The sequence below is a fragment of the Streptomyces rhizoryzae genome (genome assembly GCF_023155275.1).
In the GTDB taxonomy this organism is placed as follows: Bacteria; Actinomycetota; Actinomycetes; order Streptomycetales; family Streptomycetaceae; genus Streptomyces; species Streptomyces rhizoryzae.
Map to the genome: position 1 here is coordinate 1 of NZ_JALMUV010000049.1, position 55,714 is coordinate 55,714.

At 71.7% G+C, this 55,714-nt stretch carries 55 protein-coding genes and 3 tRNA genes; 37 read left to right on the top strand and 21 right to left on the bottom strand.

The window, feature by feature from the left end; translation table 11 throughout:
* Nucleotides 1-59 precede the first annotated feature (59 nt).
* From MUU72_RS29385 to MUU72_RS29425, 9 genes are all read right to left on the bottom strand, one after another.
* Complete coding sequence (locus MUU72_RS29385) at nt 60-1,934, bottom strand: APC family permease (protein WP_248016453.1); 1,875 nt, start codon at nt 1,932-1,934, stop codon at nt 60-62.
* 179 nt (nt 1,935-2,113) lie between these two features.
* Nucleotides 2,114-3,046 (bottom strand): oxidoreductase, encoded by a 933-nt coding sequence (locus MUU72_RS29390; RefSeq protein WP_248016454.1) that lies wholly within the window; start codon nt 3,044-3,046, stop codon nt 2,114-2,116.
* 31 nt (nt 3,047-3,077) lie between these two features.
* Nucleotides 3,078-3,449: a nitrite reductase small subunit NirD gene (nirD, locus tag MUU72_RS29395; protein WP_248016455.1), complete on the bottom strand. Its 372-nt coding sequence runs from the start codon at nt 3,447-3,449 to the stop codon at nt 3,078-3,080.
* Nucleotides 3,446-6,019, bottom strand: coding sequence for a nitrite reductase large subunit NirB (gene nirB, locus MUU72_RS29400; RefSeq protein WP_248016456.1), 2,574 nt, complete (start codon nt 6,017-6,019; stop codon nt 3,446-3,448). Before nirB ends, nirD begins: the two co-directional genes overlap by 4 nt.
* Nucleotides 6,019-7,365: an NAD(P)/FAD-dependent oxidoreductase gene (locus tag MUU72_RS29405; protein WP_282504880.1), complete on the bottom strand. Its 1,347-nt coding sequence runs from the start codon at nt 7,363-7,365 to the stop codon at nt 6,019-6,021. Before MUU72_RS29405 ends, nirB begins: the two co-directional genes overlap by 1 nt.
* A 183-nt stretch (nt 7,366-7,548) precedes the next feature.
* Nucleotides 7,549-9,567, bottom strand: a complete 2,019-nt coding sequence (locus MUU72_RS29410; protein WP_248016457.1) for a glycoside hydrolase — start codon at nt 9,565-9,567, stop codon at nt 7,549-7,551.
* 382 nt (nt 9,568-9,949) lie between these two features.
* A complete protein-coding gene (locus MUU72_RS29415) occupies nt 9,950-11,140 on the bottom strand; it encodes a M20 metallopeptidase family protein (RefSeq protein WP_248016458.1) in 1,191 nt (396 codons plus the stop codon).
* 14 nt (nt 11,141-11,154) lie between these two features.
* Nucleotides 11,155-11,379 carry a DUF397 domain-containing protein gene (locus MUU72_RS29420; protein ID WP_248016459.1) on the bottom strand — a complete coding sequence of 75 codons (225 nt, stop codon included), beginning with the start codon at nt 11,377-11,379 and terminating at the stop codon, nt 11,155-11,157.
* Nucleotides 11,376-12,242, bottom strand: coding sequence for a helix-turn-helix domain-containing protein (locus tag MUU72_RS29425; RefSeq protein ID WP_248016460.1), 867 nt, complete (start codon nt 12,240-12,242; stop codon nt 11,376-11,378). The genes MUU72_RS29420 and MUU72_RS29425 overlap by 4 nt, the downstream gene beginning before the upstream one ends.
* A gap of 133 nt (nt 12,243-12,375) precedes the next feature.
* Here MUU72_RS29425 and MUU72_RS29430 point away from each other — a divergent pair, with 133 nt between their 5' ends.
* On the top strand, nt 12,376-12,744 hold the full coding sequence (locus tag MUU72_RS29430) for a hypothetical protein (protein ID WP_308403891.1): 369 nt from the start codon (nt 12,376-12,378) through the stop codon (nt 12,742-12,744).
* Here the strand turns inward: MUU72_RS29430 and MUU72_RS29435 are convergent.
* Complete coding sequence (locus tag MUU72_RS29435; protein ID WP_248016462.1) at nt 12,704-13,618, bottom strand: aldo/keto reductase; 915 nt, start codon at nt 13,616-13,618, stop codon at nt 12,704-12,706. The genes MUU72_RS29430 and MUU72_RS29435 overlap by 41 nt on opposite strands.
* A 70-nt stretch (nt 13,619-13,688) precedes the next feature.
* On the opposite strand from MUU72_RS29435, the gene MUU72_RS29440 reads away from it, so the two are divergent.
* Entirely contained in the window at nt 13,689-14,477 is a 789-nt protein-coding gene (locus MUU72_RS29440) for a sulfite exporter TauE/SafE family protein (RefSeq protein ID WP_248016463.1), read from the top strand.
* Nucleotides 14,478-14,573: 96 nt separating this feature from the next.
* On the opposite strand, the gene MUU72_RS29445 is transcribed toward MUU72_RS29440, so the two are convergent.
* A complete protein-coding gene (locus MUU72_RS29445) occupies nt 14,574-14,975 on the bottom strand; it encodes a cupin domain-containing protein (protein WP_248016464.1) in 402 nt (133 codons plus the stop codon).
* Nucleotides 14,976-15,334: 359 nt separating this feature from the next.
* Here MUU72_RS29445 and cutA point away from each other — a divergent pair, with 359 nt between their 5' ends.
* Both cutA and MUU72_RS29455 read left to right on the top strand, forming a co-directional pair.
* Nucleotides 15,335-15,709 carry a divalent-cation tolerance protein CutA gene (cutA, locus tag MUU72_RS29450; RefSeq protein WP_248016465.1) on the top strand — a complete coding sequence of 125 codons (375 nt, stop codon included), beginning with the start codon at nt 15,335-15,337 and terminating at the stop codon, nt 15,707-15,709.
* 1 nt (nt 15,710) lies between these two features.
* Complete coding sequence (locus tag MUU72_RS29455) at nt 15,711-16,694, top strand: trypsin-like serine peptidase (protein WP_248016466.1); 984 nt, start codon at nt 15,711-15,713, stop codon at nt 16,692-16,694.
* 141 nt (nt 16,695-16,835) lie between these two features.
* On the opposite strand, the gene MUU72_RS29460 is transcribed toward MUU72_RS29455, so the two are convergent.
* Entirely contained in the window at nt 16,836-17,540 is a 705-nt protein-coding gene (locus MUU72_RS29460) for a SanA/YdcF family protein (protein ID WP_248016467.1), read from the bottom strand.
* A 170-nt stretch (nt 17,541-17,710) separates the two neighbouring features.
* Here MUU72_RS29460 and MUU72_RS29465 point away from each other — a divergent pair, with 170 nt between their 5' ends.
* Together MUU72_RS29465 and MUU72_RS29470 are read left to right on the top strand one after the other, a co-directional pair.
* The gene (locus MUU72_RS29465) at nt 17,711-18,160 is read left to right on the top strand and encodes a gamma-glutamylcyclotransferase family protein (protein WP_248016468.1); all 450 of its coding nucleotides are present in this window, start codon (nt 17,711-17,713) and stop codon (nt 18,158-18,160) included.
* A gap of 43 nt (nt 18,161-18,203) precedes the next feature.
* Complete coding sequence (locus tag MUU72_RS29470; RefSeq protein ID WP_248016469.1) at nt 18,204-19,211, top strand: adenosine deaminase; 1,008 nt, start codon at nt 18,204-18,206, stop codon at nt 19,209-19,211.
* Nucleotides 19,212-19,219: 8 nt separating this feature from the next.
* Here the strand turns inward: MUU72_RS29470 and MUU72_RS29475 are convergent, their stop codons facing one another.
* Nucleotides 19,220-21,403 (bottom strand): molybdopterin oxidoreductase family protein, encoded by a 2,184-nt coding sequence (locus tag MUU72_RS29475; protein WP_248016470.1) that lies wholly within the window; start codon nt 21,401-21,403, stop codon nt 19,220-19,222.
* 159 nt (nt 21,404-21,562) lie between these two features.
* Here MUU72_RS29475 and MUU72_RS29480 point away from each other — a divergent pair, with 159 nt between their 5' ends.
* From MUU72_RS29480 to MUU72_RS29505, 6 genes are all read left to right on the top strand, one after another.
* On the top strand, nt 21,563-22,483 hold the full coding sequence (locus MUU72_RS29480) for a sirohydrochlorin chelatase (RefSeq protein ID WP_248016471.1): 921 nt from the start codon (nt 21,563-21,565) through the stop codon (nt 22,481-22,483).
* Entirely contained in the window at nt 22,480-23,814 is a 1,335-nt protein-coding gene (locus tag MUU72_RS29485) for a deoxyguanosinetriphosphate triphosphohydrolase (protein ID WP_248016472.1), read from the top strand. The genes MUU72_RS29480 and MUU72_RS29485 overlap by 4 nt, the downstream gene beginning before the upstream one ends.
* Before the next feature lie 259 nt (nt 23,815-24,073).
* The gene (locus MUU72_RS29490; RefSeq protein ID WP_248016473.1) at nt 24,074-25,336 is read left to right on the top strand and encodes an NAD(P)/FAD-dependent oxidoreductase; all 1,263 of its coding nucleotides are present in this window, start codon (nt 24,074-24,076) and stop codon (nt 25,334-25,336) included.
* 9 nt (nt 25,337-25,345) lie between these two features.
* Nucleotides 25,346-26,350, top strand: coding sequence for a pyridoxal-phosphate dependent enzyme (locus tag MUU72_RS29495; RefSeq protein ID WP_248016474.1), 1,005 nt, complete (start codon nt 25,346-25,348; stop codon nt 26,348-26,350).
* A gap of 47 nt (nt 26,351-26,397) precedes the next feature.
* Complete coding sequence (dnaG, locus tag MUU72_RS29500; RefSeq protein ID WP_248016475.1) at nt 26,398-28,311, top strand: DNA primase; 1,914 nt, start codon at nt 26,398-26,400, stop codon at nt 28,309-28,311.
* A gap of 291 nt (nt 28,312-28,602) precedes the next feature.
* Nucleotides 28,603-29,874, top strand: coding sequence for an RNA polymerase sigma factor (locus MUU72_RS29505; protein WP_248016510.1), 1,272 nt, complete (start codon nt 28,603-28,605; stop codon nt 29,872-29,874).
* A gap of 17 nt (nt 29,875-29,891) precedes the next feature.
* On the opposite strand, the gene MUU72_RS29510 is transcribed toward MUU72_RS29505, so the two are convergent.
* Together MUU72_RS29510 and MUU72_RS29515 are read right to left on the bottom strand one after the other, a co-directional pair.
* Nucleotides 29,892-31,352, bottom strand: a complete 1,461-nt coding sequence (locus MUU72_RS29510; protein ID WP_248016476.1) for an FGGY family carbohydrate kinase — start codon at nt 31,350-31,352, stop codon at nt 29,892-29,894.
* Between the two features lie 78 nt (nt 31,353-31,430).
* Nucleotides 31,431-31,730: a YtxH domain-containing protein gene (locus tag MUU72_RS29515; RefSeq protein ID WP_248016477.1), complete on the bottom strand. Its 300-nt coding sequence runs from the start codon at nt 31,728-31,730 to the stop codon at nt 31,431-31,433.
* A gap of 215 nt (nt 31,731-31,945) precedes the next feature.
* On the opposite strand from MUU72_RS29515, the gene MUU72_RS29520 reads away from it, so the two are divergent.
* The 3 genes from MUU72_RS29520 (at nt 31,946) to MUU72_RS29530 (ending at nt 32,349) form a co-directional block, all read left to right on the top strand.
* Nucleotides 31,946-32,018: transfer RNA gene (locus MUU72_RS29520), tRNA-Asn, on the top strand.
* Between the two features lie 5 nt (nt 32,019-32,023).
* Nucleotides 32,024-32,096 (top strand) — tRNA-Asn (locus tag MUU72_RS29525).
* A gap of 179 nt (nt 32,097-32,275) precedes the next feature.
* Nucleotides 32,276-32,349, top strand: a tRNA-Ile gene (locus MUU72_RS29530).
* Between the two features lie 126 nt (nt 32,350-32,475).
* On the opposite strand, the gene MUU72_RS35730 is transcribed toward MUU72_RS29530, so the two are convergent.
* A complete protein-coding gene (locus MUU72_RS35730; RefSeq protein ID WP_248016478.1) occupies nt 32,476-34,059 on the bottom strand; it encodes a tyrosine-type recombinase/integrase in 1,584 nt (527 codons plus the stop codon).
* A gap of 184 nt (nt 34,060-34,243) precedes the next feature.
* On the opposite strand from MUU72_RS35730, the gene MUU72_RS29540 reads away from it, so the two are divergent.
* Both MUU72_RS29540 and MUU72_RS29545 read left to right on the top strand, forming a co-directional pair.
* Nucleotides 34,244-34,447 (top strand): DNA-binding protein, encoded by a 204-nt coding sequence (locus MUU72_RS29540; RefSeq protein WP_248016479.1) that lies wholly within the window; start codon nt 34,244-34,246, stop codon nt 34,445-34,447.
* Nucleotides 34,448-34,555: 108 nt separating this feature from the next.
* Nucleotides 34,556-35,518, top strand: coding sequence for a recombinase family protein (locus MUU72_RS29545; RefSeq protein WP_248016480.1), 963 nt, complete (start codon nt 34,556-34,558; stop codon nt 35,516-35,518).
* Here the strand turns inward: MUU72_RS29545 and MUU72_RS29550 are convergent.
* Together MUU72_RS29550 and MUU72_RS29555 are read right to left on the bottom strand one after the other, a co-directional pair.
* Nucleotides 35,504-36,280 carry a hypothetical protein gene (locus MUU72_RS29550; protein ID WP_248016481.1) on the bottom strand — a complete coding sequence of 259 codons (777 nt, stop codon included), beginning with the start codon at nt 36,278-36,280 and terminating at the stop codon, nt 35,504-35,506. The two genes, MUU72_RS29545 and MUU72_RS29550, sit on opposite strands and share 15 nt — an antisense overlap.
* Nucleotides 36,281-36,284: 4 nt before the next feature.
* The gene (locus MUU72_RS29555; RefSeq protein WP_248016482.1) at nt 36,285-36,659 is read right to left on the bottom strand and encodes a hypothetical protein; all 375 of its coding nucleotides are present in this window, start codon (nt 36,657-36,659) and stop codon (nt 36,285-36,287) included.
* An 815-nt stretch (nt 36,660-37,474) separates the two neighbouring features.
* Between MUU72_RS29555 and MUU72_RS29560 the strand changes: the two genes are divergently transcribed.
* From MUU72_RS29560 to MUU72_RS29600, 9 genes are all read left to right on the top strand, one after another.
* Nucleotides 37,475-38,629 carry a ParB/RepB/Spo0J family partition protein gene (locus MUU72_RS29560; RefSeq protein WP_248016483.1) on the top strand — a complete coding sequence of 385 codons (1,155 nt, stop codon included), beginning with the start codon at nt 37,475-37,477 and terminating at the stop codon, nt 38,627-38,629.
* 63 nt (nt 38,630-38,692) lie between these two features.
* A complete protein-coding gene (locus tag MUU72_RS29565) occupies nt 38,693-39,025 on the top strand; it encodes a hypothetical protein (RefSeq protein WP_248016484.1) in 333 nt (110 codons plus the stop codon).
* Nucleotides 39,022-39,273, top strand: coding sequence for a hypothetical protein (locus tag MUU72_RS29570; RefSeq protein WP_248016485.1), 252 nt, complete (start codon nt 39,022-39,024; stop codon nt 39,271-39,273). Before MUU72_RS29565 ends, MUU72_RS29570 begins: the two co-directional genes overlap by 4 nt.
* A gap of 15 nt (nt 39,274-39,288) precedes the next feature.
* Nucleotides 39,289-40,227 (top strand): hypothetical protein, encoded by a 939-nt coding sequence (locus MUU72_RS29575; RefSeq protein WP_248016486.1) that lies wholly within the window; start codon nt 39,289-39,291, stop codon nt 40,225-40,227.
* A 233-nt stretch (nt 40,228-40,460) separates the two neighbouring features.
* Nucleotides 40,461-40,667, top strand: a complete 207-nt coding sequence (locus MUU72_RS29580; RefSeq protein ID WP_248016487.1) for a hypothetical protein — start codon at nt 40,461-40,463, stop codon at nt 40,665-40,667.
* 130 nt (nt 40,668-40,797) lie between these two features.
* Nucleotides 40,798-41,001 carry a hypothetical protein gene (locus tag MUU72_RS29585; RefSeq protein WP_248016488.1) on the top strand — a complete coding sequence of 68 codons (204 nt, stop codon included), beginning with the start codon at nt 40,798-40,800 and terminating at the stop codon, nt 40,999-41,001.
* Between the two features lie 55 nt (nt 41,002-41,056).
* Entirely contained in the window at nt 41,057-41,716 is a 660-nt protein-coding gene (locus MUU72_RS29590; RefSeq protein ID WP_248016489.1) for a ParB/RepB/Spo0J family partition protein, read from the top strand.
* Entirely contained in the window at nt 41,713-43,158 is a 1,446-nt protein-coding gene (locus MUU72_RS29595) for a methyltransferase domain-containing protein (protein WP_248016490.1), read from the top strand. Before MUU72_RS29590 ends, MUU72_RS29595 begins: the two co-directional genes overlap by 4 nt.
* Before the next feature lie 21 nt (nt 43,159-43,179).
* On the top strand, nt 43,180-43,689 hold the full coding sequence (locus MUU72_RS29600) for a hypothetical protein (protein WP_248016491.1): 510 nt from the start codon (nt 43,180-43,182) through the stop codon (nt 43,687-43,689).
* Between the two features lie 38 nt (nt 43,690-43,727).
* On the opposite strand, the gene MUU72_RS29605 is transcribed toward MUU72_RS29600, so the two are convergent.
* Nucleotides 43,728-43,898 (bottom strand): hypothetical protein, encoded by a 171-nt coding sequence (locus MUU72_RS29605; RefSeq protein ID WP_248016492.1) that lies wholly within the window; start codon nt 43,896-43,898, stop codon nt 43,728-43,730.
* Nucleotides 43,899-44,280: 382 nt separating this feature from the next.
* Here MUU72_RS29605 and MUU72_RS29610 point away from each other — a divergent pair, with 382 nt between their 5' ends.
* The 3 genes from MUU72_RS29610 to MUU72_RS29620 all read left to right on the top strand — a co-directional run bounded on the left by MUU72_RS29610 (nt 44,281) and on the right by MUU72_RS29620 (nt 47,280).
* Nucleotides 44,281-44,817 carry a hypothetical protein gene (locus MUU72_RS29610; protein WP_248016493.1) on the top strand — a complete coding sequence of 179 codons (537 nt, stop codon included), beginning with the start codon at nt 44,281-44,283 and terminating at the stop codon, nt 44,815-44,817.
* A 128-nt stretch (nt 44,818-44,945) separates the two neighbouring features.
* Nucleotides 44,946-46,352: a terminase large subunit domain-containing protein gene (locus MUU72_RS29615; protein WP_248016511.1), complete on the top strand. Its 1,407-nt coding sequence runs from the start codon at nt 44,946-44,948 to the stop codon at nt 46,350-46,352.
* A 547-nt stretch (nt 46,353-46,899) separates the two neighbouring features.
* A complete protein-coding gene (locus MUU72_RS29620; protein WP_248016494.1) occupies nt 46,900-47,280 on the top strand; it encodes a hypothetical protein in 381 nt (126 codons plus the stop codon).
* Between the two features lie 78 nt (nt 47,281-47,358).
* Here the strand turns inward: MUU72_RS29620 and MUU72_RS29625 are convergent, their stop codons facing one another.
* Together MUU72_RS29625 and MUU72_RS29630 are read right to left on the bottom strand one after the other, a co-directional pair.
* Nucleotides 47,359-47,535 carry a hypothetical protein gene (locus MUU72_RS29625; protein WP_248016495.1) on the bottom strand — a complete coding sequence of 59 codons (177 nt, stop codon included), beginning with the start codon at nt 47,533-47,535 and terminating at the stop codon, nt 47,359-47,361.
* 125 nt (nt 47,536-47,660) lie between these two features.
* Complete coding sequence (locus MUU72_RS29630) at nt 47,661-48,566, bottom strand: SRA domain-containing endonuclease (RefSeq protein WP_052718948.1); 906 nt, start codon at nt 48,564-48,566, stop codon at nt 47,661-47,663.
* Nucleotides 48,567-48,801: 235 nt separating this feature from the next.
* Here MUU72_RS29630 and MUU72_RS29635 point away from each other — a divergent pair, with 235 nt between their 5' ends.
* From MUU72_RS29635 to MUU72_RS29670, 8 genes are all read left to right on the top strand, one after another.
* Entirely contained in the window at nt 48,802-50,634 is a 1,833-nt protein-coding gene (locus tag MUU72_RS29635; RefSeq protein ID WP_248016496.1) for a hypothetical protein, read from the top strand.
* Nucleotides 50,635-50,685: 51 nt separating this feature from the next.
* Entirely contained in the window at nt 50,686-51,660 is a 975-nt protein-coding gene (locus tag MUU72_RS29640) for a hypothetical protein (RefSeq protein ID WP_248016497.1), read from the top strand.
* Nucleotides 51,661-51,800: 140 nt separating this feature from the next.
* A complete protein-coding gene (locus MUU72_RS29645) occupies nt 51,801-52,487 on the top strand; it encodes a hypothetical protein (RefSeq protein ID WP_248016498.1) in 687 nt (228 codons plus the stop codon).
* A gap of 149 nt (nt 52,488-52,636) precedes the next feature.
* Nucleotides 52,637-53,056, top strand: a complete 420-nt coding sequence (locus tag MUU72_RS29650; RefSeq protein ID WP_248016499.1) for a head decoration protein — start codon at nt 52,637-52,639, stop codon at nt 53,054-53,056.
* A 12-nt stretch (nt 53,057-53,068) separates the two neighbouring features.
* Complete coding sequence (locus tag MUU72_RS29655) at nt 53,069-54,124, top strand: major capsid protein (RefSeq protein WP_248016500.1); 1,056 nt, start codon at nt 53,069-53,071, stop codon at nt 54,122-54,124.
* Nucleotides 54,124-54,375: a hypothetical protein gene (locus tag MUU72_RS29660; RefSeq protein ID WP_248016501.1), complete on the top strand. Its 252-nt coding sequence runs from the start codon at nt 54,124-54,126 to the stop codon at nt 54,373-54,375. The genes MUU72_RS29655 and MUU72_RS29660 overlap by 1 nt, the downstream gene beginning before the upstream one ends.
* A gap of 65 nt (nt 54,376-54,440) precedes the next feature.
* Nucleotides 54,441-54,767 (top strand): hypothetical protein, encoded by a 327-nt coding sequence (locus MUU72_RS29665; RefSeq protein WP_248016502.1) that lies wholly within the window; start codon nt 54,441-54,443, stop codon nt 54,765-54,767.
* 6 nt (nt 54,768-54,773) lie between these two features.
* The gene (locus MUU72_RS29670; RefSeq protein WP_248016503.1) at nt 54,774-55,598 is read left to right on the top strand and encodes a hypothetical protein; all 825 of its coding nucleotides are present in this window, start codon (nt 54,774-54,776) and stop codon (nt 55,596-55,598) included.
* Nucleotides 55,599-55,714: the final 116 nt, after the last annotated feature.

Here is a 55,714-nt window from a genome sequence, read left to right on the forward strand (position 1 = left end):
TCCGCCGAAGGCGGAAAGACAGACACCCCCACGGCGGGACAGCCGACCACGTACGTGACCTACGGCGTCAGCCGAAACCGCAGGCGGCAGATCACCGCATCCGTATCCCGCCGCACCGCGTGGGCCACCACGCCGCCCCGCTGGTTCTGGAGCAGCCGCTGCCACACGTGGGCGGGTTCGGCCTCGGGGATCAGGACGGTGATCCGGGCGTCGGGGCGGCGGGCCGCCAGGGCGCGGACGTAGGAGGCGAGGGGGCGGCCCAGGGAGCGGGTGGCGGAGGGGAGTTCGAGCAGGTCCACGCCGGGGTTCCACAGTTCCCAGTCGCGGCGCAGGGCCTCGGCGGCGGAGCGGTCCTCGGGGGCGTCGTGGGTGACGGTGACGGCGATCACCTCGTCGCCCAGGGAGACCGCGGCGCCCAGCGCCTCGCCGGTGAGCCGGGACAGGTGGGAGACCGGGACGACGACCAGGGAGCGGGTGCGGTGCGGCGGCTCCGGGACCCGGCCGAGGCCGAGGCGGTCCGCGATCCGCCCGTAGGCGCGGTGGACGGCCTCGAAGGTGAGGACCAGCAGGGGCAGCGCGAGGACGATCAGCCAGGCGCCGTCGGTGAACTTGGTGGCGGTCACGACCACCGCGGACGCGGCGGTGAGCAGCGCGCCGGAGCCGTTGAGCAGCGCCTTGCCGGCCCACCCGGCGGACCGCCGGCGGTACCAGTGGCGGACCATGCCGGCCTGGCAGAGGGTGAAGCCGACGAACACGCCGATGGCGAAGAGCGGGACGAGGGTGTTGACGTCGCCGCCGGAGAGGATCAGCAGCAGTGCGGCGGCCGCGGCCAGGGCCAGGACGCCGTGCCGGTGCACCTGGCGGTCGGCCTTGAGGCCGAAGACGTGCGGCAGGTAGTTGTCGCGGGCCAGCAGGCCCATCAGGACCGGCAGCCCGCCGAAGGAGGTGTTGGCGGCCAGCGCGAGCAGCACCACGGTGGCGAACTGGACGAGGTAGAAGGCCCCGTTGTGGCCGAACGAGGCGTCGGCGAGCTGGGCGAGGACGGTGACGCCCTCGACGGGCTGGAGGTGGAAGCGGCCGATCAGCAGCGACAGGCCGATCAGCATGGCGCCGAGCAGCGCGCCGAGCGCGACCTCGGTGCGCTGGGCGCGGCGGGCGGCCGGGGCACGGAAGGACGGTACGGCGTTGGCGACCGCCTCCACGCCGGTCAGCGCCGAGCAGCCGGAGGCGAACGCCCGGAGCAGCAGCAGCGCGCCGACGGAGGTGGCGTGCTGGGCGAGGACGGAGGGGTGGCCGGCGGCGGTGGCGGTGGAGGCCGGGGCGTCCCGGAACAGCCCGACCGCGATCATGGCCAGCACCGCGCCCACGAAGACGGCGGTGGGCAGCAGGAACGCCCGGGCCGAGTCGGCGATCCCGCGCAGGTTGACCGCGGTCACCAGGACCAGCACGGCCAGGCAGATCCACAGCCGCTGGCCGTAGAGGGCGGGGAAGGCGGAGGTGAGGGCGGCGACGCCGGCGGTCACCGAGACGGCGACGTTGAGGACGTAGTCCAGGACGAGGGAGGCGGCGGCGACCAGGGCCGGGCGCCGGCCCAGGTGGGTCCGGGCGACGGCGTAGGAGCCGCCGCCGTCCGGGAACGCGGCGATGACCTGCCGGTAGGAGGCCACCAGGACGGCCAGGAGGACGGCGATGGCGAGGGTGACCGGGAGGGTGAAGCCGAGGCCGTGGGCGCCGGCCGCGGCCAGGACCAGCACGATCGACTCCGGCCCGTACGCGACGGAGGCCATCGCGTCCAGGGAGAGCGCGGCCAGGCCCTGGAGGGCGGTGAGGCGGTGCCGGTCGGTGGTGGCGGCCGGGTCCGGGGCGGCGGCGCCGGTGGCGGGCGCCGGGGGCGGCTGCTCGGGCCGGTTGGCGGGCTGCGACACCGTGGACATCGTGGGGCGTACCTCCGTGCGGCACGGGTGGGACCAGCCCAGCGTGCGGGGCCCGGCGGCGGCCCGCGAGCGGCCTTGGCGCGGCCTTGGCGGGGCACCCGGTGATCTTCACGGGATCTTGACGGCGGGCGGCGGGCCGCGCGCCGGTCACCCGGTGCGCGCGCCCGCCGGAGAGGCCCTCACGCCCCGGCGAGCGGGAACCGTACGCCGGTCAGCTCCTCGGACGCCGTCCACAGCCGGGCGGCGGTGCGGGCGTCGGTGGTCCACGGGGCGCGGAACGAGCGGGCCGGGGCGCCGCGCAGGCCGCTGCGCGGCCCGATGAAGGCGTCCGGCCGCATGTGCGGGGCGGTGGCCGCGCACAGGGTGCCCAGCGCGCCGCCCTCGGCGGGCTGCGCGATCAGCCGGTTGCCCAGCTCCGCCAGGCGCTCGGCGGCCTTGCGGTCCTCCATCCGCACGCCGGCCGTCTGGAGGTTGGTGGCCGCGTAGCCGGGGTGCGCGGCGGCCGCGACGACCCCGGACCCGGCCGCGGCCAGCCGTCGGGCCAGCTCGTGGGTGAACAGCAGGTTGGCGCTCTTGGAGCGGCCGTAGGCGCGCCACCGGTGGTATCCGCGCTCGGCGTTGAGGTCGGTGAGGTCCACGTTGGCCGCCAGGTGCAGCATGCTGGAGACCGTGACGACCCGCGCCCCGGGGGTGGCCAGCAGCTTGGGCAGCAGCAGGCCGGTGAGCGCGAAGTGGCCCAGGTGGTTGGTGCCGAACTGCATCTCGAAGCCGTCCGCGGTGGTGCGGTACGGCAGCGCCATCACCCCGGCGTTGTTGATCAGCAGGTCGAGCCGGTCGCCGCAGAAGTCGGCCAGGCCGTCGGCGAAGTGCCGGACGGATGCCAGGTCGGCCAGGTCCAGCGGCCGGAACTCCGCCTCGGCGGTGGGTACTTCGGCGCGCAGCCGGGCCAGCGCCGCGGTGCCGCGCCCGGTGCTGCGGCAGGCGAGCACCACCCGGGCGCCGCGCCGGGCCAGTTCGCGGGCGGTGACGTAGCCCAGACCGCTGTTGGCGCCGGTGACGACGGCCGCGCGGCCGGTCTGGTCGGGGATGTGGCTGGTGTTCCACCGGGTCACGCCGTTACTCCTCGGTAGGGGGTCACCCAGCCTACGCCCGGCCGTCCGCAGGCCGGGTCCGCACCCGGTAGGCCGCCACCCGCACCGACGGGTCGTCCAGGCACTCCCCGGTCCGCAGGTCGAACCGCTGCTTGAGCAGCGGCGACGCCACGAACGGGCGGCCCCGGTCGGTGCCGGTCAGGCCGCGGGCGAGGACCGCGGCGCCGGTGAACGGGTCGCGGTTGCCGATCGCGTAGAGCCGGCCGTGCCGGTCGCGGAACACCGCCGCCTGCCGGCCGTCCGGCAGCAGGGCCGCGACGCCCCGGCCGGGGACCAGCGCGGCCAGCGCGCAGACGGGCAACCACCCCCCGCCGACGTCGAGTTGGACCTCCAGGCCGGTCTTCTCGGGTGCGGTGGTCGTCATCGGGTGCTCCCTTCCAGCAGGACGTCCTCGGTGGGCCGCCGGCCGATGTCCAGCAGCGGCAGGTCGGGCTTGATCTGGTCGCGTTCGGGGACGAAGCCGACGACCGGGTCGGGGGTGTCCGGGGCGTTCACGAAGGACACGAACCGGGCCAGCTTCGCGGGGTCGTCGAGGGTCTGCGCCCACTCGTCGCGGTAGTGCGCCACGTGGGCCGCCATCAGCGCCTCCAGTTCGGCGCACAGGCCGAGCGCGTCGCGGACCACCACGTCCCGGACGTGGTCCAGCCCGCCCGGGATCCGTTCCAGCCAGGCGCTGGTGCGCTCCAGCCGGTCGGCGGTGCGGATGTAGAACATCAGGAACCGGTCGATCAGCCGCACCAGTTCCGCGTCGGAGAGGTCCTGGGCGAGCAGGTCCGCGTGGCGCGGGGTGGCGCCGCCGTTGCCGCCGACGTAGAGGTTCCAGCCGCCGGCGGTGGCGATCACGCCGAAGTCCTTGGAGCGGGCCTCGGCGCACTCCCGGGCACAGCCGGACACCGCCGCCTTCAGCTTGTGCGGGGCCCGCAGCCCGCGGTAGCGCAGCTCCAGGTCGATCGCCATGCGCACCGAGTCCTGGACGCCGTAGCGGCACCAGGTCCGCCCCACGCAGGACTTCACGGTCCGCAGCGACTTGCCGTACGCGTGCCCGGACTCGAAGCCGGCGTCCACCAGGCGGGCCCAGATCCGCGGCAGCTGCTCGACCCGGGCGCCGAAGAGGTCGATCCGCTGCCCGCCGGTGATCTTGGTGTAGAGCCCGAAGTCGCGCGCCACCTCGCCGATCACGATGAGCTTGTCGGGGGTGATCTCGCCGCCCGGGATGCGCGGCACGACCGAATAGGAGCCGTTCTTCTGGAGGTTGGCCAGGAAGTGGTCGTTGGTGTCCTGGAGCGCGGCCTGCTCGCCGTCCAGGACGTGGCCGTCCGCGCCGATCGACGGGGCGAGCGAGGCGATGATGGAGGCGACCGCCGGTTTGCACACCTCGCAGCCGTCCCCGCCGCGCGCCGCCGCGTGCCCGTGCTCGTCGAGCAGCTGCGCGAACGCGGTGATCCGCTTGACCCGCACGATCTCGTACAGCTCCTGGCGGCCGTGCGGGAAGCAGCCGCACAGCCCCGCGTCCCCGGACTCCGGCAGCAGCTGCCCGACGAGCTTGACGCAGCCGCCGCAGCCGGTGCCGGCCTTGGTGCAGCGCTTGACCTCGGCCAGGGTGTGGTGCGCCTGGATCGCCTCCTTGGTGACGTTGTGGCAGGAGCAGATGACCGCGTCGCCGGGCAGCGCGTCCGGGCCGAGCTGCGCCGGGGCCCCCGCGCCGGCCGGCAGCACCAGCTGCTCGGCCGCGACCGGCGGCACCGAGCCGGTCAGCGCCCGCAGCGTGCCGTACGCCTCCGCGTCGCCGACCAGCACCCCGCCGAGCAGGGTGCCGTCCGCCCCGATGACGAGCTTCTTGTACAGGCCCGCCCGGGAGTCGGCGTAGACCACGTCCAGGCAGTCCGGGGCGGTGCCGTGCGCGTCGCCGAAGGACGCGACGTCCACGCCGAGCAGCTTGAGTTTGGTGGACAGGTCGGCGCCGGTGAAGGCGGCGTCGTCCCCGGCGAGCGCGGCGGCCGCCGCCGCGGCCATCTCGTAGCCGGGGGCCACCAGCCCGTACACCCGGCCGTCGGCGGCCTGCGCGCACTCGCCGATGGCGAACACCCGCGGGTCGGTGACCGAGCGGCACTGCGCATCGACGGTGACGCCGCCGCGCTCGCCGACCGCCAGCCCGCAGTCCCGGGCCAGCTGGTCGCGCGGCCGGACACCGGCCGAGAACACCACCAGGTCGGTGGCCAGTTCGCCGCCGTCGGACAGCCGCATCGCGGTGACCGCGCCGTCCGGTCCGGCGGTGATCTCCTGGGTGCCGGTGCCGGTGTGCACGGTCAGGCCCAGGCCCTCGACGGTGCGCAGCAGCGCCGCGCCGCCGCCCTCGTCGACCTGCACCGGCATCAGCCGCGGGGCGAACTCCACGATGTGGGTGTCCAGTCCGAGCCCCTGGAGCGCGCCGGCCGCCTCCAGGCCGAGCAGGCCGCCGCCGACCACCGCGCCGGTCTTCGCCCCGCGCTTCGCGTACGCCTCGATGGCGAGCAGGTCCTCGATGGTGCGGTAGACGAAGCAGCCCTGCGCGTCCCGGCCCGGCACCGGCGGGACGAACGGCGCCGAGCCGGTGGCCAGCACCAGGGTGTCGTAGCCGACGGTCAGTCCGGAGCGGGCGGTGACCCGGCGCGCGGCCCGGTCGATGTGCGCGGCCGGGTCGTCCAGGCGCAGTTCGATGCCGTGGTCGCGCAGGAACGCCGGGTCCGTCAGACCGAGCTCCTGCGGGGTGGTGCCGGAGAAGTACGAGGTGAGCCGGACCCGGTCGTACGCCGGCCGTGGCTCCTCGGCGAACACGACCACCCGGTGGGTGGCGGTCAGGCCGCGCCCGGCGAGCGCTTCGAGGAAGCGCTGGCCGACCATGCCGTGCCCGATGAGCACGAGCGTGGGCCGCTCGGGGAAAGCCGTCGTGGGCATCAGGAGCCTCCGTCGTCGGTGAGCAGGTGGAGCAGGGGCCCGCGGTCCGCGGGGAGCGGTTCGGTGCCCTCCCAGGCCCGGGCGAGCGCGCCGACGCTGCCGAGCGCGCCGACCAGCACCCCGCCGACCAGCCGGTCGCCGCGCACGACGACCTTGCGGTAGGTGCCGCGGGTGGGGTCGGAGAGCCGGGCCACGTCGTCGCCGGGGCGCGGTACGGGGTCGCCGAACGCGGCGAGGTCGAGGAAGCCGTCGCCGGACAGGGTCAGCCGGGTCAGGGACCGGGTGCCGGTGTAGCGGGCGCGGCCGTCGCCGGTCAGGACGCCGGCGAGCACATCGGCCTGTTCCAGGGCGGGCGTCGCCAGGCCGTAGACGGTGCCGTCGTGCTCGGCGCAGTCCCCGAGGGCGTGGATGCGCGGGTCGCTGGTGCGCAGCGCGCCGTCCACCCGGATGCCGGTGCCGACCGCCAGGCCGGCGGCCCGCGCCAGGCCGGTGCGCGGGCGGGCCCCGCAGGCCGCCACGACCAGGGCGGCGGGGTGCGGCGGCCCGCCGGCCAGGGCGACGGCGGTCACCCGGCGCGCCCGCGGCGCCCCGGGGGCGGGGGCCGGCCGGGTGCGGACGGCGCCGACCGGGCACCCGGTGCGGACCTCGACGCCGAGCCCGGTGAGGTGGTCCCGGAGCAGCGCCGCCGCCTCGGGATCCAGCTGACGGTGCATCAGATGCGGGTGCCGCTCGGCCAGCAGGACCCGGGCCCCGCGCCCGGCCAGCGCCCGGGCGGCCGAGACCCCCAGCGGCCCGCCGCCGACCACCACCGCCGGCAGTCCGGGCCGGACCGCCGAGGCCAGCGCGGTGCAGTCGTCCAGGGTGCGCAGCGGCCGCAGCCCGTCCGGCAGCTCCGGCCGCCCCGCGGCGGGCACCCCGGGCAGCGGCGGCAGCACCGGACGCGCGCCGGTGGCCAGCACCAGCACGTCGTACCCGGTCTCCCGGCCGTCCCCGGTCCGCACCCGCCGCGCCGCCCGGTCGATCCGGACCGCCCGGACGCCGCCGCGCCACTCGGCCCCGTTGCCGGGCGCCGGCAGTGCGATGACCCGGGGCGGGTAGCGGCCGGCCAGCACCTCGGTGAGCAGCACCCGGTTGTACGGCGGGTGCGGCTCCTCGGCGAGGACGGTGATCCGCAGCGGGGCGGATCCGGGGACGCGGCCGGGGCCGTCCGGCGCGGCGGTCAGCCGGTGCACGAGCCGGGCGGCGGCCATCCCGCCGCCGATCACCACCACCCGCACCGGGGCGCGGCCAGGGCGCGCAGCGGCCGCCGGAGCGGCACCGGTGGGCGGTATGCCGGTCACTGTCATACCCGCCAGCCTGCGACGCGCCTGTTACCTGTCCGCATCGTCCGTGTTTCGCCCGCGGAACGCGGACCTCAGCGGCGGGGGCCCGTCCCTGTGAGGGAAACCGGGGCCGGCGGCGGGCAGGCCGGGGGAGCAGGCGGTCAGGCGCCGCCGCCCCGGTCGGCGCCGCCTCCTACCGGGCCCGGTTCACGGGGCCGGGGTGTTGACCTGGGCCGGGCACAGGCGCCGCGGGTGGGCGTCGCCGCGCAGCCGGGCGTCCACGCAGCCGCCCGGCAGCCCGTGGTACGCCGTGCCGCCGAAGTTGGCCGTCACCGTCAGCACCCCGTCCCCGAACACCGTCCGCTGCACGCTCCGGTCGCCCGTCAGCCACCGGAACGACGTCATCCGCTCGGTCCCCGCGGCCCGGTGCAGCGGCGCGAAGTACTGCTGCAACGCCGCCAGTTCCTTCCCGTTCCGGGTCAGCGACGGCCCGTCCAGCACGAAGTTCAGCGGGGTGTTGGAGAGCATCGCCAGCAGCGCCCGGGTGGTCTTCTGCGCCGGCAGCTTGTCGTACGACAGCTCCCAGCGCTCCACGTTGACCAGCGAGCCGTGCAGCGCGGTCTCGTAGAGCGGCACCCGGTACTTCGGGTCGTACATGGCCGTGGCCAGCGCGGCCGGCAGGGCCACCGGCTGGAAGAAGTTCTTCGGCGCGTCCTGCGGGTAGTAGCCGCCCCAGGTGCCCTTGTCGCGCTCCAGCGCCCACAGGCCGTCCGCGGTCGGCGTCGCCGAGCCGTGGTCGAAGGCGAGCACGCCGTTGGCCCACGGCTGCGCGGACTCCGACCCGAGCACGAAGCCGCGGGCCAGCCGCCGCATCCGGGCCAGCCGGTTCGCCCGGTCGCCGGCCTTGGTCATGGTGTGCTCCGGCGCGTGGTCGCGGAAGACCTCGCCGGTCGCGTCCACGTCCAGGAAGTAGCTGTCCGCCCCGTTGGCGGTCATCGCCCGGGTCCGGTCCGCCAGGTAGTGGCGCGACGGCTCCGCCTGCTCGAACGCCTGCGAACTCAGGTAGCACCCGCGCCCCCCGAACCCGCTCTCCGCCGACCCGTCCGCCTTCCGCACGCAGAAGTCCGGGTACACCGTCCCCGGCCACGCCGAGGTGGGGCTGTCCGCCGTCTTCGGGTCCTGGCCGTTGGCGAACGAGTCGTACGGCCCGACGAGGTACCCCGCCTGCTTCGCCGCCCGCACCGCCGCCGCGTCCATCGGGTCCGGCCCCGCGTCGTAGCCCAGCCACATCCGGTCCACGCCCAGCTTCCGCAGCCGCGCCACCCCGGCCGCCGTGCGCGCCTCGCCCCACACGTACGCGTGAAACGCCCCCAGCAGCTTCCCGTTCGCCGGGTTCCGCGCGATCTTCCGCGCCAGGCTGCCCAGTTGGCCGCGGTCCGCCAGGTACGCCCGGTAGTCCGCCGCCGGCGCGACCGGGTCCCCGTCCGTCAGCGCGAACGACACCTCGTAGTCCGAGGTCCCCTCCCCGCCGCTGAAGTCGTGCGCCGCGGTCGCCCGCAGCGCGCCGCCCGCGGAGGTGAACGCCAGCGACGTCCCGAGGTCCGTCGGCGTCAGATAACTCACGCCGTGCCGCGGCCCGCCGGGCGCCGAGCCGGTGCCGTGCGGGCCACCGCCCGCGCTGCCCGTCGAGAACCCCCACAGCGGCAGCGCCAGATCGGCCCCCACGTCCACCGTGCTCCCGGCCAGCCCGCCCGGCCCGGAGTTCCAGAACGCGTCCCGCACCGGGATGTCCAGCCCCTCCCCGCGCGGCAACTGGAGGTCGGAGGCGGCCCGGTCGGTCCCGGTCACCGGCCAGCTGACCTTCTGGTCCCGTTCCGCCCGCATCCTGACCCGCAACCGGCCGTCCGCCGCACTGACCGTCACCGTCAGGCCCTTGTCCGGATACGACCAGTGCGCCCCGCCGGCCGTCCGGGTCACCGGCCCGGGTGCCCCCAGCCCGCCGCCGGCCGCCTCGGACAGCACCAGCCGCGTCCCGTCCGCGGCCCGCGCGGTCACCGCCAGCGACGCGGTGTCCACGGTCGCACTCCCCCCGTTCACCGGCAGCGTCAACCGCCCACCCTGAAGCGTCCCCGCCTCCGCCCTCCCACACCCGGCCACCCCGAACGAAACAGCCGACAACGCCAACGACGCAGCAATCCCACGCATGAGCTTCGATGTCATGACCATGTGAATAGTGGTGGGGGTTAAGAAGGTTCTAAGAGCGGCCGTCGGCACGCACCGTGCGTTCACGGGGGCCCACGCGGCCCTCGACGACCGCTCGGACGACGCGGCCGGGCAGCTCAAGACGCCGGCGCACAACTACGAGCAGGCCGACGCGTACGCGCAAGGGCGCCCGCAACCGTACGGTGCCGGACGGTGGGGCGGGGTCAAGAAGTGGTACGAGTCCCCTCCGCTGGGCGATCCCGAACGGGACCCGAGGCCGAACAGGCGCAGGTCCACCCCTGCGCAAGGCCCGCAGGAAGCCGGCGGTGCGTCCTGGGAGGCCAAGCTGTGGGAGCGGGTGAACGCCCCGGAAAATGCGCGGCCGGAGGGCCGGCCGCCACCGCCCCTACCCCTTCGACAGCCGCCGTGCCGCCAGTTCCGCGTACACCGCTGCGCCGTCGGCCAGGACCGCGTCGTCGAACTCGGCGAGCGGGGAGTGGTTGTTGGGGGTGTGTTCCGGGTCGGCGCCGCGGGGTGGTGCGCCCAGCATCATCATCACGCCCGGCACCTCCGCCAGCACCCGGGAGAAGTCCTCCGACGCCGGCACCGGATTCGGCCGCGGTGCGAACCGTTCCTCGCCCAGCGCCTCGCGCACCGTGTGCGCCGCGAACTCCGCCTCCGCGGCGTCGTTCACCGTGACCGGGTAGTTCTCGATGAACTGGGCGTCCACGGAGACCTCATGCGCCGCGGCCACCCCGCGGCAGACCTCCACCGTCCCGTCCTTGACCCGCGCCTGGGCGGCGTCGGAGAAACTCCGTACGGTGGCGGCGAATTCGGCCGTGTCCGGGATCACGTTGTGCTGCGTCCCCGCGTGCAGCGTTCCGACCGACAGGACCACCGGGTCGAAGACGTCGAAACTCCGCGTGATCCACGCCTGGAGCGCCGTCACCATCGCGCAGGCAGCCTGCACCGGGTCCTTGGCCCGGTGCGGCATCGAGCCGTGCCCGCCCTGCCCGCGCACCGTCACGCGCAGCACGCTGGACGCGGACATCATCGGCCCGCCGCGCGCCCCGAAGACCCCCGTGGGCTGTCCCGCCGACAGGACGTGCAGCGCGTACGCCGCCACCGGCCGCCGCCCCGCCGCCTCCAACACCCCCTCCGCCAGCATGTGCCGGGCCCCGTCGTACCCCTCCTCGCCCGGCTGGAACATGAACACCACGTCCCCGGCGAGCCGGTCCCGGTGCGCGGCGAGCAGCCTCGCCGCCCCGATGAGCATGCTGGTGTGCAGGTCGTGCCCGCAGGCGTGCATCCGCCCGTTGTCCGCGGCGAAGTCCAGCGGCAGCCGCTCGGCCACCGGGAGCGCGTCCATGTCGCCGCGCAGCAGCACGGCGGGACCGTCGCCCGCCCCGCGCAGCACCGCCGTCACCGAACTCAGCCCCGTACCGGTGCTGATCTCCAGCGGCAGCCCGTCCAGTTCGGCGAGCACCGCCTCCTGCGTGCGCGGCAGTTCGAGCCCGGTCTCCGGGATCCGGTGCAGCGCCCGCCGTAACCGGATCAGGTCGTCGGACAGGGCACGGGCATCGTCACGCAGGTCCACGGGGTGCTCCTCCTCTAGACGGCGGCGAACCCCTCATTCTTGACCGCGGCCACGAACGAGGACCACCCCGTGACGGAAACAACGACCACGGGCCCGCCGGGAACCTTGCTGTCCCGCACGGGGACGAGGGCTTGGGGGGCGGCGTGGGAGGGCGAGAATTCGAGGCAGTTGCCGCCGTTGGCGTCGCTGTAGGACGACTTGATCCAGTGGGCCGCCGTGAGATCCAAGTCGGCACTCATGGGCGGTACTCCTTCAGCAGCGTCTCGATCAGGGCCGTTGATTCGCCAAGGGACAGCGCGTTCGCCCTGAGAAGATCGTAGTCGTCCAGGGCTGCGTCGACCGTTTGTGCGGAATCATGCATCCTGGCTCCTACCCGGGTCTCGGTGTAGAGCACCGCAGGGGCGTCAGTGAAGCGCAACACAGTGAACGGCCTTGTCGATGCGGCTGGTGCGCCCGCTGAAAAGGGCATGACCTGGAGGTTGATACGCGGTGCGGCTGCTGCGGTCAGCAGGTGCTCAAGCTGCCCGGCCATGACCTCCTTGCTCCCCACGACGGTGCGCAGGCACGCCTCGTGCAGGATTGTCCACAGGGAGGGCGGGGACTCCCTTTCGAAGACCTCACGCCTGCGCAGCCGTGCGGCGACCTTGCCCTCGATCACCTCTGCTTCTTCTTGGGAGTGGTACGCGCAGAAGATGGCCCGCGCGTAGTCCTTCGTCTGCATGAGCCCCATCGGAAGGCTGGTCGAGTAGTCCAGGATCCTCGACGCTTTCCGCTCCAGATTCAGGTACGGCACGAACCACGACGGATGGTCGCCGTCGTCGATCCTGCGCAGCAGGTCCGTGAACAACTCGCCGGTCCCGAAGGCGACATCGCAGCCCTGGGCGAACTTGATACTGGGCCGGGGCAGCAGCTTTCCGGCCTCGACCCTGCTGACGTACGCCTCGGAGTACCCCGCCGCGGTGCCCAGCTGCTTCTGCGTCAGCTTCCGTGCGAGTCTCACCTGTTTGACGTCCCGCCCGAAGCGCTGGAGCGGGTTCAAGTGCTGGGGTGGAGTCGTCTCGTCCAAGGCCATGACCTCTCGCCATGCGGTCGCGTCCAGCATCACGGCAGGTCGGGGACTTGCGAGCTGCCGTTAAAGTCCCGCCATCCTATTGCCCGCCACCCCTCCCCGTGACCGAATGGCTACACCCCGTACGTAAACGGGGCCCGCCCTCGCCACCTGGAGGCTGATGACGATGACCGACGCTGTTCCGCGGCTGCTGCCGTGGTCGAGTCCGGACGGCAAGCCCGCCTACGTCCTCGGTGACGGGACCGGCTTCGTGTCCCGGATGGCCGACGAGGTCGAGGAGGCGCAGCTCGCGCTCGCCGACGGGCTCATCGTGGATGCCCGGCGCACGCTGGACGCCCGTACGTGGACGTCGGGGGAACTGCACCTGCTGACCGTGGAGTTGGCCGAGTCGCTGGTGGAGGTCCGGCGGGTCGCCAGGAGCCGGGGGGACCGCCTGCGGGCGCTGGCGCAGGCGCTCGTGGCGGCCCCCCCGGGCCCTGCGGTACCTCCGGCCCCTACGCGAGCCCGTCAAGTCGCGTCAGCTCCGCCTCCGTGAGGCGGATGCCGGCCGCCGCGAGGTTCTCGTCCAGGTGAGCGGGGGAGCTGGTGCCGGGGGTCGGCAGGAGGACGGGGGAGTGGTGGAGGAGCCAGGCCAGGGCGATCTGGCCGGGGGTCGCACCGTGGGCGGTGGCGACGGCGGCCACGGTGGCGGCCGCGGCGGCCGCGGCAGGGGTGGCGGGCGTCCCGGCGCGGCCGGTCAGGGCGCCGTTGCCCAGGGGGAACCACGGCAGGAACGCCGTCCCGGTGCGTTCGCACAGGGCCAGGAGGTCCTCGGAGGCGCGGTCCAGCAGGTTGTAGCGGTTCTGGACGGAGGCGATCGGGGCGAACTCGCGGGCCCGGTCCAGCTGTTCGCCGGTGACGGTGTCCAGGCCGATGTGGCGGATCTTCCCGGCCCGCCGGAGCTCCAGCAGGGCGCCGAGCTGGTCCGCCATCGGGACGTCCGGGTCGAGGCGGTGCAGCTGGTAGAGGTCGATGGTCTCCGTACGGAGCCGCCGCAGGCTCGCGTCGCACATGGCGCGCAACCGCTCCGGGCGGCCCGCGATGTGCCAGGCGTCGGGGCCGGTGCGGACCACCCCGCCCTTCGTCGCGATCACCAGCCCGTCCGGGTACGGGTGCAGGGCGCGGGCCACCAACTCCTCGGCGACGTCCGGGCCGTAGTTGTCGGCGGTGTCGATGAGGGTGACGCCGGCATCGACGGCCCGGCGGAGCAGGGCCACGGACCGTTCCGGGTCCGCGTACCGCGCACCCCAGTAGCCGGGGCCGGTCAGGGAGGCCGTGCCGAACCCCAGCCGCCCGACGGTCAGCGAGCCGCCGACGGGGAAGGAGGCGCGGGGGAGCGGGGGTGCGGCGGCGCTCGGTCGGTTGTCCATGGCGGGAGCCTAGACGGGGCGGGGCGGCGGGGCCGGGGCCTCGCGCGAGGGCGCTTCATAAGATCACCGGGTGCCCCCTGACATATCGCTGTTCACGCTGGCCCTGCTCTGCCTGGCCGCCCTCGCCGCGGGATGGATCGACGCGGTGGTGGGCGGCGGCGGGCTGCTGCTGCTCCCGGCGCTGCTGGTCGGACTGCCCCACGTGCCGACCGCGTTCGTCCTCGGGACGAACAAGTCGACCGCCATCGTCGGCACCACGGCCGCCGCCGTCACCTACGTCCGCAAGACCCCGATCGACCTCGGCACCGCGCTGCGCATCGGTGCGGCGGCGGTCGCCGGGTCGCTGGGCGGGGCGTTCTTCGCCGCCGGGATCAACAGCGAGGTGCTGCGCCCGCTGATCATGGCGGTGCTGCTGGGCGTCCTGGTCTTCCTCCTCGTCCGCCCGGCGTTCGGCACCGCCCCGCCGCCGTCGGGCCCGGTCCCGCGGCGCCGGATCCTGGCGGCGATCCTGGTCGCGGGGCTGGGGATCGGCTTCTACGACGGCCTGATCGGCCCCGGCACCGGCGCGTTCCTGGTGATCGCGCTGGCCGCCGTGCTGCACATGGACCTGGTCACCTCGTCCGCCACCGCCAAGGTCATCAACGTCTGCACCAACATCGGGGCGCTGACGATGTTCGCCTTCCAGGGCACCGTGCTGTGGCAACTGGGCGCGCTGCTGGCGGCCTTCAACCTCGTCGGCGGCATGGTCGGCGCCCGGATGGCGCTCAAGCGCGGCGCCGGCTTCGTACGGGGCGTCCTGGTGGTGGTCGTGGTCGTGCTGCTGTGCAAGCTGGCGTACGACCAGTGGTTCGCGGGCTGAGGGGTGCGCGGTGGCGGGGCGGCCCGCCGGCCCCGCCGGTCACGCCCCGCCGCCGGACGGTTACGCGGCCGTCCTCCCGCCCGGGGCCGCCACCGGTCACCCGCCCGTGGGCACCGCCGTCCCCGCCCCCGTCGCCGTTCCCGTCCCTGCTCCCGCCCCGGCCGGCCGGGGCTGCCTGCGGACCTCGGTGACGGCCGTGAGGAGGACCGCCGCGTCGTCCAGGGCCTGCACGCCGTGGCGGGCGTGCGGGACCGGGCCGATCTGACCGGCGGTCAACTCCTGGCCGCCGCCCGGGCCGGTCAGCCGGATCCGGCCGCGGAGCACCTGGAGGCTCGCCGCCGGCGGCGCGTTGTGCTCGTCGAGTTCGGCGCCGGCGAGCAGCGCGATCACGGTCTGCCGCAGCGGGCCGTCGTGCAGGAAGAGGTGGGCGCTGCGGCCGTGGGCGGAGGCGCGGGCGTCGTCGAGCTGCTGGCGGACGAGGGTGTCGAGGTTCTCCATGGCGCTCGCCTTTCGGTGCGGACCGGGCTTCCGGGCGCGGGTGGGCGGCGGGGCTTCCTCCTCCATCGTTCTCCGTGACCCGCCCGGCGCAACCGGACGTTTTCCGCCTTCCCTCGGCGTACCGGCGCACACTGGGGCGTCCGGGTGCTTGCCGGGCGCGAACGGCCCGCCCTCCACGGGTTGATCACCGCGGTCCGTACGATGCCAGACGTCCCGTGATCGACGATCGAACGATTGACAGATTGCCGGGCCGGAGAAGATTCAACGATCTGCCGGCCGCCGGTACGCGCAGACGGGCCGCCGCGGGACGCGCGGCCCAGCAGCCCCACCTGCCCCACCGACCGCGAAGGGTGTCCACCGTGGCCGATCCCACCGCCCTGAACGAACCGTCCGCCACCCCCGCCCCGGCCGGGCCCCCGGCCCGCTTCCTGACCGTGCTGACCACCACCGACAGCGAGCAGAAGGCCGAGCGGCTGGCCCGCGGCGCCATCGAGGACCGGCTCGCCGCCTGCGCCCAGATCAGCGCGCCGGTGACCTCGGTCTACCGCTGGGACGGCGCCGTGGAGACCAGCCGGGAGTGGCAGGTCCTGTTCAAGACGGTCACCGGGCGCTACGCCGCGCTGGAGGCGTACCTCCTGGCCGCGCACGACTACGACACCCCGGAGATCATCGCCACCCCGGTCACCCACGGGGGCGCCGGGTACCTCGCCTGGGTCGCAGAGGAGACGAGCTGACGTGGCGCGGAGAGCGGAGCACCGGTCCCGCCGCAAGGGCAGGGCGGCCACGCTCGCCCTGGGGGTGGCCTTCGGGCTGGCCACCACCCCGGTGAGCCACGCGGCCGGCCACGACCGCGGCGCGCCCGGTACCCAAACGGACGTCGGCCACGCGGCCCGCCCGCGCGCCACCTGGACCAGCAAGGACGCCGAAGCGTTCTGGACGCCCCGGCGGATGGCCGCCGCCGCACCGCCCGAGCGCGGTACCGGCCGGCCCGCGGCGGCCTCGCGACGGGCGCCGACCGCCGAGCACTTCGAGGGCGTCCCGTCCGTCGGCGTGCTGTTCTCCGTGGACGGCGAGGCCCGCGAGCACCACTGCACCGCCAGCGTGGTGCACAGCCCGCACGGCAACCTGATCCTCACCGCCGGGCACTGCAACCCGGGCGCGCGGGCCGCCTTCGTGCCCCAGTACCGGTCGGGCGAGGACGACCAGCCCTACGGGGTGTGGGCCATCGAGGACAGCTACGCGTACTCCGACCGCGGCACCAGCGGGGACGCCGCCGACCGCGACGTCGCGTTCGCCACCGTCGCGCCGGACGACGACGGCCGGCGGATCGAGGAGGTCACCGGCGCCAACGTGCTGGCCGCCACGCCCGGTTACCGCAACGAGGTCCAGGTCATCGGCTACCCCAGCGTCCACAGCGACCCCGAGGACCGGGCCGTGCGGTGCGCCACCACCACCCGCCGCCTGGCGGGCACCCGTCAGCTCCGCATGGACTGCAACGGCTTCTACGGCGGCACCTCGGGCAGCCCCTGGCTGGCCGGCTACGACCCGCACACCCGCACCGGCAAGGTCATCGGCGTGATCGGCGGCGTCAACGGCGGCGGCCCGCGCGGCCCGCACAGCGACCGGACCTCCTACAGCCCGTACTTCGGCAAGGAGATCCTCAGCCTCTACGACCGCGCCACGAAGGGGAAGCACGCGGACGACGCGGACGAGGACTAGCCAGGGGGTGTCCGCACAGTCCCGTCTGCCGTCCACCGCCCGGCCGCCCTCCGGGCGAACGACGCGACTTCGCGGACACCCCCTGGCCGCCGCCCCGGGGACGGGACGGCGGCACCACCGGGAGGGCCGGGCGCCGGCGCGCTAACGCAGCGCCTGCGCCAGGCCCTTCTCCTTCGGGCCGAGGAAGTGCGGATCGGGCCGCAGCAGCGCCTCGGCGGTCGCCTTGCCCGCCGCGAAGATCTCCCGCACCCCGCCGTACGCCCAGGTCACGTCGTGGTCGGCGGCGACCCCGACGCCGTACGCGTCGATCCCGGCGGCCTCGCACAGGGCCAGCGCCCGCCGGATGTGGAAGCCCTGGCTGACCAGCACCGCCCGGTCCACCCCGAAGATGCGGCGGGCCCGGGTGCAGCTGTCCCAGGTGTCGAAGCCCGCGTAGTCGCTGACGATCCGGCGGGCCGGGACGCCGTGCCGCACCAGATAGCCGCGCATCGCGTCCGGCTCGTCGTAGTCCCGGCGGCTGTTGTCCCCGGTGACCAGGACCGCGCGCACCCGGCCGTCCCGGTACAGCCGGGCCGCGGCGTCCAGCCGGTGGGCGAGGTAGGGCGACGGCGCGCCGTTCCACAGGCCGGCGCCGAACACCACCGCCACCGGGGCGGCCGGCACGTCGGCGACCGTACGGACGCGCGACCCGGCGGTGGCGTTGAGCCAGGTCGCCGGCAGCAGCGCCAGCACCGACAGCACCACCACCGCCTGGAACGCCCGGCGCTGCCCGCGCCGGGTCCGCGGCGGCCGGATCCGCCGCAGCCCGCCCGGTATCCGGCCGAGCCGCGCGCGCAGCTCCCGCATGCCGTCCCCCGTTCCCCGGCCCCGCCGCGGCCCGCCCCGGGCCGGCACCGTCCGCGGGACCGATGTCGCCCACTCCGACGCGCCCCCGCCCGCCGCGGTTGCAGGTGGGCACCCGCCGTCGGCAAGGTCACAGCCGGCACGAACCGCCGCACCGCACCGGGAGGGCCCGCATGACCACCGAGGCCGAGCGCCTGCCGTTCTTCGTCTACGGGACGCTGCGCCCCGGCGAGGCCAACTACGCCCGCACGCTGCGCGGCCGCACCGCCGCCGAGGAACCGGCCACCCTCAGCGGCGTGCGGCTCTACGCCGGCCCCGGCTACCCGTACGCCACCGCCGGGCCCGCCGGCGCCGTGGTGCACGGCACCCTGATCCGCCCCCGGGACGCCGACTACGACGCCGTACGGGCCGCCCTGGACCGCCTGGAGGGCTACACCCCGGGCGCCCGCGCCGGGAACCTCTACGTGCGGGTCGCCGCCGACGCGCGGTGCGCCGACGGCCGGACCGAACGGGCCTGGGTCTACCTGGCCGCCGAACCGCTCGCCGGCCGGCTGCGGGCCACCGGCACCCCGCTGCCCGGCGGCCGCTGGACCGGCCGCGCCGAACCCGGCGCCCCCGGATAGCCTGGGCAACTCGTCCGCAGCACAGCAGAAACAGGTGTGACCCGTGGCTCCCGACAGCACCCCCGCCCCCCACCGCCCCCTCCCCAAGGCCGAGCTGCACCTCCACATCGAGGGCACGCTGGAGCCGGAGCTGGCCTTCGCGCTCGCCGCCCGCAACGGCGTCACGCTGCCCTACGCCACCGAGGACGAGCTGCGCCGCGCCTACTCCTTCAACGACCTCCAGTCCTTCCTCAACCTCTACTACGCGCTGATGGAAGTGCTGCGCACCGAGGACGACTTCGCCGACCTCGCGCACGCCTACCTGGCGCGCGCGAAGGAGCAGGGCGTCCGGCACGCCGAGATCTTCTTCGACCCGCAGGCGCACACCTCCCGCGGCGTCCCCCTGGGGACGGTCGTCAACGGCCTGTCCCGGGCCCTGGACACCGCCCCGGAGACCTACGGCATCACCACCGGCCTGATCATGTGCTTCCTGCGGGACGAGAGCGCCGACTCGGCCCTGGAGACGTTCGAGGCGGCCCGCCCCTACCTGGACCGGATCACCGCCGTCGGCCTGGACTCCGCCGAGGTCGGCCACCCGCCGGCGAAGTTCCGGGAGGTCTTCGCGCTGGCCCGGGAGGCGGGCCTGAAGTGCGTGGCGCACGCGGGCGAGGAGGGCCCCGCCGCCTACGTGTGGGAGGCCCTGGACGTCCTCGGCGTGGACCGGATCGACCACGGGGTGCGCTGCATGGAGGACGGGGCGCTGGTCGCCCGCCTGGTGGCCGACCGGGTGCCGCTCACCGTCTGCCCGCTGTCCAACCTCCGCCTGCGGGTCGTCGACGACCTCGCCGACCACCCGCTGCCCGCCATGCTGGACGCCGGCCTCCTGGTCACCGTCAACTCCGACGACCCGGCCTACTTCGGGGGCTACGCCGACGACAACTTCACCGCCGTCCGGGACGCCCTGGGCCTGGACGAGGCGGCGCTGCGGACGCTGGCCCGCAACTCCTTCCTCGCCTCCTTCCTGGACGAGGGGACCCGCGCCGCCTACCTCAAGGAGCTCGACGCGCACTGACGGCCGCCTCAGGGGCGCGCCCCGGGCGGGCCGGCCACCCGCTCGACGCGGACGGCGCACACCTTGAACTCCGGCATCCCGGAGACCGGGTCGAGCGCCGGATTGGTCAGCGTGTTGGCCCGGCCCTCGCCCGGCCAGTGGAACGGCATGAACACCGTGTCCGGGCGGATCGCCGGGCTCACCCGGGCCGGCGCCACCGCCCGGCCCCGCCGGGACACCACCGCCACCGGCTCCCCGTCGGCGATGCCGAGCCGGGCCGCCAGCCGCGGGTGCAGCTCGACGAACGGGCCGGGCGCGGCGGCGTTCAGCGCCGCCACCCGCCGGGTCTGCGCGCCCGACTGGTACTGCGCCAGCACCCGCCCCGTGGTCAGCACCACCGGGTACCCGGCGTCGGTCTCCTCGTCCGCCGGGCGGTGCGTGACGGGCACGAAGCGGGCCCGGCCGTCGGGCGTCGCGAAACGGTCCAGGAAGAGCCGCGGGGTGCCCGGGTGGGGCTCGGGGCCGGACGGGGCGCCGGAGGCCGCCGGTGCCCCCGATACGGCCTCCGGCGGGCCCGCCGGGCACGGCCAGAACACCCCGTCCTCCGCCGCGATCCGCGCGTAGCTGATCCCCGAGTAGTCCGCCGGGCCGCCCGCCGACGCCCGCCGCAGCTCCTCGAACACCTCCTCCGGATCGGCCGGGAAGCCCTTGGCGTGCCCCAGGCGCTCCGCCAGCCCGCCGAGCACCTCCAGGTCCGTGCGCACCCCGGGCGGCGGGGCCACGGCCCGGCGGCGCAGCAGCACCCGGCCCTCCAGACTGGTCGTCGTCCCGGTCTCCTCCGCCCACTGGGCCACCGGCAGCACCACGTCCGCCAGCTCCGCGGTCTCCGACCGCACCACATCGGCCACCGCCAGGAAGTCCAGCGCGCGGATCCGCTCCTCCACGTGGGCGGCGCGCGGCGCCGACACCACCGGGTTGGACCCCATCAGCAGCAGCGCCCGCACCGGCCCGCCCAGCGCCTCCAGCAGCTCGTACGCGCTGCGGCCCGGCCCGGGCAGGGCCTCCGGCTCCACGCCCCACACCGCCGCCACGTGGCGGCGCGCCGCCGGGTCGTCCAGCCGCCGGTAACCGGGCAACTGGTCGGCCTTCTGGCCGTGTTCCCGCCCGCCCTGCCCGTTGCCCTGCCCGGTCAGCGCGCCGTAACCGGACAGCGGGCGGCCGGCCCGCCCGGTGGCCAGGCACAGGTTGATCCACGCCCCCACGGTGTCGGTGCCCTTGGCCTGCTGCTCCGGGCCGCGCGCGGTCAGCACCATCGAGGACGGCGCGTCGCAGAACAGCCGCACCGCCGCCCGCAGGTCCGGCACCGGGACGCCGGTGATCCGCTCGACCTGCTCCGGCCAGTGCGCCATCGCCGCGGCCCGCGCGGCCGGCCAGCCGCTGGTCCGCGCCGCGATGAACTCCTCGTCCGTGCGCCCCTGCGCGACCACCAGGTGCAGCAGCCCCAGCGCCAGCGCCAGGTCCGTGCCCGGCCGCGGCGCCAGGTGCAGATCGGCCTGCTCGGCGGTCCGGGTGCGGCGCGGATCGACGACGATCAGCCGGCCGCCGTGCTCCTTGAGTTCGGTCAGGTACCGCAGCGCCGGCGGCATGGTCTCCGCCAGGTTGGAGCCGACCAGCAGCACGCACCCGGTACGCGCCACGTCGGCCAGCGGGAACGGCAGCCCCCGGTCCAGCCCGAACGCCCGGTGCTGCGCCGCCGCGGCCGAGGACATGCAGAACCGGCCGTTGTAGTCGATCTGCGAGGTGCCCAGCACCACCCGGGCGAACTTGCCCAGTGCGTACGCCTTCTCGTTGGTCAGCCCGCCGCCCCCGAACACCCCCACCGCGTCCCGGCCGTACCGCGCGCCGGCCCGCCGCAGCCCGTCCGCGACCCGGTCCAGCGCGGCCTCCCAGGTGGCCGGCACCAGCTCCCCGGTGGCCTCCTCGCGCACCAGAGGGGTGGTCAGCCGCGCCCGGGGAGCCAGGAGTTCGGGCGCGGTCCGGCCCTTGCCGCACAGCGCGCCGCGGTTGACGGGGAAGGCGGTCCGCTCCACCACCTCCAGCACCGGCCCGGGCGGCCCGCCACCGGTCCCCGCGGCGGGCCGCAGCCCCATACCGCACTGGAGGGCGCAATAGGGGCAGTGGGTCTCGACCGTGGCGAGGGGCGCGGTGTCCATCCGGCCAGCGTGCGGCGGTGCTGTTACGCCCGTGGGTCGCCCCGGTTTCCGGCTCGCGGCGGAAACCTCCCACCGGGCGGGCGGCCCCGCGCGCCCGGTGGAACACGGAGTTCCCCGGCCGGAAACGGGACCGCAACGACCCGCTGCCAGGCTCGGCCCATGACGGCGTCGACAGCGCACCAGCCCGCCCCGGAACCGAGCCCGGCACCCGGCCCGTACGCCCCGCCCCCCGCGCCCCCGGGCAGCGCCGAACTCGCCCACCGCATCACCGCCGAGCTCACCAGCCGCCTCGCCACCGTCCGCCTGCACGGCTTCCGCCGCCCCGGCGGGCCGCCCGCCCTGGTGGCCGTCGCGCACGGCAGCCGCCACCCCGGGGCCGCCCCCGCCGTCCGCGCCCTCCTCGCCCGGGTCCGCGCCCTCCGCCCCGGCCTGCCGGTCCACCTCGGCCACCTCGAACTCGACCGGCCGCCGCTCGCCGAGACCCTCGCCGCCCTGCGCGGCGAGGTCGTGCTCGTACCGCTGCTCTTCGGCCGCGGCCACCACGTCGCCCGCGACCTGCCCGCCGCGCTCGCCGCCGCCGGGCACCTGACCGGCCGGATCGCCGCGCCCCTGGGCCCGCACCCGCTCCTGGCCGAGGCCCTGCACGACCGCCTCCTGGAGGCCGGGGTCCGCACCGGCCCGCGGGCCGCCGGCGCCGCCGTCGTCCTGGCTGCCGCCGGCTCCCGCGCCCCCGGCTCCCTCCGGGACACCGCCCGCACCGCCCGCCTCCTGGCCGCCCGCCTCGGCGGCGTGCCCGTCCTGCCCGCCTACGGGTCCGCCGCCGCCCCCACCGTCCCCGAGGCCCTGCGGGCCCTCGCCGCCCGGGGCCACGACCCCCGCCGCACCGCCGTGGCCGCCTGCTTCACCGCCCCCGGCCGCTTCGCCGACCGGTGCGCGGCCCTCGCCCCCGGGCCCGCCGCCGCGCCCCTGGGCGACCACCCCGCGCTGGCCCGCCTCGTCCTGCACCGCTACGACCAGGCGCTCTGCGCGCCCGCCGGATCCGGCACCGCACCCCCGAGGGCGGCTACCGTCGCGGTATGACGGGCACATCACCGGCCACCCCTTCCGGCTCCGGCCAGGACCCGCACGCGGGGCTCGCCGGCTACACCGCGGCGGACACCGAACGCTGGGTCCCCGAACCGGACAAGCGCCCCGGGCGCACCGCCTTCCAGCGCGACCGCGCCCGGGTCCTGCACTCCGCCGCCCTGCGCCGGCTCGCCGGCAAGACCCAGGTCGTCACCCCCGGCAGCGCCACCCAGGCGTGGGACGCCAGTCCCCGCACCCGGCTGACGCACTCCCTGGAGTGCGCCCAGGTGGGCCGCGAACTGGGCGCCGCCCTCGGCTGCGACCCCGACCTCGTCGAGACCGCCTGCCTGGCGCACGACCTCGGCCACCCGCCCTTCGGGCACAACGGCGAGCAGGCCCTCGACGAGGTCGCCGCGGCCTGCGGCGGCTTCGAGGGCAACGCCCAGTCGCTGCGCCTGCTGGCCCGGTTGGAGCCCAAGCGGTTCGTGCCCGCCCCCCAGGGCGGCACCCTCAGCGTCGGCCTCAACCTCACCCGCGCCGCCCTGGACGCCGCCACCAAGTACCCCTGGCCGCGCGGCGCCCACCCGGCCGGCCCGGACGTCCCCAAGTTCGGGGTCTACGCCGACGACCTGCCGGTCTTCGCGTGGTTCCGGCAGGGCGCCCCGTCGGCCGCCCGCAGCTTCGAGGCGCAGGTCATGGACTGGTCCGACGACGTGGCCTACTCGGTGCACGACGTCGAGGACGGCCTGCACGCCGGCCACCTGGACCCCAACGTCCTGCTCGCCGACCCCGAGCGCGCCGAGATCTTCGCCCTCGCCGCGGAACGCTACGCCCCCGGCGCCGGCGAGGCGGAGCTGGCCGCCGCCCTGGACCGCCTCCTGGAGCAGGAGTGGTGGCCGCACGGCTACGACGGCACCGCGCTCGCCCAGGCCCGCCTCAAGGACGCCACCAGCCAGCTCATCGGCCGCTTCTGCCTGGCCGCCGAGGGCGCCACCCGGGCCCGGTGGGGCAGCGGGCGGCTGACCCGGTACGCGGCGGAGCTGGTGGTTCCGGCCGAAACCCGGCTGGAATGCGCCGTTCTCAAAGCCGTCGCCGACCGCTACGTCATCCAGCGCCCCGACCAGGAGGCGCTCCGCGCCGACCAGCGGGTGGTGCTCGCCGAACTCGCCGAGGCGCTGCTCGCCCGCGCCCCCGACGGCCTCGCCCCGCAGTTCCGCTCGCTGTTCGACACGGCCGCCGACGACACCGGCCGGATGCGGGCGGTGATCGACCAGATCGCCGCCCTCACCGACGCCTCCGCGCGCACTCTTCACGCCCGCCTCACGCGTCCCCCTGGTAACAGTTAGGGCAACGGAGGGTGACCTCGGGGGGACGGCCCCTCTTCCCCCTTCACGCTCCGTGCGGGACCCTCGTCCACGCACCGGCGCACGGGGACCCGAAATCCGTCGAAACACCGCAAGGGAGCGCGGCACCACAGGGGGCAGCGGGGACCGGCACCGGGCACGGGCACCGCACACGGGGGGACGCAGGGCACGACGGGGGCACCAACGGGGGCGTTCACGGACGCGGACGCGGACGTACGGCACCGCAACGAGGAGGAAGCAAGTGGTCGACGCACACCAGACGTTCGTCATCGTCGGGGGTGGCCTGGCCGGGGCGAAGGCCGCGGAGACGCTCCGCGCGGAGGGGTTCGCCGGCCGGGTGATCCTCATCTGCGACGAGCGCGACCACCCCTACGAGCGCCCCCCGCTCTCCAAGGGGTACCTGCTCGGCAAGGACGAGCGGGACAGCGTCTTCATCCATGAACCCGCCTTCTACGCCCAGGCCCGCATCGAGCTCCACCTGGGCCAGCCCGCCGTCCACCTGGACCCCGCGGCCCGCACCGTCCGCCTGGGCGACGGCACCCTCATCGCCTACGACAAACTCCTGCTGGCCACCGGCGCCGAGCCCCGCCGCCTGGACGTCCCCGGCACCGGCCTGGCCGGCGTCCACCACCTCCGCCGCCTCGCCCACGCCGAACGCCTCCGCGGCGTCCTCGCCTCGCTCGGCCGCGACAACGGGCACCTGGTCATCGCGGGCGCCGGCTGGATCGGCCTCGAAGTCGCCGCCGCCGCCCGCACCTACGGCGCCGAGGTCACCGTCGTCGAACCCGAGCCGACCCCCCTGCACGGCATCCTCGGCCCCGAACTCGGCACCCTCTTCTCCGACCTGCACCGCGACCACGGCGTCCGCTTCCACTTCGGCGCCCGCCTCACCGAGATCACCGGCCGGGACGGCGTGGTGGTCTCCGTCCGCACCGACGACGGCACCGAGATCCCCGCCCACGACGTGCTCGCCGCCATCGGCGCCGCCCCGCGCACCGCCCTCGCCGAGCAGGCCGGCCTGGACGTCGTGGACCGCGCCGACGGCGGCGGTATCGCCGTCGACGCCGCCCTGCGCACCTCCGACCCGTACATCTACGCCGCCGGCGACGCGGCCGCCGCCGACCACCCCCTCCTGGACGCCCGGTTCCGCGTCGAGCACTGGGCCAACGCCCGGGGCGGCGGCCCGGCCGCCGCCCGCGCCATGCTCGGCCAGGACGTCAGCTACGACCGCGTCCCGTACTTCTTCTCCGACCAGTACGACCTGGGCATGGAGTACTCCGGCTACGCCCCGCCCGGCTCCTACGACCAGGTCGTGTGCCGCGGCGACGTCGCCAAGCGCGAGTTCATCGCCTTCTGGCTCCGCGAGGGCCGGGTGCTGGCCGGGATGAACGTCAACGTCTGGGACGTCGCCGGACCCGTCCAGGGGCTGATCCGCGCCGCCGCCCCGGTGGACGCCGACAAGCTGGCCGATCCGGGCGTTCCGCTGGACTCCCTGCTCACGTAACGTGCCCGTATGACCCACGGCCCCACCAGCCCCAGCAGCCCCGCCGGCGGGCCCGGCGCCCCGGCCGTCACCCTCGACGACGTCCGGGACGCCGCCCGGCTGCTGGCGGGCGCCGCCCACCGCACCCCGGTGCTGCGCTCCCGCACCCTGGACGCCCGCACCGGCACCCGGGCGTTCCTCAAGTGCGAGAACTTCCAGCGGGCCGGCGCCTTCAAGTTCCGCGGCGCCTACCACGCCCTGTCCCGCCTCACCCCCGAGCAGCGGGCCCGCGGCGTGGTCGCCTACTCCTCCGGCAACCACGCCCAGGCCGTCGCCCTCGCCGCCCGCGAACTGGCCACCTCCGCCGTCATCGTGATGCCCGAGGACGCCCCGCGCGCCAAACGGGAGGCCACCGCGGGCTACGGCGCCGAGATCGTCACCTACGACCGCTACACCGAGGACCGCGCCGCCCTCGGCGCCCGGATCGCCGCCGACCGCGGCCTGGCCCTGATCCCCCCGTACGACCACCCGCACATCATCGCCGGACAGGGCACCACCGCCCTGGAGCTCCTGGAGGAGACCGGCCCGCTGGACGCGCTCCTGGTGCCGGTCGGCGGCGGCGGGCTGATCGCCGGCGCCGCCACCGCCGCCACCGCCCTGGCCCCCGGCATCCGCGTCATCGGCGTCGAACCGGAGGCCGGCGACGACACCCGCCGCTCGCTGGCCGCCGGCCACCGGATCACCATCCCCGTGCCGCGCACCGTCGCCGACGGCCAGGCCGTCGACGCCCCCGGGGAGCTGACCTTCCCGATCAACCAGCGGCTGGTGGACTCCGTGGTGCTGGTCACCGACGACGAGATCCGCGCCGCCATGGCCTTCGCCTTCGAACGGCTGAAGATCGTCACCGAACCGAGCGGCGCCAGCGCCCTCGCCGCCCTGCTCGCCGGCCGCCTGGACCCCGTCCCGGCCCGCACCGGCGTGATCGTCTCCGGCGGCAACATCGGCCTGGACCGCTTCCGCGAGATCCTCGGCTGACCGGCCGCCGCCCCGGGACTGTCCGACCCCCACCGTAGAATTCACCCGTGGCAGGCAGGATCAACGATGACGATGTGAAGGCGGTACGGGACGCGGTCCCGATCGACGCCGTCGTGTCCGAGTACCTCCAGCTCCGCAACGCCGGCGGCGGCAACCTCAAGGGCCTGTGCCCCTTCCACGACGAGAAGTCCCCGTCCTTCCACGTCAGCCCCGCCAAGGGGCTCTACCACTGCTTCGGCTGCCAGGAGGGCGGGGACACCGTCGACTTCGTCATGAAGATCGACCACCTCTCCTTCGCCGAGACCATCGAGCGCCTCGCCGCCCAGGCCGGCATCACCCTCCGCTACGAGGAGGGCGGCTACACCCCCGGCCGCCAGCAGGGCGAACGGACCCGCCTGGTGGAGGCCCACAAGGCCGCCGCCCAGTACTACACCGAGCAGCTGGACAGCCCCGAGGCCGAGATCGCCCGGCGGTTCCTCGCCGACCGCGGCTTCGGCCAGGACGCCGCCCAGCACTTCGGCCTCGGCTACAGCCCGGCCGGCTGGGACCACCTCACCCGCTTCCTGCGCGGCCGCGGCTTCAGCGACAAGGAACTGGTCCTCTCCGGCCTCTCCCAGGAAGGCCGCCGCGGCCCCATCGACCGCTTCCGCGGCCGCCTGATGTGGCCGATCCGCGATATCGCCGGCGAGGTCGTCGGCTTCGGCGCCCGCAAGCTCCGCGACGACGACAACGGCCCCAAGTACCTCAACACCCCCGAGACCCCCATCTACCGCAAGTCCCACGTCCTCTACGGCATCGACCTCGCCAAGAAGGAGATCGCCAGGACCAGCCGCGCGGTGGTCGTCGAGGGCTACACCGACGTCATGGCCTGCCACCTCGCCGGCGTCACCACCGCCATCGCCACCTGCGGCACCGCCTTCGGCGAGGGCCACATCAAGATCCTCCGCCGGCTGCTGATGGACAACTCCGGCGCCGAGGTGGTCTTCACCTTCGACGGCGACGCCGCCGGCCAGAAGGCCGCCCTGCGCGCCTTCGAGGACGACCAGAAGTTCGCCGCGGAGACCTCCATCGCCATCACCCCCGGCGGCATGGACCCCTGCGACCTGCGGCTCGCCCAGGGCGACCAGGCCGTCGCCGACCTCGTCGAGTCCCGCACCCCGCTCTTCGAGTTCGCGCTCCGCCAGGTCGTCTCCCGCCACAACCTCGACACCCCCGTCGGCCGCGCCGCCGCCCTCGACGAGGCCGCCCCCATCGTCGCCCGCATCAAGAACAGCGCCATCCAGCACGAATCCGCCGTCCAGCTCGCCGGCATGCTCGGCATCCTGGACACCCAGTTCGTCGTCCGCCGGGTCGCCCAGCTCGCCCGCTGGGCCCGCGAGCGCGGCCGCGACGGCGCCGGCCCCGGCCAGGGCCGCCCCCAGCGCCGCGACGCGCCCCCCGCCGCCGAGCCGCCCCGCCCCGCCCCCGGCGGCCCCGCCCTGAATCTCCGCAGCCCCGCCCACCGCGTCGAACGGGAACTCCTCAAACTCGCCCTCCAGCGCCCCGACCTGGTCTCCCCGGCCTTCGACGCCTACGGGACCGACGAGTTCACCGCGCCCCCGTACGCCGTCGTCCGGCAGTGCATCGAGGAGGCCGGCGGCGCCACCGCCGGCGCCGCCGACGACGGCTACCTCGCCCGGGTGCGCGACGCCGCCCCCGACGACACCGTCCGCGCCATGGTCACCGAGCTGGCCGTGGAGCCGCTGCACACCCGCCGGGACCCCGACGAGGCGTACGCCGGCGTCCAGTTGGTCGCCGTCCGCCTGGCCGCCGTCAACCAGCGCATCACCGAGATCCGCGGCTCCCTTCAGCGCCTGGGCCCGCGCGCCGACCCCCAGCAGCTCACCGCGGTCCAGAACGAACTCTGGGTCCTCCAGCAGTACGGCCAGTCCCTCCGCGAACGCGGCGCCGCCGCGCTGTAACGACCCCGCCGCCGCCCCGCCCGCCCCAGGAACCCCACCGCCCTCCGGTAGCACCTCCGGGTAGCCGTCCGGTCACGGACCGGACTCAGAAAGTGCTCGCACGCCCCTCGTGGCAGGCGCGTGTCGTACTCCACACTGAGGAAGTGCCGTAAGGCCCCGGAGCGCGGCACCCCCGGCCGCGCGCGCCGCCGTACGCGCCCGCGCCCCCGGGCAGCCGCCCGTGCCCGCGGTGCGGACCCGGCGACTCGGCCGCGTCCGCACCGGTCCTCGTGCCGCCCCAGCCGCGATCACCTGGAGGTCGCCCCCGTGCAGACCCGGACCCTCTCCGCCGCGCCGGCCGGCGGCGCCCCGGCCGCGCCCCCCGATACCGGCCTGCCGGCCGTCCCGGTCGCGGTGCCGCAGCAGGCCGAACCGCCCGCCGCCGAATCCCTCACCGCGGAGAACCCCCCGGAGCCCCCCGAACCCCCCGGCCCCCCGCGGCCCGGCCCCGGCACCGCCCGGCACACCCCGCAGGACCCCGCCGCAGCCCCCTCCGCGGACCCCGCCACCGACGGCGAACCGGCCGGCGAAACCACCGAAGAGCCCGCCGAGGATCCTGCCCAGGACCCCGCCGAGGAGCCCGCCGACACCGCTCCCCGCGCCGACACCGGCGGCCCCTCCTCCGACCTCTTCCGCCAGTACCTCCGCGAGATCGGCCGGATCCCGCTGCTCACCGCCGCCGAGGAGGTCGATCTCGCCCGCCGCGTCGAGGCCGGCCTGTTCGCCGAGGAGAAACTCACCCGCACCCCCGACCTGGACTCCCAACTCGCCCACGACCTCGACCGGCTGGTCGTCCTGGGCCGGATCGCCAAGCGCCGCCTGATCGAGTCCAACCTCCGCCTGGTGGTCTCCGTCGCCAAGCGCTACATCGGCCGCGGCCTGACCATGCTCGATCTCGTCCAGGAGGGCAACCTCGGCCTGATCCGCGCCGTCGAGAAGTTCGACTACGCCCGCGGCTACAAGTTCTCCACCTACGCGACCTGGTGGATCCGCCAGGCGATGTCCCGCGCCCTGGCCGACCAGGCCCGCACCATCCGCGTCCCGGTCCACGTCGTCGAACTCATCAACCGCGTGGTCCGGGTCCAGCGCCGGCTGCTCCAGGAACGCGGCAGCGAACCCACCGCCGAGGAGGTCGCCGCCCACCTCGGCCTCACCCCCGAGCGCGTCATCGAGGTCCTCCGCCTGGCCCAGGAACCGGTCTCCCTGCACGCCCCCGTCGGCGAGGAGGACGAGGTCGCCCTCGGCGACCTCATCGAGGACGGCGACGCCGCCTCACCCGTCGAATCCGCCGCGTTCCTGCTGCTTCGCGAACACCTCGACGCCGTCCTGTCCACCCTCGGCGAACGCGAACGCAAGGTCGTCCAGCTCCGCTACGGCCTCGCCGACGGCCGTCCCCGCACCCTGGAGGAGATCGGCCGGATCTTCGGCGTCACCCGCGAACGCATCCGCCAGATCGAGTCCAAGACCCTCGGCAAGCTCCGCGACCACGCCTTCGCCGACCAGCTGCGCGGCTACCTCGACTGACCGCCGGCGGGCCGGGCTCAGCCCTCCCGCTGGAACGCCCCCGGGTGCGCCTCGTCCCGCACCGCCGCGTACTGCTGGCGCACCGCCTGCCACACCGGCAGCTCGTCACCCGCCTCGAAGACCTGGCTCGCCGCCGCCGGCCAGCGCGGCGGCTCCGGGTAGCCCGTACCGCCGTCCCCGCCGGCCGCCGTCCCGTGCGCCACCTGCCAGGCCCACGCCGCCTGCCGGGCCGCGCCCAGCGCCGCGTACTCGGCCGGCTGCGGCACCACCACCTGCGCCCCGAACAGTCCCGGCGCGGCCGCCTGCACCGCACCCAGCTCCGCCGCCGCACCCAGCAGGAACACCCGGTGCACCGCCACGCCCCGGCCGCGCAGCACGTCCAGCGCGTCCGCCAGCCCGCACAGCATGCCCTCCACGGCCGCCCGCGCCAGGTGCTCCGGCTTCATGCTGTCCCGCCGCATCCCGTGCAACGACCCGGCGGTGTGCGGCAGGTACGGCGTCCGCTCGCCCTCCAGGTACGGCAGCATCACCATCCCGTAGGCGCCCGGCGACGACGCCAGCGCCAGCTCCGAGAGCCCCGCCAGGTCCGTGCCCAGCATCTCCGCGGTCCCGCGCAGCACCCGCACCGCGTTGGTGGTGTGCACCACCGGCAGATGCCGCCCGGTCGCGTCCGCGAACGAGGTGATCGTCCCGCTCGGGTCCGCCAGCGCCTCCTCGTGGATCGCGAACACCGACCCCGAGGCGCCCAGCGACACCACCGCGTCGCCCACCCCGACCCCCAGCCCGAAGGCGGCGGCCATGGTCTCCCCGGTCCCGGCGGAGATCAGCAGCCCCTCCGGCGTGAACCCCGCGGTGCCCGACGGCCCCAGCACCTCCGGCAGCCGCACCTGGTGCCCCAGCGCCAGCTCCACCAGCTCCGGCCGGTACGTCCCGGAGGCCGCCGACCAGTAACCGGTCGCCGACGCGCCGCCGCGGTCCGTGGTCCGCCGCGCCGGCCGCCCCAGCAGCTGCCAGGCCAGCCAGTCGTGCGGCTGCATCACCTCGGCGACCCGCGCCGCGTTCGCCGGCTCGGTACGCGCCAGCCACCGCAGCTTGGTCACCGGGTGCTTCGCCTGCGGCACCGCCCCGACCGCCTCGGCCCAGGCCGCCCGCCCGCCCAGCGCGTCCACCAGGTCCGCCGCCGCGCTCTGCGCCCGCTTGTCGTTGCCGACCAGCGCCGGCCGCACCGGATTGCCGTCGGCGTCCAGTGCGACCAGCCCGTGCTGCTGCGCGGAGACCCCGATCGCCTGGACGCCCTCCAGCAGGCCGTTGCCCGCGGCCTCCCCCAGCGACATCAGCCACGCCTGCGGATCGACCTCGGGCCCCTTCTCGACGGGGTGCGGCGCGTACCCCTGCCTGATCACGGCACCCGTGTCCGCATCGCACACCACGATCCGCGTGCTGACCGACGAACTGTCCAACCCGGCGACTATCCCCATGGCCCCAGATGATGCCGCATGGGACCCCCGGGGAAAGAGTCAGGGTTTGCCCGCCGCCCGCCCGCGCGCCCCGTGCGCCTACGTGTTGCTGGTGCCCCAGTCGTCCTCGTCGTTCGCCCGCTGCTCCCGCAGCGACCGGACCCGCTCCGCGACCGGCCCCGGCAGCCGGTCCCCGACCTTGTCGGAGACCACCGCGAACGCCTTCGACGCGGCCTGCCGCCCGCCCAGCGCGGCCGACTCCGCGGTGTTGCGGACCGCGGGGTTCTGCGCGATCCGCCGGGCGCTCTTCCGGAGCTGCTCGTACCGCTCCCGCCCGGCCCGGGTGCCGAGCACATATCCCACCGCGAGTCCTGCGATGAACGTGAGCCGGTAGCGCATCGCTCCACCTTTCCTTGCCGCTCGATCCCGTCCCGGTACCGGCCGGCACCGGACGCCGGGCAGGCACCTGCCCACCGGCACCGGATCCACCCGCGGCGACCTGGTGGCGATACCGATTGGCGGAGCACCCCCCTGCTTGCGCTAATGTATGTGTCGCAGCGAGCGCACGCCGTCCGGAGCCCCGGACAACGATGCATTCGAGGCAAGCAGAGCAGTCCCCTGTAGCTCAATTGGCAGAGCAGCCGGCTGTTAACCGGCAGGTTACTGGTTCGAGTCCAGTCGGGGGAGCTCAATCCCCTGTAGCTCAATTGGCAGAGCATTCGGCTGTTAACCGGAGGGTTACTGGTTCGAGTCCAGTCGGGGGAGCAGAAGGAACGAGGACCCCGGAAGGGGTCCTTTTTCTTGTGCCCGGGAACCGCATACCGGGTGATCGAAGTCCTCTTGGGCGTGCAAGGTCGCCCGACGGCAGCCCGCACGGGCAGCAGATCGTATGAGCGGCTATGCTGCGGCAGACGGCGCGCACAAATGTGCGCGACGCGCCGTGAGGGGCGGTAGCTCAGCCGGTTAGAGCAGCGGACTCATAATCCGTCGGCCGTGGGTTCGAGTCCCACCCGCCCCACTACTCCACGGAAGTGGAGCAACGTTCTGACCAGCTCTCCAGCTGGTCAGGGCGGCGCACGAGGAGATCTTGGCGACCCGTCCCGATCATGCAATCACGCGTGTTGGGACGATGTTGGGACGCAGGTCACGCGGCGGGACGAAGTCCCTCGTCCGGCTCATCGCCCTCGGCGTCCACACCTGCCTCAGGTGCCTCATCCTGCTTCTCCGGCGGCTTCGGCTTGTCTCGCGGGGGAGCGACCTTCTTCGAGCGGGGTACGACCGCGCTCGTGGATTCCGCCTCGGCGGTCAGCAGCTGCGGCAGGACGCTCGTGTAGGTGTCTGAGGTGATCTGGCGGGAGCTGTGCCCCAGCCGCTCCTGGACGACCTTGATGTCCGCCTTGCCGAGCAGCGCCAGCGTCGCTGACAGATGCCGGGTGTCGTGCAGGCGGATCGGAGGAAGCCCAGAGAGTTCGACGAGCCGGTTGAAGCGCCGGCTGATCCAGTCGGGGTGGAGTGGTTCGCCGTTCTCGTGGGTCCAGACCCGATTGCTCTCAACCCACGCCTTCTCCCCGGACCACTGCTGACGTTCCTGTTCCTGGGTCTCGCGCCACGCGGCCCACAGCGCGCGTGTCAGAGCGTCGAGCGTGACCGTGCGGACGCTGTCCTGCTTCGGGGCCTCGTCGTACATCCGGTAGGCGATCTCGACGATCTGCGCGGAGATGCGGAACCAGGAGCCGGTCAGGCTGACCTCCGTCCAAGGCAGCGCGCACATCTCGCCGCGCCGGGGGCCCCGGAAGATGAACCCGTGCCACATGCCGCACAGCCTGTCGTCGGCGATGAAGTCCAGGAACTCGCCGGTCTGCTCCGGGGTCCAGACCATGACGGGGCTGGGCTTCGCGCCGGTGCGCTTCCACTCTGCGACCCGTTCCGGCGTCCAGACAAGTGCCTTGGGCCGCTTGACTGGCGGCAGCTCGACCATCGCGGCCCAGTTGGTCGTGTACTCCCCGCGCTTGATGCCGCTGCCCAGGAACGAGCTGAGGGTGGCATTGATGCGGTGCATAGTGGCGGCGCTGGTGACCTTCCGCTTCCCCTTGCTGCCTTCGCGGAGGGCGGCGTTGGCATCGAGGTAGGCGCGGCGCATGGCGCGGCGCTCCTCCTTCTTCCCTGCGGCGCGGACCCAAGCCGCGTGGGCGGCGTCGCGGGCTTCCTGCAACTCGACTATTCGGGCGCGGTGGATCAGTCGCTCGGCGTTTTCCCGCTCGATCGCGTCGTACATGGCCTCGACGTGTCGCAGCTTGAGGTCTCGCCGCTTGATGTGCCCGAGGTGCGGTTCGAGGTAGAGCCGGACGTGGTCCTCGTACCCGTGGGAGGTCGTGCGGGCCAGGCTGCGCTTCCTCTTCAGCCAGGCTTGCAGGTCCTCTCCGACGGTGGCGTTGCTGAGCACGTCCGTGCCTTTGACGGCCTCCCGGTAGACCTCGGCCGCCTTCTCCTTCGCGTCGTCCTTCGTGCGGAAGCCGCCCCGCCGAGCGCGTCGTCGCGTGTTGTGTTCGCCGGCTTCGAGCTCGAAGTAGAAGTACCAACTGCCGTGGCCCTTCTTCTCAAGCAAGGGGCAGCTTGCGCCGACGAGCCGCAGCTTGGGGCGGCCGCGGGCGTCAAGTACCGGAGTGCCGTCTTCTCCGATCACGGGTTCCCGGCAGGCGCATTGCCGGTAGTAGCTGGGGTTGAACACGACGATCCCCTCCGTTGCTCCGTTTGTGGATCTTCTGTGTCGGTCCTTGTCGAACCGATGCCCTATCTTGCCCCAACACTCCAGTGTTGGCGTATCCTTAAATCACGTTGGCGCGGGGGAGAACGCGACAACGGACATGACAACGAAGAACGCTTCAGCAGCCACGGACTCCAGGGGCAGCGTGATGACTCTGGAGGAACTGCTCGCGCTGCCGCCGACCGTGAACGTCACGACGGCCGCGCGGGCGCTGGGGATCGGTGTGCACAAGGCTTACAGCTTGATCAAGACCGGGTCTTTCCCCGTGCAGACCCTGTCGCTGGGGAGCACGGTGAGGGTTCCCACGGCTGCGCTTTGGCGACTGCTCGGTGTGACGCCACCAGCGCAGTGATCACTCCGTAGCCTTGGCGTACCCGACCTCCCAAAGGCCGCAACCTGACATAGGGCTGTGGCCTAGGATCGGGCGGCTACGCAGTACGAGAGAAGAACGGACAACCGCATGCCACGGCTCTACGGGTTCGACGACCAGTCGCGTCAGCGACTGCGTGATGACGAAGTGGATCCGCTTCGGCAGATGGTGAGCCGGGCCCTGACCGGTCAATCCAACGCGGAGGTTGCCGAGTGGGCGACCGGCGAAGGCTACCGGGGAACGCTGGGCGGAGAGTGGAAGGACGCGTCCGTCGGACGTCTCTTCCGTAACCCGGCCATCGCCGGCCTGCGCTACGACGAGAACGGCGAGCTCGTCGATGCTGGCCACCCTGGTGCCATCACACCCGAGGAGTTCGCGGCCCTCCAGGAGCGGGACAAGAGTCGGAAGACAGCGGACGCAGAAGCGCCGTACGAATATCTCCTGGTAGAAGGAGCTAGTCAGTGCGGTAAGTGCACGCATGCTCTGCAGGGCGCTCGCACGAACGCAGGTACGCCGGGCTACCGCTGCCGCCCGAAGAATAAGCAGGGGCGGGGCGGCTGCGGCGAGGTCCGCATGGATGCCGAGCTGCTGGAGAACTACGTCGGCGAGTATGTGGTGGCCGAACTTCTCAAGCCTGGAATGCGGGAGCAGATCTACTCTGCCCGAGCCGCCGTGCGGGCACAGGTGAGGGAGCTGGAGGCAGAGGTCAAGGCCCTGGAGGGCCGCCGGACGGAAGCGGCGACCCTCTACGGGAATCGTCAGATCAGCAGTGATGCGTTCGTGACAGCCGACGGTGAGATTACCGCCAACCTCAAGGACTTCCGCTCGCGACTTCGCTACGCAGAGCAGATGGGCAACTTCTCGCTGGGCAGTGCCAAGGATCTCGTCCGGTGGTGGAACACCGCGCCGCTCGCATCAAAGAAGGCCATCGTGAGGCTCCTCTTGGAGAAAATCGAGGTCTTCCCTGCGAGTGCCAGGGGCGTACGCACTGTGGAGCCGGGCCGAGTGCTCCTCCATTGGCGCAAGCTGTCTCGGGTGTCAGACCAGGCTTGAGTTGGCCGCTTTCCGGTTCGCGAACCGCCTTCCGGCCATGGCCATGGTCAGGCCCGTGATGAGCGTGATCACGGCGAGCCCCGCAAGAAGTGGAGAGACGATCTCCTCGTAGCGCAGCGGCCACGGGTGGCCCAAGTAATGCATCACGAGGTACGACCCTTTGCTGGCTGCGTAAGCGACACCGAACAGTGCGGCCGTTGCCGACGCGGCTAGCCCGCGGGCCGTCCAACGGTGACCTCCCCGGTGCGCCGACAGGGCCATCCCGGAGCACAGGAAAGCAATTTCACCGCAGGTGATCGCTACGTAGCTGAGGTAGACCATGAGGTACACGGTGACGCCCGGAGCGGCAGCGTACTCGGTCGTGAACTCGATCCTCGCACCCGTCGTCGAGATGAATAGCGGCAGCATCGCCGCCAACACACACACGCCGAGTGCGATGCGCGCATAGAGGCTGGCCTTTAGGACGTCCTGGTTGTACGACCAGTCGACGAGCATGAGCTGCAGGCTGCCGCACCACAGGACGGCGCAAATGTGAGCCCCGAGCTTGGCTGCGTTGTTCATTCCGGTCGTGGACTCGACGAGGCTTTCGACCGCGGGCACGGCGAGAAGGACGCCCACACTGCACACGCCGAAGGCCAGGGTGCGTGTGAAACGGGCGATGCGGTACTCGTGTCGGGCGCGCTGTCGCCAGGCTTCCCGGCCGGAGAGCACGGTACCGGCTATACAAGCCAGTGTGCACAAGCCGAAGACGATGCCGTCCATGTGTTCAGTTTCCTTCCAAATCAGAGACGGCCCGTTCGGCTGCTTCGGTGAAGCTAAGCCGCCTTCGCCGTCCTGGCCGCGGAGGTTCGGCGGCAGGCGGTAGCGGATCAGGGACCTCTGGGACGGCGAGGTCGCCGGCGCCGTGTCGCCGCCGGATCTCACGTGCCGCCTCCAGGAGTTCGGCAGCTCCAGCTTCGCCCAGGTCGTGGACAAGTCGAAGCGCCTCACGGGCGTCTTGGTGCTCCTCGTAGACAGAGAGCGAGGTCAAACCGTTGTAGCCGGGAAGCAAGTAGGCCGCTGGACACTCAAGCGCCCGTGCGAGGCCCATGAGTTGCGAGGTCGACGGATTGGATTTGACCCCGTTCAGCAGGTCGTTCACGACTTGGTGCGTCATTGCTGGCTTCCCGCCAGGCGTCTCAGCTGTGGCGGCAGCGATGACGCGTGTGCTCGGAGTCTTTCCGTCTCCCCCGCGTCTTCTACCGAGCAATACGGCGAGCTTGCTGGATAGAGGGGTGTCCGGGCCAAGCGGCATGGTGCTGACTACTCCTCAGCGGGGCGGGGCCGACCGGGGTCGGTGTCGAGAATTGGCGCATTTTCGATGTTGTTCGCGGCGACAGTGACTCGCGGGCAGTCTAATGTCTAGGTTGGTTGACATTAGGAGTACCTGCAAGCAGGATCACGCTAGACGCAAGATCAAGCACTTACATGTGGTCGTCACCCCTCACCCGCCTTCCAGGCTGCGAGTTCGTGACCGGCACCCCCAGGCCGCCCCATGTGTGCCACGAATTCGTCTGTGTGGGGATCTAAGCAGTGCCGCTTGTGAGTGGGCGCTGGAACATGGGGAGGATCGGGGTGGGAATCGAGCTGGAACGTGTGCTGGCCCGGTTGGAGGAGTCTGGGGGTGCCTCGAACGTCCATCTGGATGGAGGGGTGGCACGCGAAGTGCTCGGCGCTCTGTCGATGGTCGACCCTCGACGGGTTGAGTGCGCAGCCGAGCAGTGCGGCGTGGCCGACTTGGCGACCGCGGGCTGACCGGCGAAGGTTCGTTAAGTGCGGGCCCCTCGGGGCCCGCACTAGGCGTTTGACCTGCAAAAACTTCTCGAAAATTGTGGACCCGGATCGGCAATGCATATAGAATAGAACCGTAAGGAAGGGGGGGAAGGAGAAGCCCCCACCGATCTCTTGGAGTCCGAAATGCCGCACAAATACGCGAACCTGAAGATGCGCCAGATCCGCCGCAACCCGAACCAGCCCCGCGAGACCTTCAACGAGGAGGCCCTGACCGAGCTTGCCGACTCGATCAAGGAGCACGGCCTCCTCCAGCCCATCGTCGTCCGCAAGGTGGAAGAGGGCGGCTACGAGCTGGTCGCCGGCGAGCGCCGGTTCCGCGCCAACGAGCTGGCAGGCAACATCACCATCGAGACGAAGATCCTCCTGACCGAGGGTGACGCCGAGATCAGCGACATGGAGTCCTTCAAGAAGGCGATGGCCGAGAACCTGAACCGCGAGGACATGCTCCCGCTGGAAGAGGCGCGCGGCTTCAAGAAGGTCTTGGACGAGGAGGAGGATGCCACGGTCGCGAGCGTGGCGAAGACTTTCTCCAAGTCGGTCCAGTACGTCAACCAGCGCCTGACCCTGCTCGCCCTGCGCCCCGAGATCCAGACGGCTGTCGACCTCGGGCACATCGGCACTCAGGCCGCCGTGCAGATCGCCGCCCTGTCCCGAGACAACCAGAAGGCTGTCTTCGAGAACTGGAAGAAGGGTGACAAGAGCGACAACCAGCTCGTCCACATCGCCTACGCCATGCGCAAGCAGGAGAAGGTGGCGCAGCAGGACTCCATGGTCAACGTCGAGGACATGACCTCCGAGGAGAAGGCCCAGCACAGCCGGGCGCAGGCGAAAACCAAGAGCGACCTCGACGAGATCGAGCGCATCTGCGAGCTGCTGGACAGTATCGGCAAGACGGACCCGATGGAGCTGGCTCGAACCCTGGAGGGCCAGGTCGGCAAGCGGCTGGAGCAGATGGACCGGGTCGCCAACTTCGTCCAGAAGGCCCGCTTCCAGCTCCGTCAGGCCAAGGCACACGCCGACGCCAGCGAGCTCATGGTCAACCCCGCGGCGACTGCGCCCGACCTGGTCGCGGAGGCCGACGCCGCACTCGCCAGCCTGGAGCCCGCTGCCGAGCCGTTCGCCGACGTCGCCCCGGAGACGGACGCGGAGGCGGAGACGACTTCCACCGCCCCGCAGGTCGAGGTGGCCGACGGCACGGAGCAGGAGAACGCCCCGGAGTCGAAGACGGAGGTAGGGGCGGACGACGCAGAGGCCGAGCCGGTCGCCATCGCAGCCTGAACGACCCACACCGGGGCGGCCCCCAGCGGGCCGCCCCCTCTTTCCACCGGGAGACCCGCAGTGATGAACGACATCCGCACCATGCGCAACATCAATCGCAACCTGTTCGAGGGGGTGCCAGCCACCGCCAATGCCCTTGAGGAGTACGACGCAGACGCCGCCCAGCTCGTTCGGGAGGCCGCGCAGCATCTGGTCAAGGCCCGCTGCGACAACGACCCGCAGGCTCTGAACGAAGCCAGCAACGCGACCTTCCACGCCGCAGCCGAACTCCTCAACCAGGCCGGTGGTTCCGTCTACGTCCGCTTCCCCATCATGGTCGCGGCGCGCCTGGTGGAACTTGAAGCGGCGCTGCTCGTCGCCGGCGCCGCGAACGAAGCTGAGGGCCAGACCGTATGAAGCGGCCCGAGCGCATCAACGGCCTCAAGACCTGGCCCGAAGACGGCACCCTGCCGCCGGAAGTCTGTCGCCGCTGCGACACCGACCTGGCCGAGACCCACAACCAGCTCGCCTCCGCAATCTGCGTCGTCTGCGGCTATTGGGTGTGCGAGCTGTGTGACGGCGGCACGGACCCTGCGACGGGGGACGCCGTCTGCGCGGACCACAAGGGCCATCCGCTCGCCGCCAACTGCACCGAGTACGCCTGATCAGGAGACCCGACCATGCAGATAGATCCCGACGTTCTTGCCGTACTCCGCGCGGCCACGGTCGACGGGCCGGCGCTCCGCCTGAACGGCCAGCTCGAACGCAAGCTGTACGAGCGCGTCAACCTCGCCCTTCACGCGGTGGGCGGCGTCTGGCACCGCTACAAGAAGGCCCACATCTTCACCATCGACGCCGCCGACGCCATAGCCGGACTGCTCGCCACGGGCGAGGTGATCACCGATGTCGACCGGGGGTTCTACCCGACGCCGGAGCCCACGGTCGAACGCCTCCTGGGTTTGGCCGAACTCGAACCTGGATGCGAGGTACTGGAACCCTCGGCGGGGCGTGGCGCCATCGCCGAAGCCGTCGCCGCCCGAGGGGCCATCGTGGACTGCGTCGAACTCGACACCGCTCGCGCCGAGCACATCCGCGCCGGCGGGTACGCCCGGCAGGTCACGAACGCCGACTTCTTCAGCGTGCCGGTGGAGCGCCGCTACCAGCGGGTCATCATGAATCCGCCGTTCGCCGGACGCCAGGACATCCGGCACGTGGAGCGGGCGCTGCGCTTCATCCAGCCCGGGGGCCTCCTCGTTGCGATCATGTACGGCAGCCTCACCTACCGGGGCGATCACAGGACCAAGGACTTCCTCGCCCGCATCTGGGAGGCGCGGGGAACGCTGTGGGAGCTGCCTGCAGACGCGTTCCCAGCGGTAGGGGTAGCCACGGTGATCGCGGTGATCCCGGTTCGCGACGTGGCTCACCCTCGCGGCATGCGACAGATCGCGCTCAGGCCCGAGGACTTCACCGCTCAGCCCCGCGCGGTACAGCAGGACCTGTTCCTCACGGACGAACCGACCGCCCATGGAACAGCGCCTCTCGACGGGCTCGGCTGCGGAGCGCCGCATGACGGGCGGGACCACTCTTCGCGCAAAATAGATCCCAACACTCAAGAGTGATACGGTCTATCTCGTTGGAGGGAACGGCCACAGCCGAGGAACCGGCCCACCAACATGCCGTGGCATGCGGCATCCCCTTCGGTGCCTGGCGGGTGGCCAATCCCCCGCGCCCTACCTGCCAGGCACCGGCTCCGCGCCGACGTGAAGCCGCCCGGGATGCCGCCACGTCCACGATCACGCCCGGACCCGCCCTCGCCCACGTGGGGGCGGGTCCCCGTGCACTCAGGAGTGCCATGAACGCAGAAGACTTCAAGGGGGATCCAACGGACCGCGAGCTGTACCTGCGCCTCCTCGTCGAGCGTGACGGCCCGCCGATCAACGTCCTCATCGAACGCGACCCCGGTCTCAAGGCCCCAAGAGGCCAGAACAACGACGCCCAGCGGCACTTGGCCGATCTCGAAGCGGCCATCTCGCAACGATCAAGGAGAAGAGCGGCATGAATCACGACAACCAGGAGACGACGGAAACCCGCGTCCCGCCGGTTCCTGGAGCTGTGTGGTGCGACTCCTGCGATTCGTGGTGCCTGCCGCCCGGCATCTGTCGCTGCAACAACCGCTAGATTCAGGCGCCATGACCACCTCGCGCCACTGCGGCGGTGAGCCGGTCGACCTCGATCAGCTCACCGCCAGCACCATCACAGACGACCAGCTCGACTCCATACGGGCTGAACTCCGCCACTACCGAGCCATCGTCACGAAGGAGACGACGTCCACCGAGACGGGCTCGACCGCACAGGCCGGCCACGTGGACTCGGAGCCGCCACAAGTTCAGTGATCGTCTAATGTTGGCGTGCGTAGGGCGCGGGGAACGGCCTACACAAGGGACGACCGTGACCGCGCTCGCCAACATCCCCGAACAGCTCCTGCCGCTGGCCGTCCCCATCGGGGACCTGGCGCCGTACTACCGCAACCCCCGTAGCGGCGACATCCCATCCATCGCCGAGTCGCTGACGGTCAACGGCCAGTACCGGCCGGTCGTGGTGAACAAAGGCACCCACACCGGGCGGCCGAACGAGATCCTGGCAGGCAACCACACCGTCGCCGCCGCTCAGCAGCTCGGCTGGGAACAGATCGCGGCCACCTGGGTCGACGTCGATGACGAAGCAGCGGCCCGCATCGTCATCGTCGACAACCGGACCAACGACCTTGCCGGTTACGACAGCGCCCTGCTCGCCGAAGTCCTCTCCGAGATCCCCGACCTCGCGGGGACGGGATACGACCGCGAGAGCGTCGACCGACTCCTGGACGACACCTCGCTCCCCGAAACGCTGGAGCTGACCTCGGACGGCGCGGGCACCGGAGCCGCCGCCACGGTCGACTACCTCCAGTGGGGCTACCTCCAGTGGGAGTCCAAGCGAGTGCGGATCACCTCCGAAGAAGTCGAAGCCCTCAACGCCATCTACACGAAGTTCGTCGACGACACCAACAGCGACCTCGGCTTCGGCTGGCACGTCCTCCAGGAAGCCCACCAGGAGGGCGACATCGTATGAGCAAGGCACCCACCACCACCTTCCACGAGGCGTACCCGCTCGATCAACTGCGCCCCGCCGACTACAACCCGCGCCGCCTCAGCGAGACGGCCTTCGTCCGCCTCCAGGCATCGCTGCGCCGTCACGGAGTCGTCAAGCCGGTCATCCTCAACGCGGACGGCACGCTTGTCGCAGGCCACCAGAGGACCAAGGGCCTCAAGGCCATCGGCCTGACCCACACCCCCGCGGTCATGCTCGGCACGAAGGTCCGCCTCCAGGACGAGATCCAGTTCAACCTGCTGCACAACCGGGTGGAGACCGAGGCCAGCGTCGTCTACGCCGAGCCCGGCGAGATCGGCGCCTGGTCCTGGATTCCGTGGCAGTCCATCCGCGTCGCCGAGCGCAAGAACCTCTCCTTCGTCAACGCCATCGGCCACATGACCGCCGGCCACGGCCCCTGGGGCAGCGTCGTCATCGACGACCAGGGCCGCATCGTCCTCAACGCCGAGTACGCCGTCGTCGCATCTTTCTCGCGCTTCGACCTCCTCGCCTGGACCGTGGCCTCGGCCGACGCCGCCCAGCTCCACGCCGACCTCACTGGCGAGTACGGCGTGTACGACTGGAGCGCCATCGAGAGCAAGGCGCCCGTCTGGAACCAGCACATCGTCCAGCCCAAGCGGCTCCGCCAGTTCTCCTCCAAGGCCAAGGCGGGCAAGCTCGCCTACGGCTCCGAGACCTGGGACCAGCTCGTCACGCCTTGGCTCAAGCCCACCCATCGCGTGGTCGACTTCGGCGCCGGATACGGCGACTACGCCAAGCACCTGCGCGCCAAGGGCTTCAACATCCACGACTACGAGCCCTACCGCTGCCGGGACGGCTCGTACGCGGTCGACATCCGGGCCGTCGTCGGCATGATCCGCGACATCGACAAGGACATCCAGGCCAACGGGCTGTACGACGTCGTGGTCCTGGACTCCGTCATCAACGCCACCACCTCGCTCGACTACCAGCACTGGGTGATGACCACCGTCAACGCCCTGTGCGCCGCCGACGGGGTGGTGTGCCTCGGCACGCGCAATCTGGCCCGCGAACTGCGCGACGAGCAGGCGAAACGCGTCACCTCCCAGACGGCGACGACGAAGATGAGCTTCCTCGACGAAGACAACGTGGAGATGAACTTCGTCAAGGGGAAGTGGCAGAAGCTCCGCTTCCACACGCCCGAAACGCTGGAGCCGTTGCTCCGCCGGTACTTCAAGGACGTGCAGGTCAGCGACCTCAGCGGGTCCAACCTCAAGGCCACATGCCGCCGCCCGATCGCGCTCCCCAAAGAGGAATACGAGAAGGCATTCGAAGAGGAATTCAATATGCCTTACCCGAATGGCTTCCGTCATGACAGGCATCTGGAATTGGTGGGAAATTTGATAAAATTGACAGTAGAGAGAAATGAATCTCTCGCCCATTGAGAAGAGTTTGGGGAGTGCGTGTTGCAGCGAATACAGGTCCAAATTGAATCGCGAAGTCGGTACCACATCATGTGGCTGGCCGGCGTGCGGCACGTAGCTCTCGACCAGCACTGTCTGCGCAGCTTCGGCCAGCCAGACCGTCCACGGGTGGATGTCCGCCGCCGGCACCAGACCGTTGAACTCCCGCAGGACAACCCGCCGCTGGCCTGGTACCTGTGTGCACTGCCCAACCCCTGGAACTGGAGAGAGAACGCCCACCTGGCCTTCGAGGGGGCTCCAGGGGAAGAGTGGGACGGCCCCGCCATGGTGCCGGGGCTCCACGTACACCTCACCAACGCTCGCCCCATCACTGGATGGGGCGAGCACAGCATTCCCGCCGACGAGCCGCGCCGGAACTCGGTCCGCTACCGAACTTGCCGCAACTGGCAGTTCGCCTGGTGGCTGCGCGCAAACCGCAAGGCGCCGGAAGCGCCACCCGAATTCGTCCCGCCCAAGCGGCCGGACGAGGGTGAACAGATGGCGCTGATGTGAGGCAGCGGGCCGCCGGCACGCCGACGGCCCGTACGGCGTCATGTCCCGTCGCCGCCTGAGCCTGGTCGCCCGTCATTGCTGAAGGCGTGCCTGGCCCGATGCCACGACTGGGCGAGGTCAGGGAGCTGGTCGAGGAGCCCCTTGAGCACGAACAGCGCGATCGACAGGACGCCCGCGGCGCCGAGAAGCCAAAGGATGGCGGAGTCCACCGTTCAAATCCTTCTGTGAAGGGTGGTCGACCGGGGCCAGCAGGCAGACCCCAGCTCGACCACCACGCGAATGCGTGAGGTCGGCTGAGGTCCTGCCGACGTTCAGAACTCAGTCGGTGCGCTGCTAACGCGAGCTGAGACGGGCCGCTACCTTTCGGCATCCCTCGATAGGAGAACGGCAGGGGAAACCCCTAGCTCATCTGGGACGTCGGTTCCAGATCTCCCGAGAACTGTTGGTTGGGGGCAGCTTTCCCCCCGATGCCGCACAGCATAGCCAATACGGCTCGTCGCAGACCGGTTTCGCGATAGACCGCGAACAACGCTGGAAGTGCGATCATGGAGCCAGGTGCGGGGGCTCACCCGAGCTGTGGAGGACCCCGCCGTGGGACGCCCCGACAAAGCCGCGCGCGCGGCCATCGCGCGCCGTCGCTCGGACGCCATCGACCTACGCCTCGCCGGCGTGGACTGGCTCACGATCGCCCGCAAGCTCGCCGCCGATCCGACCGCAAACTCCGACGGCATCGCCTACCCCCAGGGCTACGGCATCGAGCGGTACCGCAAGAACCAGGACCCGCCCACCGACGAGGCCCTGATTCATGCCGCCTGCCGCGATGTCCGCACCGCACTCGCCGACCGCCGTGCCGAGCTGAACGACGACGTCGATGAGCTGCGCGCGCTGGAGGCCGACCGTCTCGACCGGCTGTTCTTCGTGGCGTACAAGAAGGCGGTCCGCGACCAGGACCTCGCGGCCATCGACCGCACCCTGCGGATCATGGAGCGGCGTGCCCGCCTGCTCGGCCTCGATATGCCCGTCCGGACCGAGCTGTCCGGCCCCGACGGCGGACCGATGCAGATCGAGAACGTCACCGTCGACGAACTCGACGCCCTGATCGCTCTCACCGACCCGGACGCCGAATGAGGCCCCGCGACAACGAGAGCGTCATCGCCCACTACAAGGCGCTTCCCCCAGCCCAGCGCCGTGCCATCGCGCGGTCTGCCTCCCCAACGCTGCGGGCCGAGCTAGCGCACGCGGAACGGCAGTTGGCCATGGACCGGTCGCCCGGAGCCCTCGCCGCCGTCCTCACCGGCGGGCGGGAGATGCAGGCGCCGCACCTGGACCTGATCGACAGCGCCTTCATCGACATGGCCGAGGGCCGGTCCGACCGCGTCATGCTCACCATGCCGCCGCGGCACGGCAAGAGTCGACGCGCCTCGCGCTGGGCACCGCTCTGGTACCTCCGGCGCAACCCCGGCCACCGCATGATGATCGCCAGCTACTCTGCCGACCTGGCCGACGACCACGGCCGCTGGATCAGGGACGCCATCTACACCTGGGGCGACGACCTCGGCATCCAGCTCGCACCCGGCAGCAAAGCCGCCAACCGCTTCGACATCGTCGGCGGCGAAGGCGGACTCCTCGCCGCCGGCATTGGAGGCGGCCTCACCGGACGCGGCGCCCACATCGCCATCGTGGACGACCCGGTCAAGGACATGGCCGACGCGGACTCTCCGACCATGCGCAAGCGCGCCTGGGACTGGTGGACCTCCGTCATACAGACCCGACTCGAACCGACCGGCGCCATCTGCCTGATCCAGACCCGCTGGCACGAAGACGACCTCGCCGGACGCATCCTCGCCACCGAGCGCGACGCATGGCGCGTCATCGACCTCCCCGCCCTCGCCGACAGCCCCGACGACCCGCTCGGCCGGGAACCCGGCGAGCCGCTGTGGCCTCAGCGGTTCGACGCAGCCCACCACGCCCGAACCCGCAAGCGCGTCGGCGAACGAGTCTGGGGCGCCCTCTACATGCAGAAGCCGCGTCCGCCGGAGGGAGGCGTCTGGAAGCGCGAGTGGATCGACACCGCCAGGATCAACGCCGTCCAGTTCGCCGGCATCGACATGGCGCGCATCGTCGTGGCCGTCGACCCCGCCGGCGGAGAGTCCACCGTCGGCGACGAGACCGGCGTCATCGGCGTGGGTCGGGCCTTCGATAGGCAGCTGTACGTCCTCGCCGATCGGTCCGGCTCCATGGGCGCGAACGACTGGGGCCTGGCCGCATGCCGCCTTGCGCTCGAACTCAAGGCCGACGCGATCGTGGTCGAGAAGAACTACGGCGGGGACATGGCCCGCCAGATCGTCACGCAGGCATGGGAGCAGTTACGCCGTGAAGGCGTCACCAATGGCCTGCTCATGCCGATGATCCTGGAAGTCACTGCCAAGGTGGGCAAGCGCCTGCGCGCGGCACCGGTGGCACAGCTTTACGAACAGCAGCTCGTCCACCACGTCGGCGAGTACAGCGAACTGGAGGACCAGATGGTCACCTGGGTCGAGGGAATGGATAGCCCGGACCGCATGGACGCCGCGGTGCATGGGCTGACCGAACTAGCTGACCCGGATCAACTGGACACCCTGCCATCCGACATCGACGACGACCGCTTCGACGGGCGCCGCTGAACCGGCTGGCCGGCTGGCAGTAAAACGGCCCCATGAAGAAACGGCCCATAGCCGCGCAGCGGGACGGCCACGTACTCACGTGAGTAGGTGTTCGTCACAGGAGGCAAGTTTTACGCGCCATCCGGCTATGCTCGGCAGGGGCTACCCCACCAGGGGGCAACCCCTGTGGAGTAAGCACCACCCGTGAGATGCGGGCACCGGCCGCCAAGATGCCAGTCGAGAACGGCCGATGCCCAGCCCGGCTACTGGTCGCCGAAGTGGCTGCTCAGCCAGACCGCAATCTGGATGAGTAACCAGACTCGGCGGCCAGCCAGCCGCCTCCGCTTCGGCTTGGCGTGCTCTCCCACCACACTCTCCCTTCACCGTTAAGGCATAGAGGACATGCCCGAACTCATGAACGGGCGAGCGGGATGGGTGACCTACAGCCGTAGCAAGCCGACCCTACGCACTGCACCTGCGTATGGTGGCAGCTTTCGCGAACTCTGCGGCTAATCAGCCTTGTGCTGTGGACAACTACTGGGTGCCGCCTCGCTGCTAGCCTCCGAACATGGGGATCAGGGGGAGTTGGGCCACAGTCCTGTGCACCGCAGCCATCGCCGCTGCGTGCCTCACGGGCTGTTCGTCCAAGGCTGAGAAGCCGAGCCAAGAGGTGCAGCGCGTCGCCCATCTTGACCGAGTACGCGAGACGTACCGGCTCGGGCGCCGCGAAGGGCTGGCCATGCAGCGCCAGAAGATCGCCAGCGGTGCAGCACCTTCCTACTCCAGCCCGAGCGAGAAGGAGTGTGCCGACCGATGGGATCAGCTCGGTGAGCACGAGCAGAGCGCAGGCGACCGAGTCGGCTTCCTCTCCGCGTGCTCCTCATTCCCGGCGCCGGGCATGCCCGGCTATGACGAGGCTGTGGCTGAGGTCGCCGGGAAGAGGCCGTAGTTCGTGGTGTGAACCGACGGCGTGATCTGCCTCGGGCAGGGTGGCGGTCGTCCCCCTGGAGCGACCGCCACCGGCTAGCTATCGCCGCTGCTCGAACATGACCAGGAACGGGGACACGAATCCCGACGCTTCGACCGGGCTGGTGACCCCGAAGACGATCAGCAGCGCGCCGGCCACCAGGGCGAGCCCGTAGATTCGGGCCGCGGTGGCGTCGTGGCCGTTGCGGACTTCGGGGACGGCGTTGTTTTCGCACATAATGGAGTAGCTCCTGTTCTTTGCTGGACAAGGGCACACGGTTACTCACAGCGACTAGGACCCCTGTGGTAACCAGACGACGGCTGGGGCGGCGGCGCATTGCAGTGCGCGTACTGCCTCAGCCGTTAGTCATGGGTCGACGTGAAGCCTTCACCCCCATAGTTCGGCCATACGACCTCGATGCACAGGGACGCGCAGAGGTCGAGCAGGTCCTCTCTCGGAGCTGCGGGCACGAGCAGCGTGAGGGTGGGGGTCGGGTGGAAGAAGCGGCGGTAGTCCATGAGGGTGCCGATCGCACTTCGAACTGACTGCCGGGTGGTGTTGTGTTTCACCTCGATGAGTCTGTTCTCGGTGGCGTCCAGAAGATCGACGCGGGCAATTCTGGTTTCGCCCTTCACCCGTACCTGTGCGCTGACGACCTCGCGTCCGAGACCGTGCAGGTGGTTCGCGTAGTCCCCGGTCAAGCGTCGGAGGATGTCGGTCGGGGATTCCTGAGGCTGACGGCGGACACGGGCAACGGTGATCTCGGGTGCCTTGGTGATGCGTGTTTCAGTCAACGGAGTGACCGGCAAGCGGGGGCCCTCGGGGACGGTAGCTCCTACCGGCCGTAGCCGGAAGACGATCACGGTCCGGAGGTCGCCGTTCGCGTCCGGTGCGTCCGCGATGTAGTACGGCTGCTCAGAGTCGACCTCGAAGCGGCCCAGGTGGCGATAGAACCGGCCTGGTTCGTCTGAATGCCTGCGGAGCTGGTGGAACAGGTGCACCGCGCGGCCCTGCTCCTTATGGCGCAGCAGTGCCAGGTTCCCCCGTGTCATCTCCTGGTCGCCGTGCATGCCGGCGCCCGAGAAGTGGAAGGTTCCGTCCTCCCCCCACCCCGTGATGTCATTCGGGCTTGGTCGCTCGGTGACGAAGACCATCACCATCTGAGACTGGGTTGACGGTGAGATGCCGCCTTGAGGGGTACCGCCGAAGCGCGCGTGCAGATCGCGCCGCGCTACTACCTCGCCTACCTTCAGCTCATCCTTGGTCACCGTCCACCTCCCGTGCCATGAAGGCTAGCGCAGTCACCGTGATGAAAGAGGGTGACCTCGGGTCATCACCTGAAGAACGCGGTTACTTGAACTGCGCTTATGCGTCGAAAGCCCCGCGAAAGATCCTGTGCACCCGCCCTCGATGTTATCGAGTCGTTATGTGCGGCCTTGGGGGTGGGCATCGGGCACGTAGGGTGTTGCCTGCGGCGCGGGGCCGACTGCCTGGAGGGGCACTGTGGGCCTGCGCGAGCTGATCACCGACGTCTGGAGCTGGCTGGACTACAAGCCAGTCATGGCTGACCCGCGCCGACCGGGCCGGAACGCCTGGGCGGAGCTGACTTCCTCGTGGGTGCCCGACGAGGACCTGCGGCGCCTCGCCGCCTACCGTCTGCTGGCCGCGTACGACTCCAACCAGGCCGGCCAGGTAGCTGCGATCACCGGGGACGACGAAGCCGGAACCGAGCGGCGCGAACTCGGCGATGCCTCGAAGCTCGTGGATACCGCGCTCGGCTACCTCCTCGGCTCCGAGCAGACGATCACGGTGGCGGGAGCGGAGCACGCCGACGACGAGCCAACCGACGAAGCTGCCATGGCGCTGGCGGTCCAGGACAAGCTGAGGGCGTGGGCGGAGAAGGAACTGCTGCCTCTGCGCATCCAGCAGGCGGAGCGGACCGCGATCCTGCTGGGCGACGCGGTCTACAGTCTCGCCTGGGACCCGGCGAAGGGCCGCGCCCTGTTGCGCACGTGGGATCCGGGCCTGTACTTCCCGGAGTGGCCGGAGGACGGGGAGCAGGATGGCGCCGAGTTTCCCATGCGTGTCCATCTGGCCTGGGAGCTGCCGGAGGACAAGCGGCGCGGGCTGAAAGCCAGGCTCCGCCGCATCACCTACGAACTGGGGCCGATCGCTCCCGCCAGTCGACGCGGCACCGGGAAGAACGGCAATCCCGTGCGCGAGTACATCTACGCCGATGACGGCGAGCCAGTCCTTAGCAAGGGCGACTCTCTCAGCGGCGACGCCGGCGTGATCACCCGCACTTACCCGTGGGCTCCGGGACGTCCGACCCCGTGGACGTGCTACCTCACCGACGCCGAATGGGAGTTGGACGACCTCAAGTACGCCGACCTCCTCTACGACCTGCCGATGCACAAGGCCACCTATCGGATTCGGTCGGACGGCGAACTCCTCGACAGGCTTGACCTGATGGTGGACTTCATCCCCCTCGTTCACGTCACCAACTCCATACCAGCCAGCGGTGAGCATTGGGGGAAGCCGACCGTCGCCACCGTCCTCCAGGCCCTCGACGAGCTGGCCGCCACTGACACTGACAGCTCCGGAGCGTCGGCCACCACCGGCTCGCCGATCATCGGCCTGGCCGGTGCCCGACTGCCTATCGACCGTGCCACCGGCCAGCCCCTCCCGGTCAAGGTACGGGCCGGGACGGTGTGGCAGCTCAACGACAACGGGCGCATGGACGTCCTGGACACCTCCGCCCAGCTCGCCGAGCTACGAGCCCGCGTCGACCACATCCTCGACCGCATCGCCGCGAACTCCCGCCTCACGGCTGCTGGCCTGGGCACCCTTGACCCCACCGCCCTGCCCTCGGGCTACGCCCTGCAGCTGGCCCTGGGCCCGCTGGACTCCCTGGTGGCCGCCATGCGCCTGGCCCGGACCCACAAGTACGCCGTCCTGCTGCGTATGGTGCAGCGACTCCACCAGGCCGGGCAGGCCGAGGGCTGGCCCGCGGGGGAGTCTCTGCCCGCCCGCTTGATGTGGGGGCCGCACACCCCCACCGACCGTGCTGCCGTTCTCGACGAGGTGGTCAAGGGCGTGGGCGCCGGTGTGCTGTCCGTCGAGACCGGCGTCCGAATGCTGATCGATGCTGGGTATCCCATCGATGACGCTCAGGCGGAGATCGAGCGGATCCAGGCCCGCGCCTTCGATGCTGCTGCGCGACTCGCCGACGCCACCGGAGACAATGCCGCTGTTCGTGAATACCTGGGGCTGCCCGAGCCCGCCCCGGAGCTGCCGAGCACGCCCATGATTCCAGACGCAGCACGTGGTGAGTGAGTGGAGGGAAACGCCGCGCCTGGCGGTGCTGTGCATCGGATAATCGAGCGTATGTCGTCCCACCACCGGCACCCCGGCATAGCTCAGTTCCCGCGCCCTGTACCCGTTGATGTGGAGGTGCTGGGTCTTGCCTTTGACGTGACGATCGGAAGACACCAAGTCACGGTTACTCTTCCCGTCCTCGAAGGTGAAGCCCAGTTCACCCCACCCCCTGACCGCCTTGGGCGGCTGGACCGACTCATCGCTCCGCCTGACGTGACCGGCGAGGCGCTGCCCAAGGCCCTGCTGCGCACCTCCACGGATGCGTGGGGGTATCGCAGCACGCAACGCATCTGCTATGTCGAGGCAGTAGCCATCTCGCCGATCCTCGAACATGAACAGGACGTGCTGGACGAACCTGTCCGTGATCTCGGTAACAAGTTCTTCACGTGGTTCCGCATCTTCCAGGAATGGGCCTGTGCGTGGAGTGGTGAGCCGATGCAGGACTTCGACCCGTACCGGCCTTCCGCTGTTCACGTCGTGGACGATCAAGGGGAGGTAATTAGCAACGGGCCGAGGGAACGTGGAGTGTATGTCTGGCCAAGGCCCCTCAATCGAGATCAAGTTGCGGGTGCGATGCGACGGGCGTCTGCTGGGGAGTTGCTCCCGCCTGAGCACCGCACGCTGCTCGAAGCTGTGGAGGCGAAGATTGGGGCCATGCCCCGCAAAGCAGTTGTTGATGCGGCCACGGCCGTCGAGGTGGCGATGGGCGGCTACATCACTCGCGAACTCACCTCCAGGGGCATAGGTGCGTCATTCATCGATGAGGTGATCAAGGGTGTTAATGGACTGATGAATCTGCACAGCCTTTGTACGGAGCTGGGCGCGGATCCAGGTGTGTCCAGGAACAAGCTTGGCGCGCAACTCGCCAACGTCAGGAATCGGGCTGCGCATGCGGGGGTGCGGCCCACATGGGCCGAAGTCAAGGCCGCTTGTGATCACGCTGCCACAATCGTGCATGCCATTACTCCTCTTCCGGAAGCGTGATTGGCACCATCCGCTCGAGCCCGATATCACGGGCTTCGCCCGACGTGCGCTGCCGAGTGCATCAGGAAACAGCCCCGTCCAGCAGATCGCTAGACTGATCATCGGTGCGGGGGCGCTGGAGACCTGTGGATGGTTCACGCATGACGCGCCCTTCGCTCCCTAACCCACTTGTGCCGCTCGCGCACCGCCGCGACGGGCGGCCGATCTACCCGATACTCGGAGCTTCCCCGGAGGATGACTCCAACAAGCCCGAAGGCGATGGTGGGGAACCGGGCGGTGCCGTCTCGCAGGAGGATCTGTCGCGGCTGCTGGCCCGCGAAAAGACCCAGGGTGGACGTGCCGCCGTCAAGAAGTTGCTCGGGGCACTCGGCTTCGACAGCTCCGAGGCGCTAGCCGAGTTCATCACCGCTAAGCGCGACGCCGACCAAGCCGCACTGACGGAGATCGAGCGCCGTGAGCAGGCAGCCGAGGAGAAACTGCGGGCCGCCGAGGCTCGCGAGGCGCAGGCCGTGCGCACTGAGCGTGCCGCTATCCGGCGCTCCGCCCTCGCAGGGCTCGGTGCGGCCGGAGACGACCTTGATGACGCGGTGCTCCTCATCGATCGTGCCTTGGACGACCAGCCTGACGCCGACGAGGAAGTTGTTGCCGCAGCGGCCCAGCAGCTACAGCAGCGGCGACCCGAGCTGTTCGGGCAGCACCACGAGACAACGCCGCCCGCCCCTGGTGGATCTCCCGCCGGCGGGCCGCCGTCGCGTGGCGGAGTACCGCCCAAGCCCGGCGCGGCAGGACTCGAAATGGCACGACGCAGGGGCTACGTCACCGGCTGACCAGCTCATCAACGTCATGGCTCGCATTCCATGACCCCACCGGCGGGAAGCCGGACATGGGGACCACGCCCCTCACACCTCCCGTGGACGGCGCCACTACCCGGTGAGCGCGCGAACTCGATTCGCTTCACGTCCACGGGAGGACGGCTGTGACACTCCAGCCCATCACCACGTCGACGTCGTACACCGCCGACCGAGCCTGGCTCGGCGCGCTGCACGGCACTGACTCCGTCGAGACCATCACGCTCGACATTTCGAAGCTGACTGCGGGTACGCACACCGCCGCGTCGGCCGACACCACCCAGCCGTACAGCCGAGTCCTGTCCGGCGTGGCCGTCGGCAAGATCACCGCGAGTGGCCTCTACGGGGCGTTCGACCCGGCCGCGACCGACGGTCGACAGAACCTCGCCGGCCACGTCTTCGCCGAGGCGCTGTTCGCGCCGACCGCGACGAAGGTCCCTGCCGCGCTGCTGTGGCATGGCGTGGTCGTCGCCGCGAAGGTGCCCGGCGGCATCGACGTCAGCAAGGTCGCCCCGTCGGTGACCGGCCCCCAGATCCGGTACGTGTGAGGGGAGCCGACGATGACCATTCAGGACCTGATCAAGAACGTTGCCGCCCGCGACCTGACGACCTTCGCTCGTGCCATCCCCTCGCAGAAGGACCACCTGCTCACCCAGGACGGTGGGATCATCCCGACGCTGGAGCAGGACGAGGTGAAGTGGCGGGTCAAGGACAACGGTCGGTACGTCAACGTCGCCAAGTACCGGGCCTTCGACGCCAGCGTGCCGTTCGCGTCCCGCGAGGCGTGGCAGACCACCCGCGAGGGCATGCTGCCGCCGCTCGGACAGAAGCTGCTCGTCGGCGAGCAGGAGCAGATCCTGCTGGAGGCGTCCCGCGGCGCGGACGAGGACCGGCTGGTCGAGCTGCTGTACGACGACACCGAGCGGCATGTCGAGGCGATCCGCTCCCGTGTCGAACTTGCCTGGGGCGACGTCCTGGTGGACGGCAAGTTCTCGCTCAACGCGGAGAACGGCCTGACGATCGAGGTCGACTGGGGGGTGCCGGCGGGCAATCTGCCGACCGCGCCCAAGCTGTGGTCGGACCCCACCTCCGACCCGATCAAGGACGAGCTGGCGTGGATCCAGTACCTCGATGACCGTGGAGCCCCCTTCCCCGACATGGTGGTCACCAGCCGTAAGGCGTTCTCGTTCCTGGCCGCCAACAACAGCTACAGGGCCGCCTACTACGGATCGGTGAACCCCTCGAACACTCCGACGGCCACGCTCACCCCGCAGCAGATCAACGTGGTCCGCGACAACTATGGCCTGCCGCCGATCACCTTCTACAAGGGGCAGGTGCGCGTCGATGGGGTGCAGACCAAGGTGCTCCCGGAGGACCGGTGGATCATGCTTCCCCCGGACCGAACGAAGTGGGGGCAGACGATCTTCGGTGTGACCGCCGAGGGGTTGGCCCTGTCGCGGGGCACGAATCCCGAAATCACCAAGGAGGACCGGCCGGGCATCATCATCACCCGCGGTGCTCAGGATGACCCGGTGCAGATCTGGACCAAGGGCGCGGCGGTCGGGATGCCGGTGCTGCACACGCCGGACGCTCACATCGTGGCGAAGGTGATCTGATGGGACGCCGACTCGCCACCGCGGTGCACGTCCAGCACCCCATCTCGCGCGAGTGGGTAGTGCTGGAGCCGGGCGACGAGCCCGACGAGGACCTGGCCGCCGAGATCACCAACCCGCATGCCTGGGAGGACGAAGCCTCCGACCTCGAAGATGGGCCGGAGCCGGGCCCCGAGCCTGGTGCTGTCGCTTCGCCCGAGGTGGCGCAGTCGGCGCCCAAGCGGCGCAGGAAGCCCACCGAGACCGACGAGTAAGCCCCGGACCATCCCGGCCCGCCCCCTCACCCGCGGGGGCGGACCACGGTTATCCAGGAGCACCCATGGATCCGATACTCCTCGCCTGGCTGCGGGCGCAGCTTGGCCCCGCCACCGATGAACAGGGCCTCACCGCCCGCTACACACGCCTTGGCCGGGCGCGCGACGTCGCCGCGGAAGTCCTCGCCGAGCGCCGCGCCGCGCTCCTCGCCGAGCCGCTGCGCATGACGGTCGACGGCGTGGTCACCATCGACCAGAGCAACAACCTCGCTGGGCTGGAACGCCAGATCGCCAGCCTCCCGGACCTCGTCGCCCCCGACGATCCGACGCCGGGGGAAGCGAGCGCCGACCTGGTCACCGCGCCGCTCCTGCCGACGCGGCGCACCAGGTAGGCGACCATGCGCTACGAGTGGCCGCCGTTGGTGCCCGGAGACCCCGACGAGGTCGCGCGCCGCGTCGCGGCCGTACTAGAAGAAGCCTGGCGACGCCTCGCCAGCAAGCAGCGGGAGGTGATCATCAGGTTCGCGGAGCACCCGCGCGCGCCCTACACCGTGGCGACCCTGGAGGAGTTCAAGCAGGCCATCGGCGACTTCCGCCGGCGAGTGGACCGGGAAGCCCAGCAGTTCGTGCAACGGCAGCTCCCGCACCTGTACGAGGAGGGCGGGCAGAAGGCGGCGGAGGCTCTGGGCGTGACCTTCACCTGGACGACGTTCCACCGAGACGCGCTCCAGTCGCTCGCCGCCGACTCCTACGCCGACTTCCTGCGCCGTTCGCAGGAGGCCGAGCGGATGGCCACCCAGTTCTACCGGGCCGCCCGCGAGGCCGCGCGGCGGGAGGTGCCCCTTCTAGCTGCGGGGAACATGACCGCGAAGCAGGCGGCGAAGAACCTCGCTGACCGACTGGCCGCCAAGCACAAGTTGATGCACGTCATTTACCGCAACGGAGCGCGTGTCCCGGTGCGCGCGTGGGCCGAGTCCGCCACGCTCGCGAAGTCGGCCGTCGCCTACAACGCCGGCACCCTCAACCGGACGAGACAGGCTGGAGTCGCAACCGTCGAAGTCTTCGACGGGCTCGACTGTGGATGGGCATCTCACCAGGACCCAGACAAGGCCAACCGGACTGTGCGGAGTGTGGAGGAGGCGGCAGAATGGCCGATCAGCCATCCACGCTGTCGTCGGAGTTTCGGGCCGGCGCCGGACTCCGCTGCTCTTGCCGAACGGTAAGTCCCGATAGCTGCCCCAGTCCGGCCAGTAGTTGATAGGCACTTCAGTTGCCAGGTTCTGCGGCGCTCGGCCGGGTCCCTCGCTATTGTAGGCAGAGCTGAGCCCCCAGCCACCTT

What these genes read in the sequence shown, in the direction of transcription:
- MUU72_RS29385 (WP_248016453.1), bottom strand. Translation starts at nt 1,934, where the DNA reads ATGTCCACGGTGTCGCAGCCCGCCAACCGGCCCGAGCAGCCGCCCCCG.
- nirD (WP_248016455.1), bottom strand. Translation starts at nt 3,449, where the DNA reads ATGACGACCACCGCACCCGAGAAGACCGGCCTGGAGGTCCAACTCGAC.
- nirB (WP_248016456.1), bottom strand. Translation starts at nt 6,019, where the DNA reads ATGCCCACGACGGCTTTCCCCGAGCGGCCCACGCTCGTGCTCATCGGG.
- MUU72_RS29405 (WP_282504880.1), bottom strand. Translation starts at nt 7,365, where the DNA reads ATGACAGTGACCGGCATACCGCCCACCGGTGCCGCTCCGGCGGCCGCT.
- MUU72_RS29410 (WP_248016457.1), bottom strand. Translation starts at nt 9,567, where the DNA reads ATGGTCATGACATCGAAGCTCATGCGTGGGATTGCTGCGTCGTTGGCG.
- MUU72_RS29420 (WP_248016459.1), bottom strand. Translation starts at nt 11,379, where the DNA reads ATGAGTGCCGACTTGGATCTCACGGCGGCCCACTGGATCAAGTCGTCC.
- MUU72_RS29425 (WP_248016460.1), bottom strand. Translation starts at nt 12,242, where the DNA reads ATGCTGGACGCGACCGCATGGCGAGAGGTCATGGCCTTGGACGAGACG.
- MUU72_RS29430 (WP_308403891.1), top strand. Translation starts at nt 12,376, where the DNA reads ATGACCGACGCTGTTCCGCGGCTGCTGCCGTGGTCGAGTCCGGACGGC.
- MUU72_RS29435 (WP_248016462.1), bottom strand. Translation starts at nt 13,618, where the DNA reads ATGGACAACCGACCGAGCGCCGCCGCACCCCCGCTCCCCCGCGCCTCC.
- MUU72_RS29445 (WP_248016464.1), bottom strand. Translation starts at nt 14,975, where the DNA reads ATGGAGAACCTCGACACCCTCGTCCGCCAGCAGCTCGACGACGCCCGC.
- MUU72_RS29460 (WP_248016467.1), bottom strand. Translation starts at nt 17,540, where the DNA reads ATGCGGGAGCTGCGCGCGCGGCTCGGCCGGATACCGGGCGGGCTGCGG.
- MUU72_RS29465 (WP_248016468.1), top strand. Translation starts at nt 17,711, where the DNA reads ATGACCACCGAGGCCGAGCGCCTGCCGTTCTTCGTCTACGGGACGCTG.
- MUU72_RS29475 (WP_248016470.1), bottom strand. Translation starts at nt 21,403, where the DNA reads ATGGACACCGCGCCCCTCGCCACGGTCGAGACCCACTGCCCCTATTGC.
- MUU72_RS29480 (WP_248016471.1), top strand. Translation starts at nt 21,563, where the DNA reads ATGACGGCGTCGACAGCGCACCAGCCCGCCCCGGAACCGAGCCCGGCA.
- MUU72_RS29485 (WP_248016472.1), top strand. Translation starts at nt 22,480, where the DNA reads ATGACGGGCACATCACCGGCCACCCCTTCCGGCTCCGGCCAGGACCCG.
- MUU72_RS29495 (WP_248016474.1), top strand. Translation starts at nt 25,346, where the DNA reads ATGACCCACGGCCCCACCAGCCCCAGCAGCCCCGCCGGCGGGCCCGGC.
- MUU72_RS29510 (WP_248016476.1), bottom strand. Translation starts at nt 31,352, where the DNA reads ATGGGGATAGTCGCCGGGTTGGACAGTTCGTCGGTCAGCACGCGGATC.
- MUU72_RS29515 (WP_248016477.1), bottom strand. Translation starts at nt 31,730, where the DNA reads ATGCGCTACCGGCTCACGTTCATCGCAGGACTCGCGGTGGGATATGTG.
- MUU72_RS29540 (WP_248016479.1), top strand. Translation starts at nt 34,244, where the DNA reads ATGACTCTGGAGGAACTGCTCGCGCTGCCGCCGACCGTGAACGTCACG.
- MUU72_RS29545 (WP_248016480.1), top strand. Translation starts at nt 34,556, where the DNA reads ATGCCACGGCTCTACGGGTTCGACGACCAGTCGCGTCAGCGACTGCGT.
- MUU72_RS29550 (WP_248016481.1), bottom strand. Translation starts at nt 36,280, where the DNA reads ATGGACGGCATCGTCTTCGGCTTGTGCACACTGGCTTGTATAGCCGGT.
- MUU72_RS29560 (WP_248016483.1), top strand. Translation starts at nt 37,475, where the DNA reads ATGCCGCACAAATACGCGAACCTGAAGATGCGCCAGATCCGCCGCAAC.
- MUU72_RS29565 (WP_248016484.1), top strand. Translation starts at nt 38,693, where the DNA reads ATGAACGACATCCGCACCATGCGCAACATCAATCGCAACCTGTTCGAG.
- MUU72_RS29570 (WP_248016485.1), top strand. Translation starts at nt 39,022, where the DNA reads ATGAAGCGGCCCGAGCGCATCAACGGCCTCAAGACCTGGCCCGAAGAC.
- MUU72_RS29575 (WP_248016486.1), top strand. Translation starts at nt 39,289, where the DNA reads ATGCAGATAGATCCCGACGTTCTTGCCGTACTCCGCGCGGCCACGGTC.
- MUU72_RS29580 (WP_248016487.1), top strand. Translation starts at nt 40,461, where the DNA reads ATGAACGCAGAAGACTTCAAGGGGGATCCAACGGACCGCGAGCTGTAC.
- MUU72_RS29585 (WP_248016488.1), top strand. Translation starts at nt 40,798, where the DNA reads ATGACCACCTCGCGCCACTGCGGCGGTGAGCCGGTCGACCTCGATCAG.
- MUU72_RS29595 (WP_248016490.1), top strand. Translation starts at nt 41,713, where the DNA reads ATGAGCAAGGCACCCACCACCACCTTCCACGAGGCGTACCCGCTCGAT.
- MUU72_RS29615 (WP_248016511.1), top strand. Translation starts at nt 44,946, where the DNA reads ATGGACCGGTCGCCCGGAGCCCTCGCCGCCGTCCTCACCGGCGGGCGG.
- MUU72_RS29620 (WP_248016494.1), top strand. Translation starts at nt 46,900, where the DNA reads ATGGGGATCAGGGGGAGTTGGGCCACAGTCCTGTGCACCGCAGCCATC.
- MUU72_RS29625 (WP_248016495.1), bottom strand. Translation starts at nt 47,535, where the DNA reads ATGTGCGAAAACAACGCCGTCCCCGAAGTCCGCAACGGCCACGACGCC.
- MUU72_RS29640 (WP_248016497.1), top strand. Translation starts at nt 50,686, where the DNA reads ATGTCGTCCCACCACCGGCACCCCGGCATAGCTCAGTTCCCGCGCCCT.
- MUU72_RS29645 (WP_248016498.1), top strand. Translation starts at nt 51,801, where the DNA reads ATGACGCGCCCTTCGCTCCCTAACCCACTTGTGCCGCTCGCGCACCGC.
- MUU72_RS29655 (WP_248016500.1), top strand. Translation starts at nt 53,069, where the DNA reads ATGACCATTCAGGACCTGATCAAGAACGTTGCCGCCCGCGACCTGACG.
- MUU72_RS29660 (WP_248016501.1), top strand. Translation starts at nt 54,124, where the DNA reads ATGGGACGCCGACTCGCCACCGCGGTGCACGTCCAGCACCCCATCTCG.
- MUU72_RS29665 (WP_248016502.1), top strand. Translation starts at nt 54,441, where the DNA reads ATGGATCCGATACTCCTCGCCTGGCTGCGGGCGCAGCTTGGCCCCGCC.
- MUU72_RS29670 (WP_248016503.1), top strand. Translation starts at nt 54,774, where the DNA reads ATGCGCTACGAGTGGCCGCCGTTGGTGCCCGGAGACCCCGACGAGGTC.